At 58.8% G+C, this 57,311-nt stretch carries 53 protein-coding genes (1 of these 53 running past the window's edge); 32 read left to right on the top strand and 21 right to left on the bottom strand.

Going from position 1 to position 57,311, the window contains the following annotated elements:
- The 6 genes from NE562_RS12140 to NE562_RS12115 all read left to right on the top strand — a co-directional run.
- On the top strand, window positions 1-146 hold the 3' portion of the coding sequence (locus NE562_RS12140; protein WP_280962689.1) for a hypothetical protein. It extends 112 nt beyond the left edge of the window; only the last 146 of its 258 coding nucleotides appear in the window; the start codon falls outside the window, past its left edge; the stop codon is at window positions 144-146.
- Between the two features lie 16 nt (window positions 147-162).
- Entirely contained in the window at window positions 163-447 is a 285-nt protein-coding gene (locus tag NE562_RS12135; protein ID WP_280962688.1) for a phage holin family protein, read from the top strand.
- A complete protein-coding gene (locus NE562_RS12130; protein ID WP_280962687.1) occupies window positions 437-1,195 on the top strand; it encodes an N-acetylmuramoyl-L-alanine amidase family protein in 759 nt (252 codons plus the stop codon). Before NE562_RS12135 ends, NE562_RS12130 begins: the two co-directional genes overlap by 11 nt.
- 152 nt (window positions 1,196-1,347) lie before the next feature.
- Complete coding sequence (locus NE562_RS12125; protein ID WP_280962686.1) at window positions 1,348-1,710, top strand: helix-turn-helix domain-containing protein; 363 nt, start codon at window positions 1,348-1,350, stop codon at window positions 1,708-1,710.
- 2 nt (window positions 1,711-1,712) lie between these two features.
- The gene (locus tag NE562_RS17830; protein ID WP_280962685.1) at window positions 1,713-2,228 is read left to right on the top strand and encodes an ImmA/IrrE family metallo-endopeptidase; all 516 of its coding nucleotides are present in this window, start codon (window positions 1,713-1,715) and stop codon (window positions 2,226-2,228) included.
- A 346-nt stretch (window positions 2,229-2,574) separates the two neighbouring features.
- A complete protein-coding gene (locus NE562_RS12115; protein ID WP_280962684.1) occupies window positions 2,575-2,832 on the top strand; it encodes a hypothetical protein in 258 nt (85 codons plus the stop codon).
- A gap of 373 nt (window positions 2,833-3,205) precedes the next feature.
- Here the strand turns inward: NE562_RS12115 and NE562_RS12110 are convergent, their stop codons facing one another.
- The gene (locus NE562_RS12110; protein WP_280962683.1) at window positions 3,206-3,400 is read right to left on the bottom strand and encodes a hypothetical protein; all 195 of its coding nucleotides are present in this window, start codon (window positions 3,398-3,400) and stop codon (window positions 3,206-3,208) included.
- 3 nt (window positions 3,401-3,403) lie between these two features.
- Between NE562_RS12110 and NE562_RS12105 the strand changes: the two genes are divergently transcribed.
- Complete coding sequence (locus NE562_RS12105; RefSeq protein WP_280962682.1) at window positions 3,404-3,532, top strand: sigma factor; 129 nt, start codon at window positions 3,404-3,406, stop codon at window positions 3,530-3,532.
- Window positions 3,533-3,744: 212 nt separating this feature from the next.
- Here NE562_RS12105 and NE562_RS12100 read toward each other — a convergent pair whose 3' ends face one another.
- On the bottom strand, window positions 3,745-5,184 hold the full coding sequence (locus NE562_RS12100; RefSeq protein ID WP_280962681.1) for a GntR family transcriptional regulator: 1,440 nt from the start codon (window positions 5,182-5,184) through the stop codon (window positions 3,745-3,747).
- A gap of 223 nt (window positions 5,185-5,407) precedes the next feature.
- On the opposite strand from NE562_RS12100, the gene NE562_RS12095 reads away from it, so the two are divergent.
- The 3 genes from NE562_RS12095 (at window position 5,408) to NE562_RS12085 (ending at window position 13,227) form a co-directional block, all read left to right on the top strand.
- A complete protein-coding gene (locus NE562_RS12095) occupies window positions 5,408-7,903 on the top strand; it encodes a hybrid sensor histidine kinase/response regulator (protein WP_280962680.1) in 2,496 nt (831 codons plus the stop codon).
- Between the two features lie 18 nt (window positions 7,904-7,921).
- Window positions 7,922-9,223 carry an ABC transporter substrate-binding protein gene (locus NE562_RS12090; protein ID WP_280962679.1) on the top strand — a complete coding sequence of 434 codons (1,302 nt, stop codon included), beginning with the start codon at window positions 7,922-7,924 and terminating at the stop codon, window positions 9,221-9,223.
- 158 nt (window positions 9,224-9,381) lie between these two features.
- Entirely contained in the window at window positions 9,382-13,227 is a 3,846-nt protein-coding gene (locus NE562_RS12085; RefSeq protein WP_280962678.1) for a PAS domain-containing protein, read from the top strand.
- Window positions 13,228-13,719: 492 nt separating this feature from the next.
- Here NE562_RS12085 and NE562_RS12080 read toward each other — a convergent pair whose 3' ends face one another.
- The 5 genes from NE562_RS12080 to NE562_RS12060 form a co-directional block, all read right to left on the bottom strand.
- Entirely contained in the window at window positions 13,720-15,663 is a 1,944-nt protein-coding gene (locus NE562_RS12080; RefSeq protein WP_280962677.1) for an ABC transporter permease, read from the bottom strand.
- The gene (locus NE562_RS12075) at window positions 15,650-16,408 is read right to left on the bottom strand and encodes an ABC transporter ATP-binding protein (RefSeq protein WP_280962676.1); all 759 of its coding nucleotides are present in this window, start codon (window positions 16,406-16,408) and stop codon (window positions 15,650-15,652) included. The genes NE562_RS12080 and NE562_RS12075 overlap by 14 nt, the downstream gene beginning before the upstream one ends.
- Before the next feature lie 77 nt (window positions 16,409-16,485).
- Complete coding sequence (locus NE562_RS12070) at window positions 16,486-17,496, bottom strand: sensor histidine kinase (protein ID WP_280962675.1); 1,011 nt, start codon at window positions 17,494-17,496, stop codon at window positions 16,486-16,488.
- Window positions 17,493-18,161 carry a response regulator transcription factor gene (locus NE562_RS12065; protein ID WP_280962674.1) on the bottom strand — a complete coding sequence of 223 codons (669 nt, stop codon included), beginning with the start codon at window positions 18,159-18,161 and terminating at the stop codon, window positions 17,493-17,495. The genes NE562_RS12070 and NE562_RS12065 overlap by 4 nt, the downstream gene beginning before the upstream one ends.
- 12 nt (window positions 18,162-18,173) lie before the next feature.
- Complete coding sequence (locus NE562_RS12060) at window positions 18,174-21,314, bottom strand: UvrD-helicase domain-containing protein (protein ID WP_280962673.1); 3,141 nt, start codon at window positions 21,312-21,314, stop codon at window positions 18,174-18,176.
- 192 nt (window positions 21,315-21,506) lie between these two features.
- Between NE562_RS12060 and NE562_RS12055 the strand changes: the two genes are divergently transcribed.
- On the top strand, window positions 21,507-22,340 hold the full coding sequence (locus tag NE562_RS12055; RefSeq protein ID WP_280962672.1) for a hypothetical protein: 834 nt from the start codon (window positions 21,507-21,509) through the stop codon (window positions 22,338-22,340).
- A 260-nt stretch (window positions 22,341-22,600) separates the two neighbouring features.
- Here NE562_RS12055 and NE562_RS12050 read toward each other — a convergent pair whose 3' ends face one another.
- From NE562_RS12050 to NE562_RS12030, 5 genes are all read right to left on the bottom strand, one after another.
- Entirely contained in the window at window positions 22,601-23,116 is a 516-nt protein-coding gene (locus tag NE562_RS12050) for an HD domain-containing protein (protein WP_280962671.1), read from the bottom strand.
- Between the two features lie 121 nt (window positions 23,117-23,237).
- Window positions 23,238-24,605, bottom strand: a complete 1,368-nt coding sequence (locus NE562_RS12045) for an MATE family efflux transporter (RefSeq protein ID WP_280962670.1) — start codon at window positions 24,603-24,605, stop codon at window positions 23,238-23,240.
- A gap of 108 nt (window positions 24,606-24,713) precedes the next feature.
- Window positions 24,714-24,983 (bottom strand): DUF1905 domain-containing protein, encoded by a 270-nt coding sequence (locus NE562_RS12040; RefSeq protein ID WP_280962669.1) that lies wholly within the window; start codon window positions 24,981-24,983, stop codon window positions 24,714-24,716.
- A gap of 7 nt (window positions 24,984-24,990) precedes the next feature.
- Window positions 24,991-25,446 carry a GNAT family N-acetyltransferase gene (locus NE562_RS12035; protein WP_280962668.1) on the bottom strand — a complete coding sequence of 152 codons (456 nt, stop codon included), beginning with the start codon at window positions 25,444-25,446 and terminating at the stop codon, window positions 24,991-24,993.
- Between the two features lie 220 nt (window positions 25,447-25,666).
- The gene (locus NE562_RS12030) at window positions 25,667-26,935 is read right to left on the bottom strand and encodes an O-acetylhomoserine aminocarboxypropyltransferase/cysteine synthase family protein (protein ID WP_280962667.1); all 1,269 of its coding nucleotides are present in this window, start codon (window positions 26,933-26,935) and stop codon (window positions 25,667-25,669) included.
- 180 nt (window positions 26,936-27,115) lie between these two features.
- Here NE562_RS12030 and NE562_RS12025 point away from each other — a divergent pair, with 180 nt between their 5' ends.
- The 8 genes from NE562_RS12025 (at window position 27,116) to NE562_RS11990 (ending at window position 33,082) form a co-directional block, all read left to right on the top strand.
- Window positions 27,116-27,328: a DUF896 domain-containing protein gene (locus tag NE562_RS12025; protein ID WP_280962666.1), complete on the top strand. Its 213-nt coding sequence runs from the start codon at window positions 27,116-27,118 to the stop codon at window positions 27,326-27,328.
- Window positions 27,328-28,656, top strand: coding sequence for a CCA tRNA nucleotidyltransferase (locus tag NE562_RS12020; RefSeq protein WP_280962695.1), 1,329 nt, complete (start codon window positions 27,328-27,330; stop codon window positions 28,654-28,656). Before NE562_RS12025 ends, NE562_RS12020 begins: the two co-directional genes overlap by 1 nt.
- Window positions 28,653-29,231 carry a hydrolase gene (locus NE562_RS12015; RefSeq protein WP_280962665.1) on the top strand — a complete coding sequence of 193 codons (579 nt, stop codon included), beginning with the start codon at window positions 28,653-28,655 and terminating at the stop codon, window positions 29,229-29,231. Before NE562_RS12020 ends, NE562_RS12015 begins: the two co-directional genes overlap by 4 nt.
- A complete protein-coding gene (locus NE562_RS12010; protein ID WP_280962664.1) occupies window positions 29,228-29,635 on the top strand; it encodes a secondary thiamine-phosphate synthase enzyme YjbQ in 408 nt (135 codons plus the stop codon). Before NE562_RS12015 ends, NE562_RS12010 begins: the two co-directional genes overlap by 4 nt.
- Window positions 29,636-29,742: 107 nt before the next feature.
- On the top strand, window positions 29,743-30,282 hold the full coding sequence (locus tag NE562_RS12005) for a nitroreductase family protein (RefSeq protein WP_280962663.1): 540 nt from the start codon (window positions 29,743-29,745) through the stop codon (window positions 30,280-30,282).
- A 437-nt stretch (window positions 30,283-30,719) separates the two neighbouring features.
- A complete protein-coding gene (locus tag NE562_RS12000; protein WP_280962662.1) occupies window positions 30,720-31,160 on the top strand; it encodes a hypothetical protein in 441 nt (146 codons plus the stop codon).
- A 30-nt stretch (window positions 31,161-31,190) separates the two neighbouring features.
- On the top strand, window positions 31,191-31,874 hold the full coding sequence (locus NE562_RS11995) for a response regulator transcription factor (RefSeq protein ID WP_280962661.1): 684 nt from the start codon (window positions 31,191-31,193) through the stop codon (window positions 31,872-31,874).
- Complete coding sequence (locus tag NE562_RS11990; protein ID WP_280962660.1) at window positions 31,868-33,082, top strand: sensor histidine kinase; 1,215 nt, start codon at window positions 31,868-31,870, stop codon at window positions 33,080-33,082. The genes NE562_RS11995 and NE562_RS11990 overlap by 7 nt, the downstream gene beginning before the upstream one ends.
- A gap of 25 nt (window positions 33,083-33,107) precedes the next feature.
- Here NE562_RS11990 and NE562_RS11985 read toward each other — a convergent pair whose 3' ends face one another.
- Entirely contained in the window at window positions 33,108-33,935 is an 828-nt protein-coding gene (locus NE562_RS11985; protein ID WP_280962659.1) for a pentapeptide repeat-containing protein, read from the bottom strand.
- A 238-nt stretch (window positions 33,936-34,173) separates the two neighbouring features.
- Here NE562_RS11985 and NE562_RS11980 point away from each other — a divergent pair, with 238 nt between their 5' ends.
- From NE562_RS11980 to NE562_RS11950, 7 genes are all read left to right on the top strand, one after another.
- Window positions 34,174-34,740 (top strand): DUF3793 family protein, encoded by a 567-nt coding sequence (locus NE562_RS11980; RefSeq protein WP_280962694.1) that lies wholly within the window; start codon window positions 34,174-34,176, stop codon window positions 34,738-34,740.
- Window positions 34,741-34,785: 45 nt separating this feature from the next.
- Window positions 34,786-35,217, top strand: a complete 432-nt coding sequence (locus NE562_RS11975; protein WP_280962658.1) for a flavodoxin — start codon at window positions 34,786-34,788, stop codon at window positions 35,215-35,217.
- A gap of 330 nt (window positions 35,218-35,547) precedes the next feature.
- Window positions 35,548-35,757 (top strand): FeoA family protein, encoded by a 210-nt coding sequence (locus NE562_RS11970; RefSeq protein WP_280962657.1) that lies wholly within the window; start codon window positions 35,548-35,550, stop codon window positions 35,755-35,757.
- A 14-nt stretch (window positions 35,758-35,771) separates the two neighbouring features.
- Window positions 35,772-35,993: a FeoA family protein gene (locus NE562_RS11965; RefSeq protein WP_280962656.1), complete on the top strand. Its 222-nt coding sequence runs from the start codon at window positions 35,772-35,774 to the stop codon at window positions 35,991-35,993.
- Window positions 35,994-36,045: 52 nt separating this feature from the next.
- Window positions 36,046-38,205: a ferrous iron transport protein B gene (gene feoB, locus NE562_RS11960; protein ID WP_280962655.1), complete on the top strand. Its 2,160-nt coding sequence runs from the start codon at window positions 36,046-36,048 to the stop codon at window positions 38,203-38,205.
- A gap of 24 nt (window positions 38,206-38,229) precedes the next feature.
- Window positions 38,230-38,379 carry a FeoB-associated Cys-rich membrane protein gene (locus NE562_RS11955; RefSeq protein ID WP_280962654.1) on the top strand — a complete coding sequence of 50 codons (150 nt, stop codon included), beginning with the start codon at window positions 38,230-38,232 and terminating at the stop codon, window positions 38,377-38,379.
- A 315-nt stretch (window positions 38,380-38,694) separates the two neighbouring features.
- Window positions 38,695-40,554, top strand: a complete 1,860-nt coding sequence (locus NE562_RS11950) for a TetM/TetW/TetO/TetS family tetracycline resistance ribosomal protection protein (RefSeq protein ID WP_280962653.1) — start codon at window positions 38,695-38,697, stop codon at window positions 40,552-40,554.
- A 79-nt stretch (window positions 40,555-40,633) separates the two neighbouring features.
- Here NE562_RS11950 and NE562_RS11945 read toward each other — a convergent pair whose 3' ends face one another.
- Both NE562_RS11945 and NE562_RS11940 read right to left on the bottom strand, forming a co-directional pair.
- Complete coding sequence (locus NE562_RS11945) at window positions 40,634-41,938, bottom strand: GHKL domain-containing protein (protein ID WP_280962652.1); 1,305 nt, start codon at window positions 41,936-41,938, stop codon at window positions 40,634-40,636.
- On the bottom strand, window positions 41,925-42,677 hold the full coding sequence (locus NE562_RS11940) for a LytR/AlgR family response regulator transcription factor (RefSeq protein WP_280962651.1): 753 nt from the start codon (window positions 42,675-42,677) through the stop codon (window positions 41,925-41,927). Before NE562_RS11940 ends, NE562_RS11945 begins: the two co-directional genes overlap by 14 nt.
- 324 nt (window positions 42,678-43,001) lie before the next feature.
- Here NE562_RS11940 and NE562_RS11935 point away from each other — a divergent pair, with 324 nt between their 5' ends.
- Window positions 43,002-43,523 carry a LytR/AlgR family response regulator transcription factor gene (locus NE562_RS11935; protein ID WP_280962650.1) on the top strand — a complete coding sequence of 174 codons (522 nt, stop codon included), beginning with the start codon at window positions 43,002-43,004 and terminating at the stop codon, window positions 43,521-43,523.
- A 184-nt stretch (window positions 43,524-43,707) separates the two neighbouring features.
- The gene (locus NE562_RS11930) at window positions 43,708-43,950 is read left to right on the top strand and encodes an AbrB/MazE/SpoVT family DNA-binding domain-containing protein (RefSeq protein ID WP_280962649.1); all 243 of its coding nucleotides are present in this window, start codon (window positions 43,708-43,710) and stop codon (window positions 43,948-43,950) included.
- Window positions 43,951-44,074: 124 nt separating this feature from the next.
- On the opposite strand, the gene NE562_RS11925 is transcribed toward NE562_RS11930, so the two are convergent.
- The 4 genes from NE562_RS11925 to NE562_RS11910 all read right to left on the bottom strand — a co-directional run bounded on the left by NE562_RS11925 (window position 44,075) and on the right by NE562_RS11910 (window position 51,278).
- Window positions 44,075-46,684 carry an S-layer homology domain-containing protein gene (locus tag NE562_RS11925; RefSeq protein WP_280962648.1) on the bottom strand — a complete coding sequence of 870 codons (2,610 nt, stop codon included), beginning with the start codon at window positions 46,682-46,684 and terminating at the stop codon, window positions 44,075-44,077.
- Window positions 46,685-46,835: 151 nt separating this feature from the next.
- A complete protein-coding gene (locus tag NE562_RS11920; RefSeq protein ID WP_280962647.1) occupies window positions 46,836-48,737 on the bottom strand; it encodes a sensor histidine kinase in 1,902 nt (633 codons plus the stop codon).
- Window positions 48,734-50,581 carry a hypothetical protein gene (locus NE562_RS11915; RefSeq protein ID WP_280962646.1) on the bottom strand — a complete coding sequence of 616 codons (1,848 nt, stop codon included), beginning with the start codon at window positions 50,579-50,581 and terminating at the stop codon, window positions 48,734-48,736. The genes NE562_RS11920 and NE562_RS11915 overlap by 4 nt, the downstream gene beginning before the upstream one ends.
- Window positions 50,574-51,278 carry a response regulator transcription factor gene (locus NE562_RS11910; protein ID WP_280962645.1) on the bottom strand — a complete coding sequence of 235 codons (705 nt, stop codon included), beginning with the start codon at window positions 51,276-51,278 and terminating at the stop codon, window positions 50,574-50,576. The genes NE562_RS11915 and NE562_RS11910 overlap by 8 nt, the downstream gene beginning before the upstream one ends.
- 217 nt (window positions 51,279-51,495) lie before the next feature.
- Here NE562_RS11910 and NE562_RS11905 point away from each other — a divergent pair, with 217 nt between their 5' ends.
- The 4 genes from NE562_RS11905 to NE562_RS11890 are packed head-to-tail and all read left to right on the top strand — an operon-like array spanning window position 51,496 to window position 54,364.
- The gene (locus NE562_RS11905) at window positions 51,496-52,059 is read left to right on the top strand and encodes a biotin transporter BioY (protein WP_280962644.1); all 564 of its coding nucleotides are present in this window, start codon (window positions 51,496-51,498) and stop codon (window positions 52,057-52,059) included.
- The gene (bioB, locus tag NE562_RS11900; protein ID WP_280962643.1) at window positions 52,056-53,024 is read left to right on the top strand and encodes a biotin synthase BioB; all 969 of its coding nucleotides are present in this window, start codon (window positions 52,056-52,058) and stop codon (window positions 53,022-53,024) included. Before NE562_RS11905 ends, bioB begins: the two co-directional genes overlap by 4 nt.
- Window positions 53,021-53,713: a dethiobiotin synthase gene (bioD, locus tag NE562_RS11895; RefSeq protein WP_280962642.1), complete on the top strand. Its 693-nt coding sequence runs from the start codon at window positions 53,021-53,023 to the stop codon at window positions 53,711-53,713. The genes bioB and bioD overlap by 4 nt, the downstream gene beginning before the upstream one ends.
- A 21-nt stretch (window positions 53,714-53,734) precedes the next feature.
- Window positions 53,735-54,364 (top strand): CatA-like O-acetyltransferase, encoded by a 630-nt coding sequence (locus NE562_RS11890; RefSeq protein WP_280962641.1) that lies wholly within the window; start codon window positions 53,735-53,737, stop codon window positions 54,362-54,364.
- 302 nt (window positions 54,365-54,666) lie between these two features.
- Here the strand turns inward: NE562_RS11890 and NE562_RS11885 are convergent, their stop codons facing one another.
- A complete protein-coding gene (locus tag NE562_RS11885) occupies window positions 54,667-54,840 on the bottom strand; it encodes a hypothetical protein (protein WP_280962640.1) in 174 nt (57 codons plus the stop codon).
- Window positions 54,841-54,861: 21 nt separating this feature from the next.
- Window positions 54,862-56,811, bottom strand: coding sequence for a glucosaminidase domain-containing protein (locus NE562_RS17910; RefSeq protein ID WP_419196007.1), 1,950 nt, complete (start codon window positions 56,809-56,811; stop codon window positions 54,862-54,864).
- Window positions 56,812-57,311: the final 500 nt, after the last annotated feature.

Here is a 57,311-nt window from a genome sequence, read left to right as displayed (position 1 = left end):
TAGATTTAATGACGGGAAGTCTGGACGACATCAGCACCAAAAACGAAAAAAGTCATGATCGCATCTGGCGACACAACGACGAGCAGGATGCTACGATTGACGACCACGAACACCGAATTACCGTGCTGGAGCAGCGCGGTCAGTGAAAGGAGAAATTATAAAATGGACATCAACAACTTAGGCGTTACCGCAATCCCTGCTATCACGGTCATCTGCCTGCTGGCGGCGCAGGCGATCAAGGCGACCGCCCTTGATAACAAATGGCTTCCGGTCATCTGCGGCGCACTGGGCGCTGTATTGGGCATCGCGGCCACGTACATCATGCCGGACTTTGCCGACGCAGATTACATCACGGCTGCGGCGATCGGCATTGCGTCCGGCCTTGCCGCGACCGGTGCAAATCAGGCGTACAAGCAGTTGACGGGCGGTGGTAAGGATGCGGATTGACTACATCCCCGCCCACCCCAGCAACCACTACCAAGGACGGGCAGGTAACAGCATCCTGTACATCGTCCTGCACTACACTGGCAACAATGGCGACACAGCGGCAGGCAACGGCAACTATTTTAGCGGTGCGAATATCGGTACATCGGCCCACTACTTTGTGGACGCAAGCAATGTCGTGCAATCCGTCAAGGACATCGACGCTGCTTGGCACTGCGGCGGCTCGCTGGAATCCGCGCATCACCCGTACCGCGGCATCTGCACCAATCGCAACAGCATCGGCGTGGAAATGTGCAGCGTGATCCGCGATGGCAAGTACGCGATCCCGGACGCAACGGTAGACCGCGCGTTGGATCTGGTGCGCTACCTGATGGGCCGGTATAACATCCCAGCAAGCCGAGTGATACGGCACTATGACGTGACCGGCAAGTGCTGCCCGGAGCCGTGGGTGCGTGACAGTAATTTATGGACAACCTTTAAGGCGAAACTGGAGGAAGAAGATATGACAGACAAACAGGTGCGCGAGATCGCGCGGGACGAAACGTTGAAGGTGCTGGCCGAGCAGCGGCATAGCAGCGTGAACGATTTCGCCGGCCGTATCGGCAAGGAACTGCAGGCGTTGGCTGCGACCGGTACGTTGAAAGGCAAAGGCGGCAGCGAAGCCTACAAGGGGATCGACATGACAGAGGACATGGCGCGTGTGCTGACCCTTGCGAAGGACTACACGGACAAGGTGTTTGATAGCGAATAGATATGGTAAGGCCCCGGCTGCTCCTTTGGTGGAGTGGCCGGGGCTTATTTGTTCATTTCACAAAGTTGTAAAATAAATTCACAAAAATGTATTGACAATAGAGCTGGCGCATGGTATGCTAAGCAAAGAATATAGAAGGAGGTGGAGTTGGCATGGTGACGGAGCTGGGCAAAATCTTTCGTAAACTGCGAATTGATAATGGCCAAATCCTAAAGGATATGGCAGATGTGCTGAATATTTCTTCGGCTCAACTTTCTTCTGTCGAAAATGGAAAAAGGAAGCCGCAGAGGAAAATGATCGAGGGGATAATTTCGGCGTATCATTTGGATGGTCATCAACAGCATAAGCTCTGGGATGCCTTTGATGAGACACGAAAAGAGATTACGATTTCACTGAACAGCGCGTCTGGTAGGCGGCGCGACATGGGTTTGGCACTTGCTCGCCAGTTTGATGGCTTATCATCTGCGCAGGTAGATGAAATTCTTTCGATTTTACATCGCAATAGGGAGGAATGAGCGTGAGCGAATTTCTTGTGCCGCCAGCAAGCCGGGCGGACATTAAATCATTAGCGCGCGCGGTGCGCAAAAAACTGGACTTGGATCAAGAATCGTATTTTCCAGTTGTTGAGGTCATCGAAAAAGTGTTGCCCTTTTTATCTTCGGGTTTTGACTATGAAATTGTCGAGGATATTGACATGGGCAGGGATGAGGCGAACTATAACCCGACAACAAATGTAATGAAAATCCGAAACAGCGTTTATGAAGGCGCATGTTGTGGGAATGGACGAGACCGTTTCACTTTGGCGCACGAGATAGGACATTTTTTCATGCATCGCGATGTGGATTTAGCGTTAAGCCGCATAGATGAACGAAACGATGTGCCAGCTTATAGGAAGTCCGAGTGGCAAGCAAATACCTTTGCATCTGCGCTCATGATGCCCGATCATATTATTAAAAATTGGGAGCCTGAAGAGATTGCACGTTTTTGCGGCGCTTCAATGAGTGCAGCAGAAATTGCATATAAAAAGAGATAACGTCTGTCAACGTTATCTCTTAGGGATCACAGACTCGGCTATACCCGACTCTTGCTACCTCATTGCACTAAATATGATAACACATATGATAGGAGAATGCAAGAGACAATTCCGGGTCGGAAAGGAAGGAATTGCACATATGCATACGACGGATAGACGTGGTGGCGGAAACGAAAACTACATTTACCGTCCATATTTTACGCGCAACGGGGTAACCTATTGGGCAAAAAATTATGGTCTGAAAGCTTTTCGTATTCCAGTAGATAAGTAATTTAAGGTTCTACTAAAAGCAGGAGGTAAAAATCCTCCTGCTTTTTAATTGTGTGTTAAACAGCCGATTCGGAAATTGAAATTTGGCTATAACCTACAGGATTATGAGTTGTTTGACGAAAACGGAGGCATTGAGGGCGCGCAGCCGTGCTATGCCACGTTTAACCTCTTTGCCCGGTACTGCGTGAAGCGGCAGGATGATACGCCGGATACAGAACCCTCGCATTTGTTCGACGATCTAGATGAGGAGATGCTTGATCACTTCACCCTTGAAAAAATCGAAGAGCTTGCTGAACGGCAGCGCATGAAAGAAGAAAAGCTGGCGAAAGGATAGTAGACGGCACCGCGCTGCTGACGTGCGAGGAGTATGCGGCCATGCAGGCGCGGCAAGGGCTGATTGTCAAATAGGACAGGACAAAGCCCCGGCCTTATCGATCGGGGCCGCCGCATTTGAACAAATGCAACACAATATGCAACACGTTACGATTAAAGCAAGCTATACCGTAATAATGAACGGGTTCGACTCCCATCATCCGCTCCAAAAGTACAAGGCAAAAAAGATATATGGTCCAAAAAGCCAGTGTTTTCAAGCCTAGTGAGGCCCTCAACTGAGAAAAGTTGAGGGCCTCGAATTTTAGATATCAGACTACCCAAAAGTCACTCCGGCAGGAGTTGCCCCCCCACCATTGAAGGGCGCGGTGGAACGCCTAAAGAATCCATTTCTCGAAGTCCGCTTCCCGCATGGCCTTGCTGTCCGCGATCAGGCCGGCCAGATAGGCAGCGTCGTAATTGCCCGTGGCGTACAGGGCCATAGATAGGGCATAGTCCCGCCCCAGCTTTCTTGTCAGGGGCTTTCGTCGCCCCAGTAGTGACGCCAAACAGCGGTCCTCTGGCTCCGGCATATCGTGGGAAACCATGAGTATGCTGAAGAGTGCGTCAGGGACACATGGCTCCGGGTTTGGGACGCAATCCCGCCGCAGCGCCCTCGTAAGCTGTCTTTATTTCTGGGAAGGGTCACCAGAAATCTGTCTTGATAAATATAAAACGGAACGAGCCCAGAAGCTTGCCGGAGCAGGCCTGCCCTATCTTTTTGCGTCGCTATTGATACGGAATCCCCCTAAAGAAAATTGTAAAGCGGTTCTTTATAAGCGAGAACATGCCCCGTGATGGATAAGAACACAAAGGGAACGAGACAATGGTATTCCGCCATCGTCTCGTTCCCTTTTAGGAAGGTATTTTGTATCATTTAATTATCTGCCACAAGAAACCTTATGGTAGGAGAGAGTCGAAGTTCTTCCAGCCGAATCCCCTTCCGATGAAGGAACTTCTCGGCATCGATAAACTGTCTGTCAATCAGCTCCTTGACCGCCGCCGCACACCCCTCGGCGTCATTTCCCCTCAGATGCTGGCTCATCAGATTTGTAAACCGTTCAGCCGCCCGATCCAACTCCGGCGTCTCTCCGCTTGCCCCCTTTAAGGGCGCCGCCCAGAGAAAAAGGCTGTAGACGACCCCATAAACCTGCCGGACGGCCTGCAACCGGTGGTGGTTGATGATGCAATTCAAAAGATGGAAGATAGAGATGCCGTGGTGCCCGGAGCGGAGCTCCTTTTCCAGCAGGTCGATCAATTCCTCCCGGACCTCGGAGGAGCACGACAAAACGAAGTCATGGGTCACGCCCTGACAGGTATAGCGGGCCAAATCGAATGCCTGCACATAGAACGAGAGATTGCGGCGGACGGTAGCGTTTGAAAAATTGACGGGCTTACACGGCTCCCCTATCGGACATATTCGGATGCCTGTTCCGTTGATGGGCTGGACGGCTCCAATTTCATGCAGCGCCGCTATCGTGCGGCGGACTGTGCTAATGGAAGCACCGTACTGCTTCGCCATTGCCGCATAGGAGGGAAGATACGGCTGGTCACGGTATGCCCCGAGATAAATTTCATGCAAAAGCTGGACGGACAGCTTAAAGCAGATCTGCGGGTGGTCGCGGTAGATCCGCCAGACAAACGAAATTTGTTCCTCTTTTGGCCGTTTTGGTACATGCCGCCTTAAATAGTTGGATACAGCAAAAAGATCGCTCCGCTGAAATTCGAGCAATGTATTGCGTACAGAATCCCAGAACTGCAATTTCGCGCCGCCTATCATCGCCTTGATCCCTTCCCGGACAGTTTCAATCGGATATGGCGTAGGGCGGTGTTTCTGCCCTGCAAACGGGAAGCCCCAAAAGAAAAGCGTCTCCCATAGAAGGTTCATGACCAAAGGGTTCTTGAGCCTCTGCAAGATCAGGCAGTAAAAATGAAGAAGATCATCCCCCTCCGCCTGTTCGGCCATTTGGGACATTGCGTCGAGCTCTGCTCCGTCTATGCGGCGCAGACCCTCAAGCAGCAGCGGGACAAAGGTAAACTCGGCAGAGGCGGAGAGGTCGGAATACGCCTCCTGCCTTTTGGCGTAAAAGGAGGCAATATAGTCCTGATATTCCCGCGCTGACTGCTCAAAAAGCACTTTTGTAGATCGACCGCCGCGCATATCAATATAGCCTTCCACACGTAAACGGCGCAGAGCTAACTTCACGGTGTTTTCCGCAACGCCGAATTCCCGGCATAGGGCCTCAACCAGCGGCAGGGTATCGCCCCGTTTATAATACCCGAACCGAAAGCGCAGAAGAAAGTATTCATAGATCAAATTGGAAAACTGTTGTTCGTTCCGCAAAGGTCATTCACCGCCCTAAACATCTCCTGTTTTAAATATTTTATCATTTTCTCTTAAAGAAAGCCAGAAGTCCGTTGAGTTTTTCCAGCCTTTGTTTTATAATAATAGAAATAGACATGAACAAGGCATAGATGGACAAGATTGAGATTTGATTTCCCTTTTGAATCACAAGCCGGTGGAAAGAAGGATGCTGCGCATGAAATGGCATAAATCCAGAGCGGTACTGCTGATGCTTGCAGTGATGGCGCTTATTGGATCTATCATCTTTGGGCTGTCCTCCCGCATCCGGGTACAGATGGAGCAGTCGGCGACGGAAAATGTCCGGGAAATAGTACAGGTCGTAGAAGCCGGCATCGCTGAGATCAGGAGGAACGATGTGTCCACGGCCGCGCAGCTTGCAAACCTTTTCGACGTGCGGGGGGATACCCTCACCCAACTGGCGCGGATGTATGAGAGCAGCCCGTTTGCGCGGATCTCCTTCGTACCTGCCGCTTCCGATTCCGGCGTCAGCAGCAACGGCAAGGAGTTCGCGCCCTCGGCCCTGCCCGCCGGGGAGATATACGCACAGACGGACTCGTTGGTGACCGACGTCTATATGAGCGATCTGGGCGCCTGGACCTATACGGTCCTGTGCCCTGTTTATGATACCGGCGAGCCGGCGGGAACCCTCTATGCGGACATCATCATGGAGCGGTACGACAACATCCTGCCCAATTCGATCTATCAGGGCGATGGGCTGATTTATATTTTGGACGCGGAGACGCTGCGCTTCGTCTATGAGCCCACCAGCACAAAGGTCTTTATTTCCGGGAAATACGATCTGCACGGCTTCCTGACGGACTTTGGCATACTGGACGCCCAGCTGGAGCAGGACATCAGCGCCGCCATTGCCGGTGGGAAAAGCACCATTGCCAGAATGCAGGTGGACGGCGAGGCCACCTACGTCTATTTCTGGCCGGTGGACCGAGGCGAATGGTATCTCTGCGGAATCATCCCGGAGTCCAGCATTCAGGGCGAGGGTAAGGCGGTGACGCAGACCATCGCCGCCGCCAGCATCCTTATTCTTGGAGCGGCAGCCATCACCTTTTGGCTGTACTCCTGGTATGGCCGCAAAAGCAGGAAAGCGCGTCAATACCAAATCGACCTGTTTAACGGCGTCGCAAAGAGCATCGAGGACGTGGTGCTTTTATATGACTGCGGGACCGGAAAGCTGGAGCTTGCCTTTGATAATATAGAGCGCATCCTGGGCATCGACGGGCAGAGACTGGACGGCGCGGCGGGAAAGGCTCCACCTGACACATTCGAAGGAAACCAGCGGTTGGCCGAAGTCCTGCGTCCAGAAACATTTCTGGAGGGGGCAGAAATTTCGGAAAATGTAAAATGGGACAACCCAAGAACCGGCCTCAGGCAGTGCCTCAAGGTGGAGACCTCCTACATCATCATGACCGGTTCCAAAAAATGTATCGTGTCCATCCTCGACATTACAAAGGACGAACAGATGCAGGAATCCCTCCGCGCCTCCGCCCTGGCGGCGCAGAACGCCAGCCGGGTGAAGTCCTCGTTCCTCTCCCAGATGAGCCATGAGATCCGCACGCCGATGAACGCCGTGGTGGGCATGGCCCAGATCGCCGAGGCCAAGCTGGACGACCGGGCGAGGGTCAAGGACTGCCTGCAAAAGATCAATTCCTCCTCGCAGCACCTGCTCAGTCTCATCAACGACATTCTGGATATCTCCAAAATAGAGAGCCAGAAAATGTCGCTGTCTGAAGAGTGGTTTGAACTGGACGGCCTGCTGGACGATCTCAGCAATATTATTTCTGTTCAGGCCGGCATGAAAAAGCAGCGGTATGTCTTAGAAAATCAGGCCGGCAGCATGGAGCTGCTGGCGGACCGGACGCGGCTGAGTCAGGTGCTGATGAATCTGCTCAGCAACGCCGTCAAATATACGCCGGAGGGCGGTCGTATCACGTTTTCCGTGGAGTGGAACCCCTCCGCCCGGGATTACTGCCTCCTGTGCTTCCGCATTCAGGATAACGGCATCGGTATGAGCGAGGCCTTTCAGCAAAAGCTATTCAACCCTTTTGAACGAGAGGACGATCCGGAAGTCCATGCCCAAACCGGGACCGGTCTGGGGCTTTCCATCGTACAGAGTATGGTTTCCCTTATGGGCGGTTCCATCCGGGTGGAGAGCGCCAAGGGCGCGGGGACCACCTTTTTTGTAGACGTCAGCTTTAAGGGCAAGACCGCGGAGCAGGCGGTACAGGCCGCCGCCCCTGTGCGGGAGGCCTGCGATCTGACCGGGATTGTCATTCTGCTGGCGGAGGATAACGAACTGAATCGGGAGATCGCGGTGGAATTTCTCGGCATGGCGAACGCGCGGGTGGTGTGCGCGGTGGACGGCGTGGACGCCTTTGAGCTGTTCCGTGATTCGGGCGAACGCCATTTTGACCTGATTCTGATGGATATGCAGATGCCCCGTTGGGACGGACTTGAAGCCACCAGACAGATCCGCGCCCTGAACCGCGCGGACGCGAAGGACGTTCCCATCATTGCCGTCACTGCAAACGCCTATTTGGAAGACGAGCAAAAATGCCTGCAGGCGGGTATGAATGACCATGTGGCAAAGCCGCTGGACATGCAGGAATTCTATCAGAAGGTAAAAAAGTATCTGAATATTGAAGTAAAGAGGTAGAGAAGAATGGTTTGTAAAATGAGACGCACAGTGGCGGCGCTTCTCGCGCTTGGTATGCTTTTGGGCCTGACCGGATGCGGTAAGAAGGGTACTTACATTGTGGATCAGGATGTGCCGGAGGAAAAGGAGGAGCTCGTCTTCTATTCCCCAACGGCTATGGGAAACGAGGTCCGGGAGGGCGGCATCCTGCATGCCATGCAGATGGCCATCGACGAATTTGAGAAAAATCATACGAACATCGGGGTCTCTTATAAATCCTACACCCCAAAGGATTACCAGGAGAAGAGCTATGACGATGCCGTCCGGGACCGCGTGCGCAGCCACTTGGGGGACGACCTCTACATTATGAATCCAGACGTGGCGTACGAACTATACCGGGAGGGCTACCTGACCGATCTGTCCGATCTGGAGGCCGTGCAGTACATGACGAAGGACGCACTCAATCAGTGTACGATTGATGGGAAGGTGATCTCCGTGCCCATGACCATGATCTGCTACGGCCTGTTCGTCAACCAGGACCTCCTGGACCGCTGCGGCCTGGAGCTGCCTGAAACAGCCCAGGACTTTCTCCACTGCTGCGAGGTGCTGAAGGAGAACGGGATTACGCCCCTGGCGGCAAACCGCTGGTGGATGGAGACTTTCGTGCTGACCCAGGGCTTCGCCTCGCTCTACATCGAGGACGGCAGGGAGGAAAAAATTTCTTCCCTCAACAGTGGAAAGACGCCCATCAGTCAGTACATGCGCCCGGGCTTTGAGTTTTTACAGGAGATGATGGACAAGGGCTACTTTGACGTGGACTTTGCCAAGACGGCGGAGGCCGGGGACGAGAAGGACCAGTTTTTAAATCAGGAGGTGGCTTTCGTCGTTCACTATGACACGGCTATCCAGAATCAGGTCTACGGCACCCACGAATTCAACATGGCGTTTATTGGCTTCCCCACCGACGAATATGGGCAGGTCAATCTCATGAACGCCGCCCAGCGTATCTGCATCAACAATGAGACGGAGCACATGGAGGCGGCCAGAGAGTTTGCGGAACGGATGGTGTCCAAAGAAGTGGTCGCGGATCTGGTGAAAAGCAGCGGCGGCTTCTCGCCCCGAACGGACATCGTCTATGACCGCCCCGACATTCTGGCCACCGCTTATGAAAACGTGGAGGCAGGCCGGTCGATTCCGGGCTCCAACCCGGAGATCGATCTGGAGCAATGGGGTACTACCTGCGTTTTGGTGCAGGAGCTGTATGCGGGGAAAAGCGTGGATGAGATTATGGACGAGTTTGACGCGCTCCAGCTGGAGCAGATGGCTCAAATGGCGGGCTGACGCGAAGCCGTTTAAAATGCTAAAATCAAACCATAAGGCAGGGAAAGAAAAATTACCTGCCACTGCTTCCAATTGCTTTTCCACCTGCATTTTCTGGAAGCATGGTTTGATACTTCGTACAGCAATCAGATGAATGAAGAGAAAGGATAGGAAGAGCCATGATGCAATCAGGTACGGCCACTGCTTTTGTCCGCTCCTTCTTTGACGCCTATCTGCTCCGGCGCGACCTGAAACAAACATTGGCTTACCTGACGGAAGAAGTACAGTGGCTGGGGACGGGAAAGTCAGAGATGGCCTGCGGGCGCCGTCAGGTGGAAGAGATCCTGCGTGCGGAGTTCGCTGAAATGCCGGACCCGTGCGAAATTGAATATGAAAAGATGGAGGAGGCGGACGGCGGAAACCACTGGGCGTCGGTCCTGCTCACCGCCACGATCTGGCCGAAGGGGCATAAGGAGGCAGCCGTTTGGTTTCGTGTGTCCGCCACTTGCGTGGAGGTCAGTGACGGCGTGTGCAGCATCGCCTCCATACACGCATCCACGCCGGATCGCCGGCAGGAGGAGGGGGAGTTCTTCCCTTCCCCCTGCCTGAACCGGTCCCAAATGGAGGCGCGGATGACGGGCAAAGCGTTGGACATTCTCGGAAGCAGCATACCAGGCGGTATACTGGGGGGCTATTTAGAGCCGGGATTCCCCCTCTATTACGTCAACGACCGCATCCTGAGCTATCTGGGCTATACCTACACAGAGTTTATCGCGACCACCGGCGGGCAGGTCGTCAACTGCATCCATCCGGAGGATCGGGAACGGGTGACGGACATCGTAACGGCGGACCACTGCTCCAGAGCGGACTATGAATTTCAATACCGGCTGCTGAAAAAGGACGGCAGTTATATCTGGGTCAACGCCATCGGAAAAAAGGGGCGGTCTGAGGACGGCCGGGCGATCTGCATCAGTGTAGTCCGTGATATCTCCGCCGAGATGGAGGCCCGGGATTGTCTGGAGCGGCAGGCGGCGGAGCAAAAGCGGCTGGCGCTCCAGTATGACCACCTGCTCCAATCCGTCCTCTGCGGCATCGTGCAGTACCGCATGGAGGGCCAGACCGTGGTGTTCAAAAGCGCCAACCGGGAGGCCATTCGTATCTTTGGCTACACTCCTGAGGAATTCTGGGCCAGACAGGAATGGAACCTGGCCGACCTCATCGTGGAGGAGGACCGGGCATATATCCTGAAGGCGGTCAAAAAGCTACAGCGTCCGGGTGATAAAACCAGCTTTGAGTACCGTCTGCGCAAGAAAAAAGATGGGACAACCTGCTGGATTATCGGTAGTACCGAGGTCCTTCTGGACAGCGACGGAAAAGAGATTATTCAAGGGGTCTATCTGGACAACACCGAGCGAAAGCTGTCCGAGCAGCGTAACCGGCGTCTGGCCGAGCAGGTGGAGGCAAGCAACGAGATCCTTCATCTTGCCTTGGAGCATACCAATACCTGTGAATTTTACTACTACCCCCAGAGTGGGGAGTGCGTGGTGCCGGAGCGCACCGCTTCTATCTACCGTAGCCGGGCGCACTATGCGGATATGCCCCGCAGCTTTGCCGTGGAACAGGTGGACGAGGTATGCCGCCCCGCCTACTATGAGATGTACGAGCGCATCCAGCGCGGCGAGCGGACCGCGGCCTGTGAGTACAGCAGTCTAAATGGTACATTTTGGTGCAGAGTGACGCTGTCCGTAATTTCAAGTGGGGAGAACGGCGCGCCGCAGCTGGCGGTTGGGATCGTGGAAAACATTACCCGTCAGAAAGAGATGGAGAAGGCGCTTCAGGCGGCACAATCCAGAGATAACCTGACCGGGCTCTACAATAAGGAGAGCGGGATTCAACTGGTCCGGGATTATCTGACGCGCCGGGCGCCGGACGAGCATGGCGTGATGATGCTATTGGACATGGACGACTTTGGCATGATCGATCAGGAGGAGGGCGGGATATTCGCCGACGCGCTCCTTCAGGAGGTTGGAGAAGTCCTATTTACCGAGACGGGGGCGGACAATATCCAGATTCGCTTGGGCGGGGATGAGTTCATGCTCTTCCTCAAGCACAGCAGCAAAAAAGATGCCGCCGTGATTGGGCCGCGGATTGCGGAGTCGGTGCGGGGACTCCTCGCCGACACGGAAAAGGGCCTACATATCTCCGTCAGCATCGGTATGTGCAGCACGGAAGTGGCAGGCGATTACAGCGCACTCTACCGCTGCGCCGAGAGTACCCTTCAATATGTCAAGGCGCACGGCAAGGGACGGGCCGCCTGCTATCTGGACACATCCGATGAGTTGGGTATCCTCCTGACGAAGCTTTACACGGAGGAGCATCCCATCAACGACATTAAACACGAGGCCTTCCGGTCAGGTGACGATTTGGTGTCTTTTGCCTTGGACTTATTGGGCAAATCCAAGAATCTGGACGACGCCGTTTTCCTGCTGCTCTCCCGCATCGGAAAATCATTCCATTTTGACAGGGTATCAATTATTGAAAACAACCGGGCGTTTCTGAGTTATCGTTTTACCCATCAGTGGGCGCGCAATAGGGCCGACCTTCAGCTGGGCCAGAATTTCTATGTCTCTGAGGAGGATTTCGATAACTGCGCCAACATGTACGACGAGGACGGTCTGGCGGACCACAATGTCCGGGAGGGTATCTCTGATATTGCCTCCTGCCTCCATGCCGCGATCTGGGATCATGGCGAATATGCGGGCTCCATGAGCTTTGAGGTGGATCAGGGTGACTATCAGTGGACCCCGGAGCAGCGGAAACTGTTGAAGGAGCTGGTGAAGATCGTCCCCTCCTTTATCATGAAATCGAAAGCGGACGCGGTGAGTCAGGCCAAGACGGATTTTCTCTCGCACATGAGTCACGAGATCCGCACCCCCATGAACGCCATCAGCGGCATGACCACCATCGCTAAGAGCGTGGTGGACGACCATGCCAAGATACTGGATTGTTTAAGAAAAATAGAGGCGGCCAACGGATACCTTCTAAGCCTCATCAACGACATTCTGGATATGTCCCGCATTGAGAGCGGCAAGCTGGAGCTGAAACGCGAGGTTATGGACCTCTCCCAGCTGCTCGCCGAGCTGGAAGCGCTGTTTCAGGCACAGGCCGGAGAAAAGCATTTGACCCTTCGCTTTAAAGATGGGCGCAGAGAGAACCGTCTCCTCATGGCGGATGGCCTGCGGCTTAATCAGGTGCTGGTCAATATCATCGGCAACGCTGTCAAATTTACCGACCGGGGTACTATAACCGTCCGCGTGGAGGAACTGGAGGCGGAACCTGCGGCTATCCTTCGCTTCTCTGTGATCGACACCGGTATCGGCATAGCTGAGTCCGCTGCCACACACATTTTCAATGCTTTTGAGCAGGCGGATTCCGCTGCGGATTCCCGTCGCGGAGGCACAGGTCTGGGCCTGTCCATATCCAGTCGGCTGGTTCAAATGATGGGTGGAACACTGGAAGTATACAGCGAGGTAGATAAGGGCTCAGAATTCTTCTTTACGCTGGCCCTCGGCTATGCGGAACAGGAACCCGTCAAAGCTGCCGCGCAGGCACCGGAAAAGACTCTTCCGGATTTCAACGGCTGCAAGGTTTTGCTAGTGGAGGACAATGAACTGAACCGGGAGATCGCCCAGACTCTTCTGGAAATGCACGGCTTTATTGTTGAGGGCGCCGCCGACGGCAGCGAGGCGGTGGATAAGTTCTGCGCCGGAGAGCCGGGGCTGTTCGAGGCTATTTTGATGGACATTCGGATGCCGGTGATGGACGGTCTGGAGGCCACGCGGCGCATCCGCACATCCGGCAGACCAGACGCCCGCAGCGTCCCCATCATTGCCCTCTCCGCCAACGCCTTTGACGAGGATAGCATAAAATCCATTGCAAGCGGTATGAACGGGCACCTATCAAAGCCGATTCAAATGGAGCGGCTGCTGAAGCTGCTGGATCGATGTATAAACCGGAAGCGGTAGGCATGGGGATGCAGCGTTTCCACCACAGAACGGGTTCCCATTGCGTTTAATGACATCTATCGTATTATTTGTACGGGAAAGATTTGAAAAACCAGTGTTTTAAGCCTTCCGAGGCCTTCAACTGTGAAAAGCTGAGGGCCTCGATTTTTGATGTCGGACCTCAAAAACACCACGGCTCTCCCGCCGGGACTCAGGGCGGACAAAATAAACGGAAGAATCAACCAGAGAGCGGTTCCCTATGACTTCGAACTGACTAATGAGGAAAAGGTGTGGCTATTAAATATAAAAATCGTTTTTGCCTTGTTGTAAAAAAGTGGATTAAACACTGGGTTTTACAAAGTTTCTCACTTCATAAGCGCAAATATATGCCGTTTTTCGACAAGATAACAAGCTAAAAAGGGGGGAGTTGCGCAGGTTCAAGTCCATACACTCGTAGCATAGAAAAAGCACCGCTTTTGGCGGTGCTTTTTTGTGTGCAAATAGAAAGCGGTGTTACGCGGGCAGGACGTTTCGTTTCATGCTGACGTAGGCCGTCAGGATATAAACGAAATAGATGAAAAAGAAGATGCCAAGGGTAATGCCCGCGATTTGGAAAAGCTGCGCGGGCCCGGCCAGATCGCCGGGATCGAGCGCGCCGCCCAGCGCCAGAATAAAGGGGATGCTGATGAACAGCGGCGGCACGGCGGGCATGGTATAGTAGATCGCGAACTGCCGGTATAGGGCCTGCTTCATTTCACGGCGCTCCATCCCCAGCTTGTGCAAAAGTTCAAATTGTCGGTGGTAGCGGTCGGTCTCGCTGAGCTGCTGAATGGTCAGGATGGTGGCGGACACCATGGTGAGTACCAGCGCCAGATAGAAAAGCGGAAAGACGATGATCGCGTACGACGAGGCGTTCTCCGCCTCGACAGCGGCCTTGGAGAAAAGCGTGTCGTACCCGTCGATCGTTTCGTCCCTTGCGTCGCGGATATCGGACAGAGCGCGATAGTCGGCGGCAGGCACCGGCGCGTCCGTCATAGCGGCGTAGATGCTGTGGTTGACCGGCCGGGCTTCGGCTACCGCGTCGGGCACGACGAGCACAAAGCCGCGGCCGTTGCCGTCCCAGAGGGACTGGGTAAAGGTTTCCGTATAAACGCCGCCCGGCAGTAGAGACTTGCCGCCCACGGTCAGGGCTTCGGTATAGCCCCGCATCACGCTTTCCAGATAGGGCATGCAGTGGACCACATACTCGCCCGGTTCCAGTGAAACCGCGGGATAGCCCAGCATGGCGCGCAGCGCGGTGTAGTCGCTGGCTTTCATCAGGGTGTCGCAGTCAAACAGCTTCCAATAGTCCGCGTGATTTTCGACATAATTTGTGACCTGCAAATTTTCACCCTGATAGATAGGATACTCCCGGAAATCGCGCACCGGGATGTTAGCGTCGATATAAGTCAGGTAATCGTCAAAGCGGGTGTCGTCCCGCCCGGTGGAGCCGATAAACAGGTCGAAGCAGGTGGTCTGCTCCGTGCGGCTTTGAAACATGGTGTGGAACAGCAGGCCGGTGCCCTCGCTGATCAGCGTGGCGGTAAACAACAGGGCGATCGTCGCCATGACCACGCCCATAGTGGCCAGCTTGGCCGAAAGGGAACGGAAGATCAGCAGCGTGTGCCCCTTATACTTTTTCCCCGGCCGCTTGTCGAAATAGGCGGGTACGCCGGAGGAAAAGCTGAGAAAGAAGCCGAACAGGAAAAAAATAATGAAACCCGCGCCTATGATGCCGAATAGCAAATTGCGCAAAAGAAGCAGCAGCGTGCCGATGACGCCGCAAACGATGGAAACGATGAAAATTCTGCGTCTTAAGCGGCTTTTTTGGATAACCTCGCCTTCGTTTTGGCGGTCAAAGTAAATTAAGTCGCAAATTTTCATGGTGCGGATGCGCTTGCGGCTCTTAAAAAGCGCGAACAGGTACATCAGCGCGAAATAGAATAGCGTGAGCAGAATGGCCGGCAGGGAAAAGGCAAAGCTAAACGTGTAGGGCGCGCCGAACAGCGCCAACGTGATGGCGCGCAGCGCCTGAAAGAACAGATTGCCGAGCAGCGTGCCTAAAACCAGCGCGATACCGCCGACGGCTAGATTTTCCAAGAAAAACAGCCGGGCGACCTGACGGCTTTCCAGACCGATCAGGATATAGGTGCCGAGCTCGCGGCTGCGCTTGGCCAGCATAAAGGTGGTGGTGTACTGCACCAGCCAACCGATGATACCGATAACCACCAGACTGGACAAAACGATCACGAGAGGAAGGCTGTCCATCATGCTGGAAAGCGTGCGGATCTCCTGCGAGAAGACCAGCCCGTTAAAAGCATAGACCAGCGCGGCGGCCATGACGATCGTGACAAAGTAGACCAGATAGTCGCGCGCCTGCCGCCGGGCGTTGCGCAGGGAAAGCTTAGATAACGTCACTGACGTCACCCCCCAGCAGAGCCAGCACGTCGAGTATTTCGTGGTAAAGCACGGTCCGGGTGCGGTCCGCGCGGATCAGCTCGTTGAACAGCCGCCCGTCTTTCAGAAACAGCACGCGCGAAGCATAGCTGGCGCTGTACGCGTCGTGCGTGACCATAAGGATGGTAGCGCCCATATCCCGGTTCATGCGCGACATAATCTCCAACAGGTTTTTGGAAGCCTTGGAATCCAGCGCGCCGGTGGGTTCGTCGGCCAGAATGAGCGATTGCCCGGCCACCATGGCGCGGGCGCAGGCCGCGCGCTGCTTTTGTCCGCCGGATACCTGATAGGGGAACTTGCCCAGCACGTCCTCGATGCCCAGCTTTTGCGCCACGTTCATGACCTGCTTTTGCACGGTGCGGCTGTCCGCGTGGTTGATCGTAAGGGCAAGGCCGATATTTTCTTCTAGCGTCAGCGTGTCCAACAGGTTGAAATCCTGAAAGACAAAGCCCAGCCTCTCCCGTCGGAAGCGGGCAAGCTCGCTCTGCGGCAGGTCGGCGATATCCTCGCCGTCCAGCAAAATACTGCCCGCGCTTACCGTGTCGATGGTGGAAATACAGTTGAGCAGCGTGGTCTTGCCGCTGCCGGACGCGCCCATGATGGCGATGAATTCACCGTCCGTCACGTCAAAGCTGATGCGGTCGAGCGCCTTGGTCACGTTGTTTTTGCTTCCGTAATATTTTTCAATGTTTTGTACATGCAGCATGTTCGTGCCCTCCTTGCTTATGATGTTAGGATACACCAGAAGCAAAGCTTGTGGTATCGAACTAACCGTGCCTTATCTTACATTTTTGAAAGGTTTTCTTGGGCGGGAAAGGTCAGGCTGACGCTGGTCTCCCGGCCAAGGACGGAGGCAAGGCGCAGATCGATCTGCAAAAAGCCCGCCAACCGGCGGCAGAGATAAAGCCCCATGCCGGTCGCGCCGCCGCGCGCGCGGCCGTTGCTGCCGGTAAAGCCCCGCTCCATCACGCGGGACAGCTCGTGCGGGGGAATGCCGATGCCGTTATCCCGCACCGTAAGCTGCACCTGCCGCCCCAACCGCCGCGCGGATAGCGTGATGACCGGAGCGTTCCCGCGATAGCGCACCGCGTTTTGCAGCAGCTGGCCCAGCATAAAGCCGGCCCATTTGCCATCCGTATAAACGGTTTGGTCAAGCCCTTCCGTTTGCACGCGCACGCCGTTTTGGATCAATAGCGTGCGGTGGCGTTCAATCGCCTGCGCCGCGATCTCCGCCAGATCGGTTTGGCGGATGATAAAGTCCTTTTCCGAGCTTTCGGCCCGGGCGTAAAAAAGCGCGCGCTCCACATGATTATCGATCTGCGCAAGCTCGTAGGAGAGCTTGCGCCGCGTTTCCGCATCGGCATGGCGGCAAAGGAGCTGGGCCGCCGTGATGGGCGTTTTAATTTCGTGCACCCAGCTTTCCACGTAGGCGCGGTATTCCTTCCGGCCGGCCTCCGCGTCCGATACCGCTTCGATCATCGCCTTGCCGGACCGGCGCATCAGCTCGAACAGCCGGCGCTCGTAAGGGCTCTTGGGTTTCGGCGCGCACGCGGCGAACAGGTGCTTTTGATCGAGCCCATCCATAATGGCGGTCAGTTCGTTCAGATGGGCGCGGCATTTGTAATAATCGTACCCTTGCGTGCCAGCCATGAGCAGAAACCAGAAGATTAGAAAAATGGTAAGCACGCCGGACTGTGTGCCCGTGGACAACAGGAATACGGCCACGGCCGCCATGAACAGCAGCTGCACGGCCAGCCGCCCCAGCCGGTCGGATAAAAATTCGCCAAACTTCATATCTGGTACCCCAATCCGCGCCGGGTCTTGATATAGCCGGGCAGGCCCAGCCCTTCCAGCTTGGCGCGCAGCCGGGTCATATTTACGCTCAGTGTATTATCGTCGATATAGATCTGACTGTCCCACAGGGCTTCGATCAGATCGGCGCGGGAAACGATCTCGTCGGGGCGGTTCATTAAATGGGCCAGAATTTTGATTTCGTTGCGGGTCAGTTCCACGGTTTGCGCCCCCTTGGAAGCGACGCCCCCCGCGAGGCTGAGCGTCAGGCCTTTTGTTTCCAGTACGTCCGCTGTGTCCGCCGCGCCGCCGCTGCGCCGCAGCACGGCTTTGACGCGGGCCAGAAGCACGGGGATATTATAGGGTTTGGTGATGTAATCGTCCCCGCCAAGACTGAGCGCCCGCAATTCATCCATCGCGGAATCGCGGCTGGTCACGAAAATGATGGGCACAGCGGATTGCTTATGGATCTCGGCGCACAGCGAAAAGCCGTCTCTGCCGGGAAGACCCAGATCAAGCAGGATCAGGTCCGGCGCGCGCGCCGCGATCTGTGCCGTCACCTGTGTGAAATCCGTGACGGTCAGCGGCTCAAAGCCCTCGTTGCCGAGCAGCAGCGCCAGTTCGTCCCGGATCGCCGGGTCGTCTTCTATGATCATGATTTTTTGCATATTGCGCCACCTTTAAAATAGGCTGATCTGCTCCAGCGGAGCGTCACGCCGCCGCGCGGCGTTTTCCCGCCTGACACGGTCAGGCAGGTCGTTTAGGAAAACAGAGGGCTCGCCGCCCGCGGTAAGGATCAGCTCGTCCCGCGCGCGCGTCATGCCGACGTAGAACAGCCGCCGTTCCTCTTCGAGGTCGGCCGGGCGCGCCTGCGATTCCAGCGGAAGCGACCCTGCGGTGATACCGGCCACGAACACGGCGGGAAATTCCAGCCCCTTGGAGCCGTGCAGCGTCATCAGCCGCACCGCGCCGGACTGCCAGCCCTTGCCCGCGGCGCGGCGCAAGTCGGCTTCCTGCCCCAGCGTCAGCGCGTTCCACAGCTCGGACAGGGTGGCGTAAAACACTGCCATGTCCCGCAGGCGCGTCAGGGCGGGCGAATCGCCGTACTGCTCCGCCCAGCGTTCCACCAGCTTGCGGGGCTTTTCCTTCATATGGGGCAGCCATTCCTCGGCGCGCCCGAGCCACGCTTCCAGATGGCCGTAGCCCGCCGCGAGCGGGCGCAGAGGATCGGGATCGAACGTGTCCAACGCGGCGCAGGCCGCCTGCGCCTTTTGGATCAGATCGGCCGGACAGCGCCACAGCAGGTGAAGCGCGGTCTCAAGCGCCGCCGCGTCGTCCGGCGCTTGGAGCGACCGCCAGAAGGCGAGCGCGCCGCGCACCGTATCATCATCCAGAAAATCCTCCCGGCCGCTGATGATGCAGGGGATATCGTCGTGCGTCAGGCATTTTTCAATCAGTTCTAACTGCCGGTGCGTGCGGCAAAGCACCGCGATATCGGAAAAGGCGCGTATCTCCCGTTCGTGCTCCAGCTTTTGCGCTTCCAGCATATCGACGCCGCCGACCATGCGGCCAATTTCCTTGGCGATGAAGATCCCCTCCGCGAAACCGTCCGCCGCCCGCACCAGACGCACGGCGGCGCCGGGGGCGCGGTGCGCGGCAAGCGCGCGTGAACCGCCGGGGTTTTGCTCGATCACCGGCGCGGCCGCAGCGAGGATTTCCGGCGCGGAGCGGTAATTTTGCTGTAGGCGGATTTCGCGCGCTTTCGGGCAGTCCTCCAACAGCCGCTCAAAGCAGCGGCCGCTTGCGCCGCGAAAGCCGTAAATAGACTGGTCCGGGTCGCCGATGACGAACAGGCTTTTGCCGTGTTCGCTCCACGCGCGGATCAGTGCATATTGGGTGTCGTTGATGTCCTGAAATTCGTCCACCAGCAGGTGGGAAAAGCTTTTTAGGCCCGCGGTATCCAGCCCCAGCGCTTCGGTGAGCAGGTCGTCGAAATCCAAAACGCCCATTTGCCGCAGGCGCGCGCAGTAAGCTTCATATAGGTCGCCGCCCAGCCCGGTATCCTCCAAAGACGCGCCGTTTTTTACGCGGGAGACCGCTTGCAGCAGCGCGCGTGGGCCGCCCTTGCCCGCGTGCTCGCGGAGCACCTGCGCCGCGACGGTAAGCGCCTCGCCCTGACCGATCAGACGCGCGCCCTTTAAAAGGTTCAGACAGATCGCGTGAAAGGTGCCGATGGTCATGCGCTGCACCGCGCGTTTGCCGCCCAGCCGCTTTTCCAAACGATCGAGCATTTCGGCGGCCGCTTGGTTGGTAAAGGTAACGGCGGTGATCTCGCCCGGCTTCACGCCCCGTTCTTCGATTAAATGGGCGATGCGGGCGACCAGCGTTTTGGTCTTGCCCGTGCCCGGCCCGGCCACGACCGCCACCGTCTGTTCCGCGGCGGCAATCGCCGCCAGCTGCTCCGGGTTCGGCGCTTCGTCCACCGGTGCGGCGGACAGCGCCGGGGCGGCCTTGGCAAGCGCTTTGGCCGCCTTTTTCTTTCCCTGCGGCGCTTCCGCGCCGAATAGGGAGATCTGGCCGCTGAACCGCTCGATCTCGGCGGGGGTTAACAGGGAAATGGTGCCGTATTCGCCGTCAAAGCCGGCGCGCCGGTCTACCTGACCGATGCGAAGGCGGCGAATGCCCTCGGCCACGCACGGCCCCGCAACCTGTTCGATATCCGGGATTGGCGCTTGCCGCAAAATATAAAATTCCGGCCCCAATTCGCGGAGCATGCGCTCGTACTGTTCCAGCGTTTTTTTGCCCGTGGCCGAGCCGCCGGTGGAAGCCGCAATGGCCTCGGGCAGCGGCGCAAGGCTTTCAAAGGGCTTGGCCGCTGCGGGCCGGAAATCCGCGGGGCGATCGGCCAGCGCTTCGACCCGGTGCTCCACGCCAACGGTCAGCTTTTTGCCGCAGACCGGGCATAGACCGCCCCGCGCGGCGGTCTCGGCGGGCGTTAAGCAAACGCCGCAATTCCGGTGCCCGTCCAAATGGTATTTGCCTTCCTCCGGGAAAAACTCCACCGTGCCCTCAAACCCTTGGCCGGTGCGGATGGCGCGAACCAGCGCAGGATAGGTGCGCGCGGTCTCCAGCAAATTGGCTTCGCGGCCCAGCTTGGCTGGGGAGTGCGCGTCCGAATTCGATACCAGCGTCAACCCGTCCAGCGCGGAAACGCGCCAGTTCATCGGCGGGTCGGAGGAGAGTCCGGTCTCTACTGCGTGGATGTGGGGCGTCATATCGTCAAAGCACGCGGAAACGGTGTCGAAGTCCGAAAACGCGCCGAACATGGAAAAGTGCGGCGTCCAGATGTGCGCGGGGATAAACTCGGCCTCCGGGCAGGTCTCGAGCGTCAATTCGAGCAGGTCGCGGCTGTCCAGCCCCAGAATGGGCCGCCCGTCCGAATGGATATTGCCGATGGCTTCCAGCCGCGCGGACAGCTCGTTCGCCGCTTCCAGACTGGGCAGTAAAATTAAATTATGCACCTTGCGGGTCTTGCCGTCCCGCTTGTAGATGGAGCTGATCTCGCCCGTCACGACAAAGCGGGGCGTTTCACCGGGCGTGGCGAAGGGCAGGCGATATGCCTCCCGCAGCTGATACACGCCGTCCCCTGCGGGTTCAAGCTGCGCCTTTAGCTCTTCGCGCCACGCGGGGTGCGTGAAATCGCCCGTGCCAAGCAGCGAGATCCCCTTGCGGCGGGCCCACCAATCCAGATGGGGCGCGTCGCATTCGCGGCTGGTGGCGCGGGAAAAACGGGAATGAATATGCAGATCCGCGATATACATAAAAAGACACCTTCTATCCAAACAAGCTGGTCTCATTATAATGCCTTTTGGGGGATGTTGCAATGAAAGCGCGTCAAAAGGAAAAACACACCGCCCCGCGCAGGTAAATAAAAGGGGCTATGGTTTTCTTTTGGGTGGATCGGTGCTATAATATAAACTTAAGAGAAACGAACCATTGGGAAAGGAACTGATATGCTAGGCCGTAAAAAGAAAACTGAAGAACAAGCGCCGGTACAGGTGCGGCGGCGCATGACCATACGCGGCGTTTTATCCTTCTTTATCGTGCTCACGCTCATCCGCGCGGCGTTTATGGGGCGGTACGAGAACGTGTTCGTGTGCGTTTTGGCGCTCATCCTGTTCTGCGTGCCGATGGCGCTGGAAAAGCGCCTGTCCATCGATATCCCGCCCGTGATGGAGGGCATTATTTACTGCTTTATCTTCGCGGCGGAAATCTTGGGCGAAATCAATTCGTTTTACACCATCATCCCGTATTGGGATACGATGCTGCACACGCTAAACGGCTTTCTGGTCGCGGCGGTCGGCTTTTCGCTGGTCGACCTATTCAATCGAAGCGAGCGGTTCACCTTTCGCCTGTCGCCGCTGTTTTTGGCGATCGTGGCGTTTTGTTTCTCCATGACCGTGGGCGTGCTGTGGGAGTTTTTTGAGTTTGGTTCCGATCAACTGCTCGGAACGGATATGCAAAAGGATTTTATCGTGCAAACGGTCAACTCGGTATCGCTCAATCCAAGCGGGCTCAACACGGTGGTACACGAGCCGATCACGAGTCTGGTCGTCAACGGCGAGGATTGGATGGAGTTCCCCGGCGGCTATCTTGATGTGGGCCTGATCGATACGATGAAGGACCTGATCGTCAACTGTGTGGGCGCGCTGATCTTCTCCTTTATCGGTTATTTCTACGTTAAAAAACGCGGAAAGGGCCGCTTTGCCGCGTCGCTCATCCCAGTCGTGCTTCCCGCGCCGGAGGATGGGGACGGCCCGCCGGAGGGAGAAGCGGGCGAAAAATAAGCGTAAGAAACCGGCAAGCGGGATAGCACCTGCTTGCCGGTTTTTATTTCTGTTGGAGGGTTCGTTTCGCTCACAATAAAATGCGCGGCAGGAGCCGCGGGCGGCCGAGTGGGGTCACTCGGCCCTACATGCGGGTAGGGCGGGGTGACCCCACCCCGCCGTTGCGCGGCTACCGCCGCGCATAAAATCGTGAGCGTGGCGCATCACCTAAAAAATACGCCGCCCGGACAGACACATCCGGGCGGCATTTTTTAATGAAGTTACGCAATGACCTTGCGGTAGAACGCGGACATATAGCCGCCAAGCGCGATACTCATTTCACGGGAAGCGACGACTTTGTCGGCCAGCGTGACGATCCAAGCCACGCGGGTACGCGGCATAGCGGCAAGCGGAAACATATGGCGCGCAATGGCCTCGCATTCACTCTCGCTCAGGCGAAAGGTGAAGCGGGCCCGGTCGGCCGCGATGTGGCCGTGCACAAAGGCGTGCATGCGCCCAAGTCGGCGCAGACCGGAGAAATGTTTCAAGTACCGGCGGAACCGGTCGCTGTGCCAGTCGTATCCGAAGAAATCATGCAGAAGAGCCGCGCGCACAACGGAAGCGGTTTCGTCCTCCGACAGACGCATCTTACGGGCGATCCCATAGGCGCACTCGGCCACGGCCAGCGAATGGTCGTAAACGGAGTTGGCCTCACCGTGGTGCTGAAATTCGCGCAGCTGCTGGTAACGCGGGTGCTCGACGATATTCCGCGCCATGCGGTGTATTTCACTTTCCATTGGACTCACCCTCTTTGGTTTTCTTGCTTTCATTGTATGCCGGTGCGCGGCGAAAAACAAGAGGGAAATTGTTAACAATTTATGTTTGCAAATTGGATAGTTTGTCCAATTCGGGCCAAGGCTACCGCAGCATGCGTCCGGTAACGCGCCGGTGCAGCAGCATGGCGGCGATGCAACCGACGATTTCGGCCAGCGGGAAAGCCAGCCAGACCGCGTGCAGGCTTACCCGGGCGAGCAGCACCGCCAGAGGCAGCAAAATGACGATCTGCCGCAAAAGCGTCACCAGAAGCGATTCGTTGCCGCGTCCCAGTCCCTGCATGCAGCCGCAGAGAATGACCGACGCGCCCGCAAAGCAGATGGAAAGCGCGATGATGCGGATCGCGGGCACGCCGATGGCGAGCATCTCCTCCGAAGCCTTGAACAGGGCGAGCAGCGGGCGTGGCAGCAGTTCGAACAGCACGGTGCCGCCCGCCATGATCCCGACGGAAAGCAAAAGCGCGTACTTGGTGATACGATGGATACGGTCATACTTTTTCGCGCCGAAGTTATACCCGATCATCGGGATCAGCGCGTTGTTCAGGCCAAAGACCGGCATGAACAAAAAGTTTTGCAGCTTATAGTACACGCCGTAAAAGCCGACGGCGGTCATGGAAAATGGCATGAGGATGCGGTTTAGACCGATGGTGAGCACGCTGGCGAGCGACTGCGTGACTGCGGCGGGCAGGCCGATCTTTAACACCTCGCCCAAAATCGCGCCGTTTGGCCGGAACGAACGCGGCTTGAGCCGCACGTCGTGATTAAAGCGAACGTTGATGAAAAAGCCGATGGACATGGCGATGATCTGTGCGGTCACGGTGGCGAGGGCCGCGCCCGTCGTGCCAAGCCGGGGAAAGCCGAACAGGCCGAAGATCATGATCGGATCGAGCACGCAGTTGATCAGCGCGCCGATCAGCTGGGTGATCATGTGGTAAACGGTGTTGCCGGTCGCCTGCATCAGCCGTTCGGCCACGAACAGCAGGAACACCCCGCACGATGCAACGGTGCAAACGGTAACGTAGCTGGTGCCCATTTCGCGTACGGCGGCGTCGGTGGTAAATAGGGCGATAAAGCTTTTGCCGAATAATAGGCCGAGCACGGCGAAGACCAGCCAGCAAACCACGGCGAGAAACACGCCGTTCATCGCGACCGCGTCGGCTTCGTCCTGCTTGTGCTGGCCGAGCTTGCGGGACAACAGCGCGTTCACGCCAACGCCCGCGCCGGTCGCCACCGCGATCATGAAAAGCTGCACCGGAAAGGCGAGCGACACGGCGGTCAGCGCGCTTTCGCTGATACGCGCGACGAACGCGCTGTCCACAATGTTATAAAGCGCTTGGATCAGCATGGACAGCATGATCGGAAACGACATGGTGATGATGAGTTTGCCCTCCGGCATGGTGCCCATTTTGTTTTCTTTTTGTCCGGCTTCTACCTTTTCTGCTTCTGCCGCCAAAGCGATCCCCTCCCAATAGAGGCGGCGTGAGCTCACGCCGCCCTAAAGCAAACAAGATTTCTGTTTGTTCAGTATACCAGAAAAAAACGGAAAGGGGAAGCAGCGGTTTTAGGCGCGCTCGCGCAGGGTGACGTGCACGGTATCCCCCGGCTGCTTGCCGATCCGCGCGCGGATATCCTTGCGCACGCCGAGGATGTGGCCCGGCGTTTTCATGCGCACCAGACTGCCGTCGTACGGCACGCCGTCAAACGTGGCGCGCACCTTGACGCGGCCCTTGTGAAACTCCCGCCGCACATCGTGCGGGAACTCGATATAGGCCCCGTCCAGATCGGGTACCTTGCGCAGCACCGCGTCGAACTCGTATAGCGTTTCGTTCATGCGTGACTTAAAGCGCGTTCGGCGTGTCCAGCACCATCTGCCGGTAAGGCAGATCGGCAAAGCCGCGCAAACGGTACAGCGCGGCGGCGCGCGGGTTGTCGTCTGTCACTTCCAAACGGTAGCGGGCGGCGGTATTGTATCGCTCGTGCACCGCGGCGATGATCTTGCTGCCAAGGCCCTTGCCGCGCATGTGCTCGTCGATCCATATTTCATCGAGCCAGACGGTCAGCCCGCCCGCTTCGTTCGACCAGGTCAGGGCGAGCAGGCAATAGCCGCAGGGCCGTCCGTCCTCGTCCTCGGCGATTAGACAGGCGGCGTAGGGCGAACCGTGGATCAGCAGCTCGAACGTGCGCACGGCGTTTGCTTCGGGTATCTCGTGGCAAACGGCGGGCGAATGGTAAAATTCATGCACCGAACGCAGAAAGTAATCGCGGTCCTCGGCTTGGATCGGGCGGATCAGCATGGTGAAAACTCCTTACATGATAAATTGATTTGAAAAGCGGGTGACCGCATAGGTCGCCCGCTCAGTCTGTCGAAAAAGTCCTCGCGCCGCAGCGCGCAGAAGCCGGAATTCTCGATCGAAATGGGGCTTTGTTTCGATCGAAGGCTGTCGAAAATAGTTTTTCGACAGCCTCAGCGGGCGGCCGCATGGGCCGCCCGTATGGTGAATACTTGCGTAGGCGTTAGGCCTGCGCAAGCGCCTGCTCGACATCGGCGATGATGTCCTCCGCGTTTTCAAGGCCACAGGACAGACGGATCAGGCCGGGCGTGATGCCCGCGGCGACGAGCTGCTCGTCCGTCAACTGGCGGTGCGTCGCGGAGGCCGGATGCAGCGCGCACGAATGGATATCGGCCACGTGCACCTCGAGCGATACCAGCTTGAACGCGTCGATCACGCGCTCGGCGGCTTCACGGCCGCCCTTGAGGCTGAACGAGATAACGCCCGAAGCCGCGCCGTTTTCCAAATACTTTACCGCGCGGTCGTGGAAGGCGTCGCCCGCAAGGCCGGGATAGGTGACAAAATCGACCTTGTCGCTCGTGCGCAGGTAGCTCGCCACCGTCATAGCGTTTGCCGAATGCTGGCGAATGCGCAGCGGCAGCGTTTGCAGGCCCAAATCGAGCAGGAACGCGCCCATCGGCGTTTGGCAGGTGCCCATGTCGCGCATCAGCTGTACGCGCGCCTTGGTGATATAGGCGGCTGCGCCGCAGGCGTCGGTATAGACAAGGCCGTGGTAGCTGTCGTCCGGCTCGGTCAGGCCGGGGAAGTTGCCCTTCGTCCAATCGAACTTGCCGGAATCGACGATCACGCCGCCCATCTGCACGGCGTGGCCGTCCATGTATTTTGTGGTGGAATGCACGACAATATCCGCGCCCCACTCAAATGGGCGGCAGAGGACCGGCGTTGCAAAGGTGTTGTCCACAATGAGCGGCACATTGTGCCGGTGGGCCAGCGCGGCGAACTTTTCAATATCCAGCACGGTCAGCGCGGGGTTGGCGATCGTTTCGCCGAAAACCGCCTTGGTGTTCGGGCGGAACGCCTGCTCAAGCTCGTCCTCCGTCGCTTCGCCGTCGACAAAGGTCACGTCGATGCCGAGCTTTTTAAACGTGACGGCCAGCAGGTTCAGGCTGCCGCCATAAATTGTTGAGGTGGAAACAATATGGTCGCCCGCGCCCGCGATGTTTAAAATGGCCAGCATGGTCGCGGCTTGGCCGGACGAGGTGCACAGCGCGCCCACGCCGCCTTCCAGCGCCGAGATCTTATCCTCCACCGCGGCGACCGTCGGGTTGGACAGGCGCGTATAGAAGTGGCCGGAAGCGGTCAGGTCGAACAGATCGCCGACGTGGGCGGTCGAATCAAACTTGAACGTGGTGGACTGATAAATGGGGAGCGCGCGCGCCCCGCCGTTTTCGGGCTCATAGCCTTCGTGCAGGCATTTGGTTTCGATTTTCATAGGAAGAAAAACACTCCTTTTTTGTGTCGGTTGACAATAAAAACATTCTATCATGCGGAATGGGAAGGGTCAAGTAAGGGCGGAAGGTGGCGGCAGGAATTTAGAGTGGGGGTCGACTTTGGCCGAGGAGTTTGGTATAATAGGCATACATAAAATCTGCAAAACGGAGAGACGCAAGCTATGGAAAATGAAAAGATCGCGCGCATCAACGCTTTGGCGAAAAAGGCAAAGGCCGAAGGGCTGACCGATACCGAAAAAGCCGAGCAGAAAGCCCTGCGCGAGGAATATATCGCAGGCTTCCGGCAGAGCCTGAAAAACCAGCTGGACGCAACGGTCGTTTTAAACCCGGACGGCACCGCGTACCGGCTGCGCGAGAAGAAGGACAAAACGTGATGACTTTGCCCGCGGGGGTATTGCGGGCGCTGCAAAAGCTGGAAGCGCGGGGCTATGAGGCCTGGGCGGTCGGCGGCTGCGTGCGGGACAGCCTGCGCGGGCGCCGACCGCACGATTACGACCTGTGCACCGCGGCCAGCCCGGCGGAAATGCGGGAGGTCTTCGCGGACGAGCGGGTGCTCGATACCGGCGCAAAGCACGGCACGCTGACCGTGCTGACCGATTCCGGGCCGGTGGAGATCACCGCATTTCGCATAGAGGGCGCGTATTCGGACGGCCGCAGGCCGGACGAGGTGCGCTTTGTGCGCGAGGTGACCGCCGATCTTGCGCGGCGGGATTTTACCGTGAACGCGATTGCGTGGCACCCGGAACGCGGCCTGTGCGATCCCTTTGGCGGGCAAGCTGATTTAAAGAACGGCCTGCTGCGCGCGGTGGGCGACCCGGACGCGCGCTTTGCGGAGGATGCGCTGCGCATTTTACGCGCGGTACGGTTTGCCGCGAAGACCGGCTTCACGGTGCAGCGGGACACCGCCCGCGCCATGCGGCGGCAGCGGCACCGGTTAAACCAGATTGCGCACGAGCGCGTGCGGGAAGAGCTGACGCGGCTATTGTGCGGCCGCTTTGTGTGCCGCGCGCTGATGGCGTTTTCCGATGTGCTCATCGAAGTGCTGCCCGAGCTTGCGCCCATGCCGGGCTGCGCGCAGCAGAACCCGCACCATTTATACAATGTGTGGGAGCATTCGGTGCTGGCGGTCGGGCAGGTGCCGGCCGAACCCGTTTTGCGGCTTTCCGCGCTGCTGCATGATTGCGGCAAGCCCGCCTGTAAAACCGTGGATGAAAGCGGCGTGGGCCACTTTTACGGCCACCCGGCCGTGAGCCGGGTGTTGGCGGAACAGATCGTGCGCCGTTTGCGCTTTTCCAAGGACGAAGCGGAAAGCGTGCTCTTTCTGGTGGAGCATCACGACCGGCCGCTGGGCGACAGCGACAAGCTGATCCGCCGCCGTTTGGCGCAGATCGGTGAAAAACGCTTTCGCGAGCTTTTGATGATCAAAAAGGGCGACGCGGTGGGGCAGGGCACGCACCCGGAGGACGTCGCCGCCCTTCTGGAGACCGAGCGGCTGCTGGAAAACGTGCTCGCGGCCGAAGCTTGCTTTTCCCTGCGGCAGCTTGCCGTTAAGGGAAACGATATGATCGCGCTGGGCCTTGCAGGCCCGGCGGTGGGCGATATGCTGGACGCGCTGCTGGGCGCGGTAATCGACGGCTTTGTGCCGAATGAACGAAACGCGTTGCTCTTTTGGGCGCGCGACCGAATGGAGGAACGGCTATGACCGCTGAAAAGGAACAATTTATCGAGATCTATCATAAGAACATCACCCGGCCGGGCGCGGATAAGCTGCTCGCGTGGATGGAGGGCACGGACTTTTTCACGGCCCCTGCTTCGACCCGCTTCCACGCGGCGCACGAGGGCGGGCTGCTCGAGCACTCGCTCAACGTGTACCATGTGCTGATCTCCAAGCATTACGACCCTGCCGCGGACGATTTGGAAAGCTTTACGCTCGTTTCCCTGCTGCACGATCTGTGCAAGGCGGGGTTCTACAGCGTGGAGATGCGCAACCGCAAAAACGAGCAGGGCACGTGGGAAAAGGTGCCGTTTTACGTGGTCGATGATAAGTTTCCCTACGGCCACGGCGAAAAGTCGGTCTTTTTGGTCGAGCGCTTTCTGCGCCTGAAAAACGAAGAGGCCGTTGCCATCCGCTGGCATATGGGCGGTTTTGACGACGCGGCCAAGGCGGGATCGTTCGCCATCGCGCACGCTTATGAGAAGTACCCGCTCGCGGTCAAGCTGCATCTGGCCGATCTGGAGGCCACCTACTTATGCGAAAACCGGGAGGACAAAGCATGAAGACGCGGGAATTTACCCTGCGCACCGACCGCGCGTGTATGATCGATGTGACGGACAAGGTTTGCGCCGTTATCCGCGAAAGCGGTGTGCAGAGCGGCTTATGCGTTGTTTACTGTCCGCATACGACGGCGGGCATCACCATCAACGAAAACGCCGATTCCGATGTGCGGCACGATCTGCTGCTCGGTCTGCGCGAGGCGTTCCCGAACCGGCGCGAGTTCCGCCACGCGGAGGGAAACTCCGTCGCGCACCTGAAAAGCAGCTGTGTCGGCGCGAGCAAGACCATTCTCATAGAGGACGGCCGCCCGCTGCTCGGCACGTGGCAGGGCGTATACTTCTGCGAGTTCGACGGCCCGCGCACCCGCCGCTTTCAGGTCAAGGTGCTGGAGGATATGGCGATTTAATGAGTATATTTTGGCTAACTTTTTGTCGTATTTGATTGCAGGATGCGTTTGGCTTTGTTAAAATGAAAAGGAACAGAAACCAAACGGACAAAGGAGCGACATCTAAGATGGAAGCAATCGAATGCATCAAGACGCGCCGCAGCGTGCGCCGCTTTACCGAGGAGCCGGTGACCAAGGAGCTGGTAAACCAGATCATCGAGACCGCCGCCTACGCGCCGAGCTGGAAGAACACGCAGATCGCGCGGTACATCATCGTGACCGATCCGGCGAAAAAGGAACGGCTGGGCGCGTGCATGCTCGGCTTTACGGCCAACCAGAAAACCGCCGCCGGCGCGCCCGCCATTGTCGCCGTGACGATGATAACGGGCCGTTCGGGCTACGAGCGGGACGGCTCGTTCACCACCTCGCAGGGCACGCACTGGCAATCGTTCGACGCGGGCATCGCCACGCAGACGTTTTGCCTTGCCGCGCATGCGAACGGACTGGGTACGGTCGTCATGGGCATTTATGATGAAAAGAAGGTCGCCGAGGTGCTGGATATCCCCGAGGGGCAGCAGGTCGCGGCGCTTCTGGCGCTTGGGCACCCGGCGGAGGAGCCGATGATCCCGAAGCGCAAGGATGTGGACATCCTCGTTTCCTTTCAATGAATGAATTTAGGCTGTCGAAACAAAGCCCCATTTCGATCGAGATTCCGGCTTCTGCGCGCGCCTTACAGGCAGAAGGTGAATTGCCCCTGCGGGGCAAGAGAAGCCGGTCTGGGCCGCACTTGAAGTCGGTTTGTATCAAAACCGAGATACACGGCCCAGGCCGGCCTCTCTTGGCCTACGGCCAATTCACCTTCTGCTCCCGGTTTTGATGGCTTTTGCCACAAGTGGTAAAAGCTTATTTTATGCACGCTGCGGCGTGAGGACTTTTTCGACAAGCTGAATTGAGGCCGGCGGCCACTAAAGTGGCTCCGGCCTCAATTTTTTTACGCGATTTTGTTTTCTAACCTTCGTTTAACCTTCCTGCTGTATAATGAGCTTGTGATCACAAACAACAACCACAAAAACTTTGAAACAAATCATTTCAGGAGGAAACAATTATGTTGAAACAGAGAATCGCAACCGGCCTGCTTCTGGCCACCGCCGTCACTTCGCTTACCGCCGCTTCCGCTTTTGCCGCGGAACAGCCCGACGCAGATAAAATGCTTGCCGCCACAGTGAGCATTGCAGCTCACAACGGTGAGGGGCAGGACCCGAACGCCCCCAAGCTTGACCTGAAGACCGATGAAGACGGCAACCAGTATTTAGAAAATGAGGCCGGCAGCCGCGTCTATTTCTCTCAGGCAACGCCGGCCGAAGGCGCAAAGGGCGCTGAAAATCCCGATGGCGTGGAGGTTCAGATCTCCTATTCCACGTCCGACAGCGAGGACGCAAACGAGAACGTAGAATTGCCGGACGTCAAGACCGACGAAAACGGCGACCGGTATATCGAGATGGAAGACGGCGCGCGCGTCTATATCATGATGAAAAACGCCGAGTGATCTTGTAAACCAAAAAGGATGTGAACCAACGTGAGGCTTCTGATCGTCGAGGACGAAACGGATATGCAGGAGGCCCTGTGCTACGGCCTGCGTAAATGCGGCTATGCCGTGGATTCCACAGGCGACGGCGCGGACGCCGTGGAGCTGTGCGAAATCAATGATTACGATCTGGTGGTGCTGGACCTGAACCTGCCCGGCCTAGACGGCATGGAGGCGCTCGACCGCATCCGGTCGCTGGATAAGCCTACAAAAATACTGATTCTTTCCGCCCGCTCCGAGCTTGCGGATAAAGTTCTGGGGTTGGACGGCGGGGCCAGCGATTACCTGACAAAACCCTTTCATTTTGAGGAGCTGGAGGCGCGCATCCGCGTGCTGCTGCGCCGCTCCTTTATCCAAGAGGAGGCCGTCCTTTCACGGGGCGGCCTCTCTCTGGATACCAACAACAAAACGGCGAGCTTTGACGGCGCGCCGCTGGAGCTGTCGCGGCGCGAGTACGCCGTGCTGGAATATTTGATGGCCCATATGGGCCGCGCGGTCAGCGCGGAGGAACTGCTGGAGCATGTGTGGGATATCGAGACCGATCCGTTCACCAATCAGGTCAAGGTCTATATCAGCATGATCCGGCGCAAGCTGGCGGCCTTTACAAGCGAGAATATGATTCGGAGCATCCGCGGCGCCGGTTATATCATAGACAAGGAGGAAAAACCATGCTGAAAAAGCTGTCTCTTCGCGTGCGGCTGACGCTTTTGTCGGCGCTCGTCATGACCGGGGCGGCCATCATCCTGACCGCCGTGTCCATGTTCAGCGCCGACCATATTTTTGTGCAGAACCTGCCGCAGGATCTGGGCATGAAAACGACTCTTTCCACGACTGCAGTGAAAAGCCAATCCATGCGCAGCGGCGAGGTCAGCTTGACGCAGCCGGAAGCCGATGTTTCGTACTCCGCGCAAACAGGCGAAAAAGGTGAAGCCATGGACGCTGCCGTGATTCAGGTATCGCTTGCCAAGGCCAGCCGCCAATTCAACCTATGGGGCCTTGCGGGTCTGCTGCTCGTGCTGCTGTTGGGCACGGGCGCGACTTGGCTGATGGCTGGCCGCGCGTTGGGGCCGGTGCGCGAGCTTTCCTCCGCCATTGAGGAAGTGGGCGACAGCAACTTCAAGCGCCGTGTGGAGATGCATGGCAGGCAGGACGAGATCGGGCGGCTCGCGCACTCCTTTAACAGCATGATGGACAAGGTGAGCGCCTCGTTCGAGCGGCAAAAGCGGTTTTCCGCTTCGGCCGCGCATGAGCTGAAAACGCCGCTTGCCACCATGCAGGTAGGGCTGGAGGTGCTGGAGCTGGACGCGCAGCCCTCGCCCGAACGCATGGAAAAAACGCTCGCCGTGGCAAAAACCAACACCGAGCGCATGATTCACCTATTGGACGACCTGATGCGCCTGTCTTCCGATGAGACCGGCGAAATGTGCGATACCATACCGCTGCGCGAGCTGTTCACTGAAATACAAGCAGAGCTGTTGCCGCAGATTCAGGCGAACCGCCTTTCCGTTTCCATTGAAGCGGAGCCGGAGGCGCAGTTGACCGGCAGCCGCACCATGCTCTACCGCGCGCTGTTTAATCTGGCGGAAAACGCGGTAAAGTACAACCGCGCGGGCGGCTCGATCACGCTTTCCGCAAAGCGGGAGGACGACGCGGTCGAGGTGCGCGTGACCGATACGGGCATCGGCATTCCGGAAGCCGAATTGCCGCATATTTTCGAGCCGTTTTACCGGGTGGACCGTTCGCGCTCCCGCGCGGTCGGCGGTTCCGGTCTGGGACTGAGTTTGGTGCAGGATATCGTGGAAAAGCATGGAGGCGGCATCCGCGTGGAAAGCGCGCCCGGCGAGGGCACGTCGTTTATCCTGCGGTTCCCGGTCGCGCGGTGACAGATCGTCCGTCCGCCGCGCTCGGTCAAGTCCATGTGGCGGGGCGGCGCAGAGAAGCGGGCAGTTTTGTTTTGCCGTCGCCCGCGGCGGCGTTCAGTTGAGCCTGCGTTAGAAAGACAGCCTGCGATAGATCAGCGCCGTGCAGGCAAGCGTCGCGCAGGTCGGCGCCCAGCAGGTTGCTGCCGCGCAATGTGCAGCCGCGCAGGTCGGCGGCGATCAGCAGCGCCATGGAAAGGTCGCGGCCCGAAAGATCAAAGCGGCGCAGATCGCGGCCGAACAGGTCGCGGGGCAGCGGTTTGCCGGGATTGACCGGCAGCGTTTCCGACGCGGCATGCAGCAGCGGATTGACCTTGCCGCGCCATACGTCCGGATCGAGCGCGGCGAGCGCCGCGGCAGGGGCGTCGGCTTGCCGGTCTATTTCGCCGATCATGCCGTCGATCTGCGCGCGTAGCGCGTCGGGCAGGCGCAGCGAGGCGGCTTCGAGCAGGTACCAAAGCATTTGGTGCAGCCCATAGACCGAGAGAAAAGCGGCGAACATCGTTTCGCGGTCCTCGCGCAGGTCGGCCCAGCTTTGGCCGCCGAAGGTGCGCGCCGCCACCCGTTGCCCCGCGCCGAAGCAGTCGTACGCAAGGCAGCCCTTGAGGCCGCGCGCTTTGAGCGCGCTGTGAATAGCGCAGCGGTGATCGGGCAATAAGTTTTTACAGGGCTTCCCCGCCGATTTATCGGCAGGGAAGCCTTCGCTTTTGGCAAAGTAAAGCGCGGTACAGCACAGGCCGCAGCAGCTGCCACAATCGATGGCAAGGCGGCGGCGCAGCGCCTGATCATTCAAAGCGTGGCGTTCGTTCGGTTCCATGAGGGGTCCTCCTAGCATCCTGTTCTGTTACCAGTGTAGCATAAGAAAAGCGCTGGAACAAGCGCGGAGATTTTTTCAAAAATGACTTGACATTGCAGTTAGCATATGCTAACATATGAACAAGTTAGCAAAGACTAACTAAACGAATAAGCGGCGCGGACCGCGCCGCAGCCTCTCTATGATGCATGGCAGGCCGTCGGCCTGCGCAAGCTAACGGCAACAGGAGGTGCGTTTTTTGATGATGGAAGGTATGCTTGACCGGCTGCTCGCGGCGTATTGCTCGCCGACGCTGGCCGGTATCAAGGCGGGCAGCTTGGTTGCGTGCGACCGCGTGCTTTACCCCGATCTGCCGCTTCGCATTCGGGATTACCAGCGTGCGTTCGCGCCGCGCGGTTTCCAATTTGAGATTGTCTGCGCGTGCAGGGAACGGTTCCTACTGCTGGTTTACCACCGGGACCGTCTTGCAAAACAGCTGAGGGATGAACGCGCCGCGCGCTTGCTTGACCATTTCGGTTACCCCGCGGGGCAGGATTTGGACGCGCTCCTATACCACCTGAAACGCCGTATGGCAGGGTGCGATAGCTTTCCGCACGAAATCGGCCTGTTTTTGGGCTATCCTTATGAGGATGTGGAAGGTTTCATCCGCAACGGCGGGAAGGGCTGCAAGCTTTCGCGCTACTGGAAGGTATACGGCGACGCGGAAGAGGCAAACCGGTTATTTGACCGCTTATCGCGGGTATGCCGCGCGGTCGTTTCGCGTGTGGAGCAGGGCGAAAGCCTGCTGCACGTGTTCGCCGCGGCATAGAAGCGTTTATATTTTTTTCTTACGACAACAGGAGGTTTTTCTATCATGGGTAAAATCGCAGTGATTTATTGGAGCCAGACCGGCAACACCGAAATGATGGCGAACGCGATCGCGGAAGGCATTGCCTCGGCGGGCGTGGCATGCGATCTCAAGCAGGTCTCCGAACTGTCCGCCGCCGATGCGGCCGGGTATGGCAAGCTGGCGTTAGGGTGCCCGGCCATGGGCGCCGAGGTGTTGGAGGAGGCCGAGTTCGAGCCCTTCTTTACCGAGCTGGAGGGCAGGCTGGGCGGCCACAAGGTGGCGCTGTTCGGCTCCTACGGCTGGGGCGACGGCCAGTGGATGCGCGATTGGTGCGAACGCGCCGATCACGCGGGCGCGGACGTTTACTTAAACGAAGGCCTGATGGTAAACGAAACGCCGGACGAGGCGGGCCTATCGAAGTGCCGCGCGTTAGGCGAGGCTTTTGCCGCGTACTAACTTTCTTTGCTCATAACCGCCGCTGCCCGGCGATTATGATACAATATCCTTTCTTGCCCGGGTATCGACGCCCGGCGGCATACCCGCAGCGTATGCCGGTTGCAGCATGGGCCCGCGGCTGTACGGAACAGCAGCCGCGGGCTTCCTCCTGCCAAAAAACGGCGCGCTGGGAAAAGTGGAGTTAGCAATATGCAACAAAATTGCAAATACCCGCTTGACAAGGCGAGTTAGCGATGGTAAACTACAGATACAAAAGGAGTTAGTGGAAACTAACTATACAAAAATTTTGGACGATACTTACCGATTGATTATAAGGAGAGGATGAACATTATGCCGCTGACGATGCTCGACGCAGGTGTGGAGACCACGATTAAAACGATTCGGGGCAAGGACCGTACCCGGCAGTTTTTACAGAACATGGGTTTTGTTGAGGGGAGCAGGATCAGCATTGTTTCCTCGATGGCGGGCAATTTGATCGTATCGGTCAAGGATTCGCGCGTTGCCATTTCGAGTTCGATGGCTTCCCGCATTATGGTTTAAGGAGAGGTTTGACAATGGGTAATTTGAGAACGACAAAGTGCGGCGCGACCGTGACCGTGCGCAAGGTCGAAGGCGAGGGCGCGGTGCGCCGCCGCATTATGGATATGGGCATTACGCGCGGCGCTGAAATATTTGTGCGTAAGGTAGCGCCGCTCGGCGACCCGGTAGAGGTCACGGTGCGCGGCTATGAGCTTTCCTTGCGCAAGGCGGACGCTGAAAAAATACTGGTAGACTAAAAAATTTTACATAGGGGTTAGCGACACCTAACCCAAGAAAGGGGAATCATCTATGCAGGTTCGTTTGGCGCTTGCCGGCAACCCGAACTGCGGCAAAACCACAATGTTCAACGAACTCACCGGCGCCACCCAGTATGTGGGCAACTGGCCCGGTGTAACGGTGGAAAAGAAGGAGGGACGCTGGAAGGCGGATCGCGAGATTTCGATCACCGACCTGCCGGGCGTTTATTCGCTGTCGCCCTACACGCTGGAGGAGGTCGTCACCCGCGATTATCTGATCGAGGAAAAGCCGGATGCGGTGATGGACTTGGTCGACGCTTCCAATATCGAACGCAACCTGTATTTGACCACGCAGCTGATCGAAATGGGCGTGCCGGTCGTGCTGGCGCTCAATATGATGGACCTTGTGCGCAAGCGCGGCGATAAGATCGATACGAAAAAGCTTTCCAAAACGCTCGGCGTGCCGGTGGTGGAAACCGCGGCGGTCAAGAGCGAGGGCGTGCAGGAGCTGGTGCAGGCCGCGCGGCGCGCGGCCCAGAGCGGACAGGCGCCCGCGCCGTTTGCTTATCCAGAGGCTGTGGAAAAAGCCGTGGCCGATATCGAAGCGCTGATCGTGGGCGCGGTGGACGCGGCCCAGCTGCGCTGGTACGCGGTCAAGCTGTTTGAACGGGATGAGAAGGTGCGGGAGCGTCTTAGTCTGGCGGGCGAAACCATGGATCAAATCGAGCGCATCGTTTCCTCTACCGAGGACGCGCTTGACGACGACGCGGAATCCATCATCACGGACGCGCGCTACCAGTATATCGCGGAGGTGGTGCGGGCCTGCGTGGTCAAGAAAAAAGCGGCGCAGTCCGCTTCGGACAAGATCGACCGGATCGTCACGAACCGCATTTTGGCGCTGCCGATATTTGCACTTGTCATGCTGGTGGTGTATTATGTATCTGTGACCACGGTCGGCACGCTGCTGACCGACTGGACGAACGACACCCTGTTCGGCACTTGGATCATTCCGGGCGCGCAGTCCTTATTTGAAGGCATGGGGCTGATGCCTTGGCTGACCGGCCTGCTGGTGGATGGCATTCTGTCCGGCCTTGGCGCGGTGATTGGGTTTGTGCCGCAGATGCTGGTGCTGTTCTTCTTCCTCGCGGTATTGGAGGATTGCGGTTACATGGCGCGCGTGGCCTTTATCATGGACCGTATTTTCCGCAAATTCGGCCTTTCGGGCAAGTCCTTTATTCCGATGCTGATCGGTTCGGGCTGCGGCGTGCCCGCCGTCATGGCCTCGCGCACCATCGAACAGGAGCGCGACCGCCGCATGACGATCATGACCACCTGCTTTGTGCCCTGCTCGGCCAAGCTGCCGATCATCGCCCTGTTCGCGGGCGCGATTTTTGGCAACGCGGGCTGGGTGGCGTTCTCGGCTTACGTGATCGGCATACTTGCAATCATTGTTTCGGGCATTCTGCTCAAGAAAACGCGCATGTTCGCGGGCGATCCCGCGCCGTTCGTTATGGAGCTGCCCGCCTACCATGTGCCCGCAGCGGGCAATGTGCTCCGCTCGATGTGGGAGCGCGGCTCCTCGTTCATCCGTAAGGCGGGCACGGTCATTTTACTTTCGACGATCGTCATCTGGTTCGGCCAGAGCTTTGGCTTTGAAGGCGGCTCGTTCGGCATGGTGGAGGATATGAACCATTCGGTGCTCGCCGCCGTCGGCAGCCTGCTCGCGCCGCTGTTCGCACCGCTCGGCTGGGGCGACTGGAAAGCGACCGTGGCCACGGTCACCGGTTTGGTGGCGAAGGAAAACGTCGTGGCGACCTTCGGACAGCTCTACGACTTCGCGGGCGAGCTGAGCGAGGACGGCGCCGAAATCTGGGGCACGCTGGCCGCCGGGTTCACCGCCGTATCCGCTTATTCGTTCATGGTGTTCAACCTGCTTTGCGCGCCGTGCTTCGCGGCGATGGGCGCGATCAAGCGCGAAATGAACTCGGCCAAGTGGACGTGGTTCGCGATCGGCTACATGACCGTGTTCGCCTATACCATTTCGCTGATGATCTATCAGTTTGGCGGCCTTTTGACCGGCGCACTCTCCTTTGGCGCGGGCACGGTCGCGGCGATCATCATACTGCTTGCCTATCTTTACCTGCTGTTCCGCCGCCCGGCCCGTTCGGATACGACGCGCGGCCTGAAGCGGATGAGCGTGGAAGCGGGCTAAGAAATAGAAAGGAAGCGACCCCTTATGATCCCTACGATTATTGTATCAGCCTTGCTGCTGGCGGCGGTGTTCTTCGCGTTCCGCAAGGTGCGCCGTCAGGTCAAGAACGGCGAGTGCCCCGGCGGCTGCGCCGGCTGCTCTCATCAGTGCGCCTGCCACGGTGAAAAGAAATAATTTAAGAGGGCTGTGAAATAAGTTATCACAAATGAATAGAAAACTGTTGCAAAGCGAAGAATGCTACTAATTTTGTCATTCTGAGGAGCGAAGCGACGAAGAATCTCGCGCGAACGCGCGGAATTTACACTGGGAACGCGCGTTTGCGCGAGATTCTTCACTTCGTTCAGAATGACATTTGGGTACTCTTCTATTTTGCAACAGTTTTTGCCGGTCGTGGAACGCGGTGTTAGACGGCGCGCGGCCACCTGTGCTATACTGTTCTGTAGAGGTGATCGATATGACTTTTTCATACTTTGCTTTGAGGTGCCGCCTGTGAAAACGATCGGTATTTTGGCGCATGTGGACGCGGGCAAGACCACCTTGTCCGAGCAGATATTATACCGCGCGGGCGTGCGGCGCACGCCGGGGCGCGTCGACGAGGGCACGGCGCTGCTTGACGCGGACGAGATAGAGCGGCGGCGCGGCATCACGGTCTTTCTGGGGCTGGCCCCCTTTACGCTGGACGGGCAGGCGTTCACGCTGCTCGATACGCCGGGTCACGCGGATTTCTCGGCCGAGACCGAGCGCGCGATCGCGGCGATGGACGCGGCCATCGTCGTGGTCAGCGCGGTCGAGGGCGTGCAGGCGCAGACCGAGGCCCTATGGGAGCTGCTGCGCGAAAAGGGCGTGCCCACGCTGTTTTTCATCAACAAGACCGACCGAGAAGGCGCGGACACGGCCCGCGTGATCGGCGCGCTGCAAACGGAGCTGCGCGCGCCCGCCTGCCTGTATGAGGAAAGCGAGCACGCGGCGGAATATCTCGCGGGCCTTGATGACGCGCTGCTTGAAGCCTACTTGGAGCAGGGCGGCTTTGCGGTGCGGCCTGCCGCCACGCGGCTTTTCCGCGAAGCGCGGTATTGTCCCGTGCTTTGCGGCGCGGCGCTCCGGGGTGAGGGCGTGGACGAGCTGCTTGCCGCGCTTTCGTATTTGGTGGAGCGGCGGCCGGCGCATACGCGCACGGTCACGCTGTTCCGCATCCGGCACGAGGCGGGCTTTGGGGCGCGGCTGACGTTTGTGCGCGTCACGGGCGGTCCCCTGCGCGCCAAGGAGGTATGGAACGGCGAAAAGATAAGCGAGCTGCGGGTGTACACTGGCGAAAAGTTCGTTACCGTTCCGGAGGTGGAGGACGGCGCGGTCTGCGCCGCCATGGGTCTGACCATGCCGCTGCCCACCACGGGGACCGTACAGCCGGTGCTGACCGCGCAGGTGGAAACCGCGGCAGACCGCGACGAAGTGCGCCGCGCGCTGGACACGCTGACCGACGAGGACCCGCTCCTCGCGGCGAACTGGCGGGCGGATACGGGCAGGTTCGAGGTACAGGCCATGGGCGAGATCCAGCTTGAAGTGCTGGGCGAGGTGCTGCGCACCCGCTTCGGCATAGAGGCGGCGTTCAGCGAAGGCAGACCCCTTTACCGCGAAACGATTCTCAACACCGTGACCGGCTACGGCCACTATGAACCGCTGCGCCATTATGCCGAGGTGCATTTGCGCCTTGCGCCGGGCGAACGGGGCGGCGGCGTCACGTTTGACAGCGCGTGCCCGACCGACGTGCTGCCCGCGCAGTTCCAGCACGCGGTGCGCACGCATGTATTTGAAAAGCCGCTGCGCGGCGTGCTGACCGGTGCGCCCTTGACCGATGTGCGTATCACGCTATTGATCGGCCGCGCGCACGAGAAACATACCGAAGGCGGCGATTTCCGCGAAGCGACGCGGCGCGCCGTGCGACAGGGGCTGATGCAGGCGGAAAGCCGGCTGTTGGAACCGTATTACGCCTTTACGGTGCGCTGCGGCGCGGATAGCGCGGGGCGCGTGCTGGCTGCTTTGCAGCGCATGGGCTGCGATTTTACGCCCATGGACGCGGGGGCGGGCCGGTTTGGCGCTTCGGGTCGGGGGCCCGCCGCGCCGCTCGCCGGGTATGCGCGCGAGCTGGCCGCCGATACCGGCGGCACGGGCCGCCTGCGTCTCAGGTTTGACGGGTACGAACCGGTGCGCGAGCAGGATCAAGCGGTGGGCGCGGTAGGCTATGATCCCGCGCGCGATACGGAAAACCCCGCGCACTCCGTTTTCTGCAAGAAAGGCGCGGGCTACCCGGTGCCGTGGGACGAAGTGCCGCTGATGATCCACTGCAAATGAAGGGCTGGGAAAACAAGGGCAGCGACTTGATAAAAAGGTACCGCGAACGAAACGCGTGCGTTTCGTTCGCGGTACTTTTTTATTTGGGGAAGAGCAGGCGCAGCGCAAAGGTGCTTTTGGTCTGCTGGTAATCTAAAACGGCGTGGTATTTTTCCGCGAAAGCGGCGATGGATTTCGCGCCGTAGCCATGGTCCGGCCGGTCGGTCGTGGGCAGTCCGGTGGTAAGGTCGATGGCGACGGGCGCGCTGATCGTGTTTTCGATGGCGAGGAAGAACGGGCCAATGCACCCGCCGTCCACCACGCGGATACAGCGCGGCGTTTCCGGCGGCAGGCAGGAACAGGCGTTGAGCGCGTTTTCAAGCGCGTTGGAAAGAACCACGGCAAACTCGGTCATATCGACGGGCAAATCCTCCGGTACCGTCAGGCTCACGGTGAAGTCCACGCCCAGATCAGCCGCCTGCGCGGCGGTAAGCGAAAGCACGGTGTCGATCAGCACGCTGCCGGTATAGCGGTGCAGCTGGCCGATCCCGGCAAGCTGGGTCAGGTCCTTGTCCATCGTGCTCACCACCTTGAGCAGCTCGGCGGCGTCGCCCGCGAGCGCGCTGCTTTTCAGTAATTGGAGAAAGTGCCGCAGATCATGCCGGAAGATGCGGTTCATCCGCTCGGCGGAAAGGATGCGTTCGGTCTGCTGCTCCAACGCGTGGATCTGCGCGACCAGCACGGCTTCGTTCTGCTGCGCGCGGTACTGTTCCTGCATGGACTGAAGGAAATGGTGAATGGTGACATAAATAAGCGGCGTGATCGCGCACAGGGCGACGGCGGTCCACACATCCACCGTTTCACGGTGCAGAAAAAGCGGCATCAAATAACATGAATTGATCGCGAAAAGCAGCGAAAGCGGGATCAGCGTGAGCCACATCCACCCGGCCGCGGCGGAATGCAGCATCCGCAGGTATGGCTTTCGGCACATAAAATAAAAAATGGGCAGCAAAATAAGGGTGACCACGATCTTGACGACCAGCCACGCGGGCGTGCCGAGCGGTACGAATATGCTGATAACCGCGTTCAAAACGGTGATGAGCAGCGCGACCGTGACCGTGGTAAAAAGAAAGCGTCCGTCCCGGCACTTGGTAAACAGATAAAACAGCCCGCACGCGATCAGAATCGGCACCGAGCCGACCAGATCCCGCCCGTAGCGGTCGCAGCCGAACAGGTGGTAGATCGCACCCGCCGCGGCGAGCGCCGCGATGGCCACGATAACGGCGGCCCAGCGGATCAGCCGCGCGGATAGGATCCATTCATCCACCAGCATGACGACAAAGGGGATGGCCAGCGGCAGCATGGTGGCAAGCGCAAGAAAGGCATAGAAATCAAAGGATTCCATCAGCACCCCGCCCTGAATTTAAGAAGTCCATGTAGGCGCGGCGCACTTCGCCCATCCGCAAACGGGAGATGGGGACCTGCGATCCATCGTCCAAAACCAGTTCGTGCGGCGAAAAATGCAGCACATGTGCGGCGTTGACCAAATAAGATTGGTGCGGCCGCAAAAACCGCTTGTCCGCGATCAGCTCGGCCAGCACTTCGTTGAAGGGGATACGCAGCACCTTGCTTTGGATCGTCTCCCCGCTTTGCATATGGTAGTGGAACACGTGACCGGTCACTTCGACAAAAACGATGTCGCTCAGCGCCACGCGCATATCGCCCATCAGAGCGCGCACCGTGGCGCAGGTGTCGATCTGCGCGCCTAGATGGGCGACTACCTCGTCCAGCGCGGCAAACATCGTGTTTTGGTCGACAGGCTTGATCAGATAGTTCGCCGCGCGCACGCTGAACGCTTCCACCGCGTATTCGCGCGATACCGTCAGGTAAATAACAGTGTGGTTTTTGCCGGTGCGCGCCAGCGCGCGGGCCAGATCGATACCATCCGTATCGGGCAGCAGCATGTCCAGCAGGTAAAGGTCGAAATGCGCGCCGCGCTGCAACGCGTCGAGCAGCACGCGGCCGGTCTGGAAATGCTGAAATTGCACCTGAAGATGGGGGCGCGCTTGTCCGTAGCGCGTCAGCAGGCCACGGGTCCGTTCGGCATCCGCCAAGGTGTCTTCACATATGGCGATATGTAGCATGGTTTGGTCTCCTGTCTTTTCATGATATGGCAGCCTGTAAAAAAAGCGCCAAATCCTCTCGCATATAGTGTACACTGAACTGGCAAAAAAGTAAAACTGGATATGTGTAAACAAGGCCTTTTGTGGGCAAAGTGCTGCTTTTCGGGTCGGAAAATTTTACGAAAAAAATGATAAAACACCGGAAAATGGCGAAAAGTAACGCAATATCACAGAAAATGTCGAGCTTTCACAGAAGATGATGCGAAAAAAGGGCTATTTTACGGTACAATTAAATCAAACGGAGAAATACCGCGAAAATTGGCGGTAAAAGAGAGGAATAAAGACATGGAGGTTGTTCTGTACGAGGGGGCGCCGCTTGATTCACGACGGGTACAGGAGCTGGCCAGTCAGGCGGTACACGCCTTTGAAGGCGCGGATATCAACTTGATACACTGCGCGACCGAGCAGGAGCTTTCCGCCGCTATTTGCGGAGCGGCGGCGCGGGATGTGGCCGGTCGTATCAATGCGTTCCCATTCCGCACGCGGCTGAAAACACACCTGCTCCGCTTGCCGCAGATCCGCTATTTTCGCTCGGCGGATCACCACCTATACGCAACGCTGACGACGGGGGAAACGCTGGTCAGCCGCACCATGCGCATTTCAGCGCGGGCCGCGCTGGCCCCGTTGCTCGACCGGCGCCTGTTTTTCCAAATCAGCAAATCCACCTTTGTGAATATGGCGCATGTCGCCTCGGTCTCGCTGGACGGCGTGCATCTGGATGATGGGTCGATTTTGGCGATTTCGCGCAAATACTATGCCGAATTCTTGGCATGGAGCAAAGCGGCAAAGACGAAAAAGCACGATTGACGAATAAAAAATTAACGGGACGCCGCGCCATTTGCGGCGTCCCGTTGCTCGTGATACGGCGATGTGCTTGATTTTTTTGTCGAAGAAATGATAAAAAGCTATTGATTTGGAAGATTGTGCATGGTATAATCTGTAATATAGTGTAAGCAGTGTAAAAGTTAGCTGGGAGAAGGGATACAGGATTATGAAAGCAACCGGAATGACAAGAAAGCTGGACGAGCTGGGCCGCGTTGTCCTGCCGATTGAGCTGCGCCGAACCATGGGGATCGAGATCAAGGACGCGCTTGAGATCTTCGTGGATGATAACCGGGTCATTTTAAAGAAGTACCAGCCGGGCTGCATCTTTTGCGGAAACGCGGACAAGGTGACGCATTATAAAGGAAAGTACCTTTGCAAGCGCTGCTTGAAAAAGATAAAAGAAGCGTGATTCCATTGCAAACCAATCATCGTCCCGGCGCGTTTTGATACAACGCGCCGGGGCGTTTTTTCTGCAAGAAGGGGGCTGCGACGAAACGCGTTTCATCGCAGCCCCCTGTTGATCCGGGTTTGGGTTAGCGCAGGGCCGTCCACTTTTCGTGAACGCCGTCGGCCTTGCGGTCGTAATCGTGGGCGTTCGCGGCTTCCTGAATATCGAGGTAGTACCAGCGCGCGGCGTCCGTGTTGTCCGTAAAGGTTTTCATGCCGGGCAGCAGGTCGCTTGCCGCTTCGGGCGCGCGGTTCAGCACGCGGTTGACGAGGGTGACCGCTTCGGCGCGGGTGATGTACCGGTCGGGCTCAAATCGGCCGTCAGGGGTACCCCTGACCCAACCACGCATATATGCGTGGTTTATCTCATTTTTAGCCCAATGGTTCGCAATGTCGGGGAATTGGTCCGCGCCGTCGTAGTCGGAGGGATCGAACCGGGCGGCGATGGCGGCGAACTCGGCGCGGGTAATCGGGCGCTCGGGGTAGAATTTACCGTCCTTTTCGCCCTTCAAAATGCCCGCGTTTGCGAGGGTGGCGATCGCTTCGGCGCTCCACCGGCTGCTTGCAACGTCCGGGAACGGGCTGGACGTGGTATGGTATGCGTCGCGCGTCGCGTCATCCAACAGGCGGTAGAAAATGGCCGCTACCTCCTCGCGGGTGATGTTCGCTTCGGGCCGGACCGAGCCGTCCGGGTAGCCGCTCAGATAGGCGATATGGTCCTCTCGGTTTAGCCCGGGGGCCGTTCCCTTCGCGTTCCACACCGCGTACAGGTCGAGCGTTTTCGCGGGCATTTTGATGCTTTCGCCCGCCTTGTACTTTACCGCGCCGCTCGCGCTTTCGGCCCAGCCCGCGAAGGTCTTGCCTTCCGGCGCTTGAAACAGATCGGCCGCCTTGAGCGTTACCGACGCGCCCGAACGGTGGCCGCTGTCGCGCACATCCGCCGGGCCGTTCGCATAGTTCGCGTGGTAGACGACCGCGTAGGTGGGCGTGCCGCCGCCCGAAGAGGAGCCGTGGTGCTCTTCCTCCGCCGCGCCGGGGACGATGGCGGCGAACAAATAGGATTCGCTGCCCGCGTAGGTGATCGTGCTGTTGGACGGGCTGCCGGCAAGGTGCCTATAGGAAAAGGCGCGCGCTTCCGTGTCACGGTCCAGCGTGTACAGCTCGGCGTGCGTATTCGAGGAGGGGATAATGGTAAGCCCCTTCGGTACGGGTGAAACCGTCCCTTCCGGTGTTTCTCCGCCCTGCATTGCCACATTGCCCGCGTCGCCGGTGACGGTCACGGGCGCATCCAGCTTGCCGTAAGTGGAAAAATCGCCGCCGGTGAACGTGGCGGACGCGGCGGTCAGTCCCCGGATCGAAGGCCGGAGAGAATTATCGGGGTCGGTTTCCAGATAATCGGTATGGAAGGTCAGCGCGCCGCCCGGCGCGTGGACCGCGTCGCCTTCGCTGTTTTCCAAGGCGCTATTCGCGGACAGCTCGATATCGACAGCCGTGTTTTCCGGCAGAGATACGCCGCCCGCGAGATATAGGCCCTGATTCCAATCGTCCGGCGCAAAGGCGGTGACCGATAGCTTCGCGTGCGCGCCGTCCGCGGCGGGCGTCCAATGGACCGTGCCGGGATAGGAAGGCGATCCGTCGTATTCCGGCATTTCGACCAGAAAGATTTTTTCCGCTGTTTCGCCGGTAAGGTCGAGCGCGTCCTCCGCGCTAATGATCTTGTCCAGCGCTTGGTCGATCACGGTCAGGCCGCTCGTGTCGCCCTCTACCGTGCCGTCCACACCGCCGATGACCCGCGCGTTCACGCCTGCGGCGACCGTGACGGCGCCGCTGTTGGTTGAGATGCCATTCGCACGGCCGATTGCGGTCACGCTGCCGCCTTCCAGCGATACCGTACCGGGCGTGCGTTGAAAGACATCCATAGCTATGCCCCGACCACCCAGACACGTCAGTGTGCCAGAGCCGGAAACGATTAGGCTTGCAGGCTTGCCCTCCTCAGGGTGTATATTGATCCCGCAATTGTTTTCCCAAACCGCGCCGGCAGCGGGATCGCAGCCATAGCACTCGATTCTGCCGTTATTGACAAGTGAAAGAGAACCGTTGATAAACATGCCAAAGTGGGCGTAGGAACTGTGACCACCAATGGCGGTCAGAGAGGCGTTCGGCTCAACAGTCAGGGTGAGAAACGTTCCCATAAGGCCTACAGACCAAAACCTAGGGTCAGTGGAAGTGGGGCCGTAGAACGCGCAATCGCCCTGAATAGTCAAACTGCTGCGCGGCGGCAGATCGAGACCGGCAATAAAATTACCATTACCGCTATTCTCATCTCCGCGCTGCCTTAGGTTGTAAGCGGTCAGATCAACAGGTTCATTTCCATGGAACGTCACCCTGCCTTTGACCTCCTCGCCCCGCGAGGTGGCGAGGACGCATGTCACATCGTCCGCAACTTCGTAGGTTTGCAGCCCGCTTCCCAGCTCGACGTAGACGAATTTGCCGCCCGCCGGGATGGTGTAGGGCAGGTTGTCCGTTCCGCAGACCACCTCCATGGACTCGCCCGTGTCGTTTTGTATGGTATCTCCGTGGTGCACCACAAGCGGGGTATCCTCCGCCAGCGCGGCCGTGGGCAGCAGTGTCAGCAGCAGGCAGGCGGAAAGCAGCGCCGCCGCCCAGCGTTTGAACAGATGGGATCGGTGTGTCATAATAAGGTACCCTCCTTTAAAATCGGCAGGGGAAAAGCCCCCTTGAAAAACGAAAGCACCGGCCGCCCGCGTATAGCGGGAAGCCGGTGTTTTCTTGCTCGCACACAGTATAACACAGTTTTTGGCCCACGGCGCGAAAATGAAGAAAATTTCATTTTCGAGGGGACATAGCCCCCGGGGGGAGGGGTAGGGAAAGGACCGCCAGAAAGCCTTCCGCGTCGCGCTCCCAAGTAAACGTGCCGCCGTATTTTTCGGCGGTCTCGCGCAGGATGGAAAGGCCGAAGCCGTGCGCGGTCAAATCGGCTTTGCTGGTGCGCCCCGCGTCGGGCGGCGGCGCGGCGTTGACACAGCGCAGAACGAGCGCGCCGCCCTCCGTGTCACAAGAGAGGGAGAGCCAGCGGTCGCTCGGATCGGGCAGGCGGGCGGCGGCCTCCACCGCGTTGTCCAGCAGGTTGATTAAAAGCGAGGTCAGGTCGTCGTCCCTGATGGGCAGGGTCTCGGGCAGGGGGCAAAGCTCCAGCCCGGCGTAGGTATCGTGCGCCCGCGCCTGTTCCAGTTCGATGGAGAGGATGGCGTCCATCAGGCTGTTGCCGGTGTAGGTTCCGGCGCTCGGCCCGCTGGCGGGGGTCAGCGAATCCAGATAGGCGCGCAGCTCGTCCAGCGCGCCTTCGTCCAGATAATGGCGGATAAGCGTCAGGCGGGAGCGGGTCTCGTGCAGATCGCGTCGCGCCCGCTCCACATAGCCCCGCTGCAAGCGCGCGTGCGCGGCGCGGGCGGCAAGCTGCGTTTCCGCAAGCTGCTTTTGCGCGCGCAGCGCGGCTTCTTCCCGGTAAACCTGTATGGTATCGCCCCAGATCAAGGCGGTATACAGCAAAATGAGCAGTCCGCCCGCGATCTCGACGAACCAGCCGAGCAGAATCGGTTCGTGCAGGGGCAGCAGCCGGTCCATCACAAGGGCGGCGGCAAACACGCACCCGCCCGCGAGCAGGGCGGCGGAACCGCGCGCGCCGCGCCGCAGCGCGTAAACGGCGGTAGCGAGCAGCCAGACCGCGGCCAGCCATTTCCACACGCCGAGCACGCGGCTCCACCAAAACAGCGGCGCGACGCTTTGCACCGGAAACAGCGGCTGCAATAATACGCCCAAGCAGAGCAGCCCGCCCGCCGCGAGCGCGGGATAAAGCGCCCTTTTGGGGGGACGGCACAAACCGCCCTGCACCCAGAGCAGCGCGGGGAACACGCCGTAATAGCACAGCCGCCGCAGCAGCGAAAACGCGGCGCCTTGCAGGCCGAGCGCCTGCGCGAGCGGCCAAGCCGAGGAACCGGCAAAGCACACGCACAAAAGGGTGAGCGCCAGATAGGGCGGGCGCGCGCCGCGCGACGCGCCAAGCAGCAGGCACAGCAGCGCCTGCAGCAGCGCCGCGCCGCAAAACAGGCTGTGCAGCGCCAGCCGGGCCGAGGAAACACGGCCCACGGCTTCCGGGCTGCCGAGCGCGGGCGGCGTGACCATGCCGGAGTAAAAGCCGGTCTCATCCGCGACCTGTACCACGATTTCGATCTGATCCGCCGCGGTGAAGGCGACCATGCGGCTATCCGGCGCGGGGGCGTTTTGGTCGCCCATGCGCACGCTCTGCATCAGCTCCCCATTCACCCACAGCCGCCAGCGGGAATGGATTTCGGTCAGCTCCAAGGCAAATTGCCGGGGCCTTCCGTCCAGCCGGATGACCGCGCGATAGGTGGCCGCGCCGTGCGGATCGGCCGCCGGGTCGCCCAGATCGAAGCCGCCGTATTGGCCCAGATAAAGGGACGCGTCCGGCGCGCGGGCGGCGGCCTCGTCCGGGGTAAGCAGCGCGCCCTGATAAAAGGTCCAGCCGTCCGCCAGATAGAAAAGGGGGTGGCTGTCGTACCAGCTCATATCAAGCTCGGTCACGCCGTCCGCCGCGTAGGGGCGCGGCTGGGTGTAGCGGTTGTCCAGCCGGTAACACAGGTAATAAACAAGGCAACTGAAAAGGACGGACGCCGCCAGCACAAGCGGCAGCGCTTTGGTCTTTTTCATGCGCGCCGTCCCCCTTTCCGTCGGACAAGGCGGGCGCACACGGCGGCGGCAAGCAGCGCGCAAAGGCCGAGCGCGTGCGCCGCCAGAACGGGCGCGCGCGCAGGCTGCGCCGGGGCGGGCGGGGCGCTCGCCGCTTCGTCTTGCGGCGGCTGCTCGGGCAGGTCGGGCGCGGGCGGCTGCACCGGGTCGTCTTGCCCGGGCTGCGGTTCGGGCAGGGGCAGGGCGGGCGCTTCCCGCAGGTTGGGTTCGGGCAGGGGCGCGGGGGCGGCCAGCACCGCTTTGGGCGGAAAGATCACCGGCGCGGGCGCTTTTACAAACGGCGCGGCCCCGGCGGCGGGGGCCGGGGCGGGCTCTTGCGCCGTGTCCGGCAGGGGGGAGGCCGGGGCGGCCGCTCCGGTAACGGGCGGCATGTTCTCCGCAATCTCCGTTTCGGGGGAGGGCGGCGCGGAATCCGGTTTCGGGTCGCTATGCTGGCTGTGGCCGCTCCCCCCGGAGGATGGCGCTTCCACCGGCGGGGGAATGATATCCGCCGGCGGCAGGTCGCCCTGCTCGGTGCGGTCGCCGCCGTCCCAATCGCCGCCGCCGTTCCAGCGGTAATCATCATAATGTAAATAGCGTATCCGGTTGGACTGGCCCGCCATCGGTCCGCCGGAGACGTTCAGGCAGAACAGATAGTCGTGGTTTTGCAGGGGCAGGGCTTCCAGCGTCGCCCCGGTCGGGGTGATCGCCGCGCCGGGCAGCCCGGCGGCGTTTTCCCAACTGCGTCCCTCGTCCGCGGAGTAGTAGAGCGTGAGCTGGTCCGCGCCGGTAATCTCGCGGTAAAAACGGATGTAAACGCCCTCGCCCGCGTCCTCGATATCGCGGATGTAGGGCTTTTGCGGATCGACGAGGTAAAGCGGCACGGTACGCTCCGGCAGTTCGACGCCGCCCACGGTTCGCGCAAGCGGCTTGCCGGTCAAGCGGTAGACGCCCGGGCGGGAAAGCTCGTCCGGCGCGCCCTCCCATTGGGCGGGGACGGAGAACATGAGGGAGGAAAGGCGGTCCTCCACGTCGCACAGGGCGTATCTGGCGCTGTTGTTCAGGGCGTTCGCGAGCAGCGCGTCAAGCTCCTGCTGCGATGCGCCGGCATTCAGATAAAGCCCGTTTTCCGTGAGCCGGTCGCCCGGCACAGCACGGCGCTCAATCACCGCCGCGTCCGGCGGCAGGGGATCGGCCGTGGAGCAGTCCAGCGTCAGCGCGGGCGCGTCCGCAATCAGGCCGTCGCTGCGTATCTCGCTGAAGATCAGGCGCACCGGAACGTCGGCGCGCAAGGCTGCCGCGCCCTCGCCCGAAGCGGACACGCGGCAAAGGGTCAGGTCCGCCTGATTGCTCCCGGAGAGGGACAGCGCGCAGGCGCCGCGCCCCTCCGCGCGTATTTCCATATTCCGTATGGAAAGCGCGGGGCCGGAAAGCGCGACCGCCACGGTGTCCTCGCCAATGGAATAAACGGTCACGCCATCCGTGGTCAGCGTGCCCGCGATCTGCATAAGGGGCCGCGGCGCGCCCGAGCCGGTAATTGATACCGGGCCGGAAAGCGAAAGCGCCGCGTTTTCGGGAAGAATCAAGCTATGCTCACCCAAATCCACCGTGACGGGATTTTGAAGGTCGATCTTTAACGAAGCCGAATCGGCGAGCGTGATGTCGGCCGTGACGGTGATCGTGCCGCCCTCGTCCCGCGCGAGCAGCTCGGTCAGGGCTTCGGCGGTCGCGCACTGTTTTTCGGCGGGCAGTTCGTCCGCGGCGCGCACCGGCGCGGGCAGCAGCGACAATAGGACGAAAAAAAGCGCCAAACAGCGTTTAACCATGGGGCTCCTCCCCTCGCAAGATCAGGCGGTAACCGCGCATTCGTATGTTTTCAATGGTGGCGTGGTGCTGGCCAGCGGTGCTTTCCAGCTTTTTGCGCAGCGAATAGATGTGCGAAGTCACGGTGCGCGGGTCCTCGCACACGGCAAGGCCCCATACCGCGGTGTAAAGCTCGTCCGCGGTGGCGTAGCGGTTGCGGGTGCGCATCAGCAGGGCGAGCAGCTGAAATTCCTTGGGGCTGAGCAGCAGGTCGTGGTCCTTCCAGTAGGCGCGGTGGTTTATCTCGTCCAGCCGCAGCGGGCCGCCCGCCTCGGCGGCGGACTGCCGGAGCAGCGCCGTGCGGCGAAGCTGCGCTTCGATGCGGGCAAGCAGCTCCTCCATGCGGTAAGGCTTTACGATATAATCGTCCCCGCCCGCCCGCAGGCCCTGTATGACCTGATCGCTATCCGCCAAGCAGGTGAGAAACAGCACGGAAACAGAACCCAACCCGTGCAGATCGCGGCATAGGTCAAGGCCGGAGCCGTCCGGCAGCAGGATATCCAGCACGATCAGATCGGGCGTATGCTCGCGCAGGCGCTGGCGCGCTTCCGCTATGTTCATCGCAATCGCGACACGGTACCCCTCTTTTTCAAGACGGCGGCGGTTGTGGTTCAGAATCGTTTTGTCATCCTCTACCAATAGGATGTGGTATGGCTTCATGTAGGCTCCCCCTGTTCTTGCCTTTGCTACTATAATTGTAACTGCTGGTGCGCGTAAAAGCAAGAAACGCTTGGCTGAAAGAGATGGAATACCAAGGGAAACCAGATTGTAAACCTAAATGCATAAATTGGTTTACAATGGAGAGGAACCATGCTATAATGTGGGAAAAGCGGGCGGCATGCCGCACCGCGTCCGGTATAGGAGGAATGAGAAAACAATGAAAACCGCTGTTTCCACCCGGCATATGGTGCTGTGCGCGCTCTTTGCCGCGTTGATCGCGGCGGGAGCCTTTTTACAGGTGCCCGTGCCGTTTATGGATTATTTCACGCTGCAATTTCTGTTCGTTATCCTCGCGGGTATGCTGATGGGCGGCAAGCGCGCCGCGATCGCGGCCGGGGTGTATGTGGCCGTCGGCCTTTGCGGCATTCCGGTGTTCGCGGCGGGCGGCGGGCCGCAGTATATTTTCCGGCCCAGCTTCGGGTATTTGCTGGGGTTCATTGCCGCCGCCGCGCTGACGGGCTTTTTGTGCGAGAAAATGCAGGCCGCGCGGTTCCGCGATTTTCTGCCCGCGGCCTTTGCCGGGCTGGCGGTAACATATCTGATTGGCTTTGCCTATAAGTACATGATCCTGAACTTTCATTTGGGGCAGAAAACGCCGCTCGCCGTGATCTTCCTTTCGGCTTTTCCGCTCGACCTGCCCGGCGATATCCTGCTGTGCATCGTGGGTTCGGGGCTGGCCGGGCGGCTGCGCGCGGCGCTGAAAAAGGAGGAATTGCTGTGAACCGCTTAGAAGAAGCCAAGCAAAAAGCGCTGAAAGGCGACGGCGTGAGCCGGGACGAGGCGCTGTGGCTGTTTGAATCGGACGACCTCACCGCCCTTTGCCGCGCGGCGGACGAGATACGCGACGCCCGCTGCGGCAACGCGTTCGATCTGTGCTCGATCGTAAATGGCAAATGCGGTCGCTGCTCGGAGGACTGCCGGTTTTGCGCGCAGTCGGCCCGCTATCCGGCGGAGACCGGCGCGTATCCGTTGCTTGCGGCGGACGAGCTTGCGGCCCGCGCCAAAGCGGATCATGAACAGGGCGTGCAGCGGTTTTCCATCGTCACCGCGGGGCGCACGCTGTCCGAAGCGGAGACCGAAGCAGTGTGCGCGGCGGTCCGCGCGATCCGCGAAGCGTGCGGCGTTTCGGTATGCGGCTCGCACGGGCTGCTGTCTTATGAGCAGCTTGTCCGGCTGCGGCAGGCGGGCGTTGCCCGGTACCATTGTAATTTGGAAGCCTCGCGGCGGTTTTTTCCGCAGGTATGCACTACCCATACCTATGACGATAAGATCGCGGTGATCCAAAACGCGATGCGCGCCGGGCTGACGGTGTGCAGCGGGCTGATCATCGGTATGGGCGAAACGGCGGCGGACCGTATCGATCTTGCGCTCGATCTGCGCGCGCTCGGCGTGCGCTCGGTGCCGGTCAATGTGCTTACGCCGATTCCCGGCACGCCGTTCGAGCAGCTGCCCGCGCTGACGGAGGACGAGGTCTGCCGCACGGCGGCGGTCTTTCGCTTTGTGCTGCCGCAAGCGGCGATCCGCATGGCGGCGGGGCGCGGCAAATTCGAGGACAAGGGCGCGCGCATCTTCCGGTCGGGCGCGAACGCGGCGATTACCGGCGATATGCTGACAACCTCGGGCATTACCGTGGCGCGCGACCTTGCGCTGCTGCGGTCGCTGGGATTCGAGGTGGCGCGGGCGTGACAAACGGCATTTTTATCGCGGGCACGGGCACCGATATCGGAAAAACCTATGTTTCGGCCCTGCTGGTCTCTTCGCTGCGCGCGGGCGGCGTGAACGCGGGGTATTTTAAGCCCGCACTCAGCGGGGCGGAGCGGCGGGGCGACGCGCTGATTCCCGGCGACGCCGCCTATGTTTGCGCCCGGGCGGGTCTGCCGGGCGACCCCATGGATTATGTGGCCTATTGCTACGAGCCCGCGGTTTCGCCGCATCTTGCGGCGCTGCGCGCGGGCCGGCCGATCAAGCGGGCGGAGATCGACCGGCGCTTTCGCGCCGTGCAAAGCCGGTTTGACTTTATCGTGGCCGAAGGCTGCGGCGGTATCTTCTGCCCGCTGCGGACGGACGGCGAAACGCTGCTTTTGACCGATGTGGCCGCGATGCTTGGTTTTGAACTGCTGCTTGTAGCGCCCTCCGGCCTCGGCGCGATCAATGCCGCCGTGCTGGCCGCTTCGTATGCGGCGCGGCGCGGTTTAACGGTCCGCGCCATCGCGCTGAACCAGTTCGACGAACACGACCCGATGCATCAGGACAACCGGCGGCAGATCGAGCGGTTTACCGGGCTGCCCACGCTCTGCATCCCGCGGGACGCCCGAAATATGGATATCAGCTTTCTCGGTTGTGCAGACAAACCGGCTGTGCTACACTATATATAATAAGGATGGGAGGCGGCGGCAATGGCTGGCAAGTACAAGGTGATCGACGAAGCAAACTGGAAACGGGCGATGCACTGCGCGGTATTTCGGAACAGTGTGGAACCGGCGTTCTGCGTCACGTTTGAACTGGACGTCACAAGGTTCCGGCGGATGGTGAAGGCAAAGGGCTATTCCTTTAGTATGGCGCTGATTTATGCGGTTGCCGCGTGCGCAAACAAGATCGAAGAATTTCGCTACCGCTTTGTCGATGGTAAGGTCGTGCTGTTTGACCGGATCGACACCGCGTTTACCTATTTAAACGAGGAGACCGAGCTGTTTAAAGTTGTCACCGTGCCGATGCAGGATTCCATGGAAGCGTATGTGCCCCTTGCGCTCAAAACCGCGCGCGAGCAGCAGGCGTACTTCACCGGCCCGCTGGGCAACGATGTATTCCAGTTTTCGCCCTTCCCGTGGGTATCGTACACCCATATCTCGCACACGAACGCGGGCAAAAAGGATAACGCCACGCCCCTTTTCGATTGGGGCAAGTTTTTCGAGCGGGACGGCAAGCTGCTTTTGCCGTTTTCCGTGCAGGCGCACCATTCCTTTGTGGATGGGCTGCATATCGGCCGTCTGGCCGACGCTTTGCAGCGCGATTTAAACGAGTGCTGAACATACACAAGGCCCCCCTTCTTTTGCCGTCTTGCAAAAGAAGGGGGGCCAAAAAAGTCCACACGCCGCAGCGTGCATGAAATAGGTTTTTGCCACTTGGGGCAAAAACCATCAAAACCGGGAGCATGTATCTCGGTTTTGATACAAACCGACTTCAAGTGTGCCTGTAAGGCGCGCGCAGAAGCCGGAATTCTCGATCGAAATGGGGCTTTGTTTCGATCGAAGACTGTCAAAAATATTTTTTAACAGTCAAGGCCCCCTTCTTTTGCCGTCTTGCAAAAGAAGGGGGCCTTGCCATGCGCTCAATCGTCGCCGCGCAGCAGCTTTTCCGCGTAGCCCTGCAATTCCTCGCAGGAATGCAGGTTGTTGCCGCGCGAAGTGATCATTTCGCGCACATAATCGGGCAGGTCGTCGAAATAGGCGTGCGCCGCAGTGTTCAATGCGAGCATTTCCGTTAAATTGTGGTAATGGTTCATGATCGTTCACCTCGCAAACCATTATGCCCCGGGATAGGTCAAAATATGATCCAAAATATTCAGAATTTTTGTGCCGTAATCCGCGCCGGAGGCCCAGCCGTAGCCCTTCGGGTTTTCCTGAATGCCTAGGTGCTGCACGGTCTCCGCGCAGCCGCGCGTGACAAGGGTGAAGCGCGGATCAATACATTCGTTTTTCAGCGCTGCGCGGTTCGCGTACGCCTTCAGGTGCTGGATCTGCGCGCGGATGCCGAGCTGCGGCGTTTCAAACACCGCGCCCTCCACGCCGTTCGTGACCACGCCCAGTCCGCAGAAATTGTTTTGCGCAAGCGTGACCGCGCTGCCTGTAAAGGTGAAGTTGCCGGTCTCCAAGCAGGATTGCGCGAACGCTATGTCGCCGCGGATGCCCTCCGCCGCGCCTTCGGTCAGGTAATGCGGAATCATATCGAGAACGGACTGCGGCGCGTTCGGGTTAACCGAAAGCAGGTACGCGCGCATCTGCGCGGCGGTCGCCTTGGCGGTGTCGGTGATCGGGGTATAAGTAAAGTAATGGTCGATCGTGTAGGTTTTTAGCCCGTTATAGGATGAACCTGGCCGCATGGCCTGCGTCAGCAGCAGGGTGGAGGCGGGGTGCGTGTCCTGAAGCAGCTTGTCCTCCAGCGATCGGAGCGACGCACCGACGGAAGCTTCAAAAACCGACCACTTGCCGTTTACATATACCACATTCCACGCGCTGCTGTAGCTGCGTGCGATGAATGCAGGGATGCCGGCTTCATAAAACATATAGTCCGCCGCCGCTGCAAAAGAAAAGCTGTCCATGCCGTCGCCGGTCCGCCATGCGGTCGTCCATGGGGCGGAGCCGCCCGAGCGAAAGTTATCCTTAATTAGGGCCGCGATTTTTTGCACGCGCGCGTTGTCGTCCGTCAGCGAGGAGAGGGCCGTCATATCGTTCCCAAAATGCTTTTTGGTGTTTGCCAGATCTTCCGCGGTACCGCGCTTGCCGGTCGCGTAAGAGGTGGAGAGGGATAATCGCTCTCTCGCGTCTTTAGCAATGCTGCCCGAAACACCGGCGCTCGCGGCTTGCTTTGGCGACGCGCCAAGATAAGCGGCGGACAGCGCGGCGAAGTCCTTCCGCAGGGCGGAGTTGTCCGGGTTGTCAAACAGGTCGGGGTCCGCAAGGTCGGGCAGCGCATCTTTATATAAAGAGGGGGAAACAAAGGAGGTGTTGGTGATCGCCGCGGTCAGCTGGTTGGCCCAGTATAGGTTGGCGCGGCTCAAAGCGCTCCCGGCGGCAAACGGCGGCGCATCCTTTACCGCGCGCAGCGTGCTGATCAGCACGCGCCAGTCCGCGTCGTTCTCACCGGTCACGATCGGCGCATAGCGAGAAGCGGTCGCTTGGTACGAGGAAGCGGGCAGCGCGCCGAGATTTACAGCAAGATCGTTCATCGCGGCCGTCCAGTTAGATTCTTCGGCATAGGGGTAGGCGGCGTAAGCGGTGATCACGCGCGTATCGTAATTATAAGCCACGCCGAAGTCGACCAACGCGGCAAGCTCGCGCAGGCCCATATAGTTGTTTCCCTTTATATTGTATACGGTGGGCGAGACCCGTTTGCCATCCACATAGATGGTCTGCTTGGAGGATACGGCCGCCGCACTTGACGTGGCGGTGTTCTTGATCGCGCCGCTCTCCCCGGAAACGGGCACGTAGGCCTTGTCCGATTCGATGCGCACCGCTTTCGCAGCGGAATCATAGGTTACGCCGAAATCGAGCAGGCGGCCAAGGTCGCGCAGCTTAAAATAGGTGCTGCCTTCTATATTATATATAGTAGGATCGGCGCGAACACCGTTTGTATCGCTAAGCGATGTGCTGACAGAAAAGCTTTGGCCGCCCGCCGCGGCAGGAGAAGCGGATACGGCAAGGGCCGATGCGGGGAATACCACCAGCGCCGCAAGGGACAAAAGCAGTCGTTTCAAAAGAAGTTCTCCCTTCGGTGTATATTTCGTGAAAACATGGTTATTATACCACAGCGGCAGATAAACAAAAAGAGTAAGCGCTTCTCTGAATTGCCGCTGGTGGTATAATGTTATTAAAATGAACGGTATGATAGCCGTTTCAGCGGCCATTATAACACAGCGGCAGAGAAAAGAAAGATCCGATTATCCCATTAAGCGCCGCTGGTGGTATAATGTTGTTAAAATGAACGGTATAATAGCCGTTTCAGCGGCTATTATACCATGGAAAGTTCATGTAATCAAAACCAATTTGAGGAAGCGAAAAATAGCGGAAAAATTATGATAAAAAGTGTTGACAAAAGGAGGGGTGTGCGATATACTAAATAAGCTGCTTCTGAGAGAGCGGCGGCGAGGAACTGAGCAAGACTTTGAAAACGAAAAAAGTTGAAAAAAGTTCTTGACAAATGGTTCCGAACCTGATATACTAAATAAGCTGTCACCGAGAAACGAAAGAGCCTGAA

Source organism: Butyricicoccus faecihominis (assembly GCF_024462775.1).
GTDB lineage: Bacteria > Bacillota > Clostridia > Oscillospirales > Butyricicoccaceae > Agathobaculum > Agathobaculum faecihominis_A.
This window is presented reverse-complemented; position numbering and strand designations above follow the sequence as displayed.

Excerpts from the sequence above, each read along its gene's own strand:
- NE562_RS12135 (WP_280962688.1), top strand. The coding sequence starts at position 163 with ATGGACATCAACAACTTAGGCGTTACCGCAATCCCTGCTATCACGGTC.
- NE562_RS12130 (WP_280962687.1), top strand. The coding sequence starts at position 437 with ATGCGGATTGACTACATCCCCGCCCACCCCAGCAACCACTACCAAGGA.
- NE562_RS12125 (WP_280962686.1), top strand. The coding sequence starts at position 1,348 with ATGGTGACGGAGCTGGGCAAAATCTTTCGTAAACTGCGAATTGATAAT.
- NE562_RS12110 (WP_280962683.1), bottom strand. The coding sequence starts at position 3,400 with ATGCCGGAGCCAGAGGACCGCTGTTTGGCGTCACTACTGGGGCGACGA.
- NE562_RS12095 (WP_280962680.1), top strand. The coding sequence starts at position 5,408 with ATGAAATGGCATAAATCCAGAGCGGTACTGCTGATGCTTGCAGTGATG.
- NE562_RS12090 (WP_280962679.1), top strand. The coding sequence starts at position 7,922 with ATGAGACGCACAGTGGCGGCGCTTCTCGCGCTTGGTATGCTTTTGGGC.
- NE562_RS12085 (WP_280962678.1), top strand. The coding sequence starts at position 9,382 with ATGATGCAATCAGGTACGGCCACTGCTTTTGTCCGCTCCTTCTTTGAC.
- NE562_RS12075 (WP_280962676.1), bottom strand. The coding sequence starts at position 16,408 with ATGCTGCATGTACAAAACATTGAAAAATATTACGGAAGCAAAAACAAC.
- NE562_RS12070 (WP_280962675.1), bottom strand. The coding sequence starts at position 17,496 with ATGAAGTTTGGCGAATTTTTATCCGACCGGCTGGGGCGGCTGGCCGTG.
- NE562_RS12065 (WP_280962674.1), bottom strand. The coding sequence starts at position 18,161 with ATGCAAAAAATCATGATCATAGAAGACGACCCGGCGATCCGGGACGAA.
- NE562_RS12060 (WP_280962673.1), bottom strand. The coding sequence starts at position 21,314 with ATGTATATCGCGGATCTGCATATTCATTCCCGTTTTTCCCGCGCCACC.
- NE562_RS12055 (WP_280962672.1), top strand. The coding sequence starts at position 21,507 with ATGCTAGGCCGTAAAAAGAAAACTGAAGAACAAGCGCCGGTACAGGTG.
- NE562_RS12050 (WP_280962671.1), bottom strand. The coding sequence starts at position 23,116 with ATGGAAAGTGAAATACACCGCATGGCGCGGAATATCGTCGAGCACCCG.
- NE562_RS12040 (WP_280962669.1), bottom strand. The coding sequence starts at position 24,983 with ATGAACGAAACGCTATACGAGTTCGACGCGGTGCTGCGCAAGGTACCC.
- NE562_RS12035 (WP_280962668.1), bottom strand. The coding sequence starts at position 25,446 with ATGCTGATCCGCCCGATCCAAGCCGAGGACCGCGATTACTTTCTGCGT.
- NE562_RS12030 (WP_280962667.1), bottom strand. The coding sequence starts at position 26,935 with ATGAAAATCGAAACCAAATGCCTGCACGAAGGCTATGAGCCCGAAAAC.
- NE562_RS12025 (WP_280962666.1), top strand. The coding sequence starts at position 27,116 with ATGGAAAATGAAAAGATCGCGCGCATCAACGCTTTGGCGAAAAAGGCA.
- NE562_RS12020 (WP_280962695.1), top strand. The coding sequence starts at position 27,328 with ATGACTTTGCCCGCGGGGGTATTGCGGGCGCTGCAAAAGCTGGAAGCG.
- NE562_RS12015 (WP_280962665.1), top strand. The coding sequence starts at position 28,653 with ATGACCGCTGAAAAGGAACAATTTATCGAGATCTATCATAAGAACATC.
- NE562_RS12010 (WP_280962664.1), top strand. The coding sequence starts at position 29,228 with ATGAAGACGCGGGAATTTACCCTGCGCACCGACCGCGCGTGTATGATC.
- NE562_RS12005 (WP_280962663.1), top strand. The coding sequence starts at position 29,743 with ATGGAAGCAATCGAATGCATCAAGACGCGCCGCAGCGTGCGCCGCTTT.
- NE562_RS12000 (WP_280962662.1), top strand. The coding sequence starts at position 30,720 with ATGTTGAAACAGAGAATCGCAACCGGCCTGCTTCTGGCCACCGCCGTC.
- NE562_RS11990 (WP_280962660.1), top strand. The coding sequence starts at position 31,868 with ATGCTGAAAAAGCTGTCTCTTCGCGTGCGGCTGACGCTTTTGTCGGCG.
- NE562_RS11985 (WP_280962659.1), bottom strand. The coding sequence starts at position 33,935 with ATGGAACCGAACGAACGCCACGCTTTGAATGATCAGGCGCTGCGCCGC.
- NE562_RS11980 (WP_280962694.1), top strand. The coding sequence starts at position 34,174 with ATGATGGAAGGTATGCTTGACCGGCTGCTCGCGGCGTATTGCTCGCCG.
- NE562_RS11975 (WP_280962658.1), top strand. The coding sequence starts at position 34,786 with ATGGGTAAAATCGCAGTGATTTATTGGAGCCAGACCGGCAACACCGAA.
- NE562_RS11970 (WP_280962657.1), top strand. The coding sequence starts at position 35,548 with ATGCCGCTGACGATGCTCGACGCAGGTGTGGAGACCACGATTAAAACG.
- NE562_RS11965 (WP_280962656.1), top strand. The coding sequence starts at position 35,772 with ATGGGTAATTTGAGAACGACAAAGTGCGGCGCGACCGTGACCGTGCGC.
- feoB (WP_280962655.1), top strand. The coding sequence starts at position 36,046 with ATGCAGGTTCGTTTGGCGCTTGCCGGCAACCCGAACTGCGGCAAAACC.
- NE562_RS11955 (WP_280962654.1), top strand. The coding sequence starts at position 38,230 with ATGATCCCTACGATTATTGTATCAGCCTTGCTGCTGGCGGCGGTGTTC.
- NE562_RS11945 (WP_280962652.1), bottom strand. The coding sequence starts at position 41,938 with ATGGAATCCTTTGATTTCTATGCCTTTCTTGCGCTTGCCACCATGCTG.
- NE562_RS11940 (WP_280962651.1), bottom strand. The coding sequence starts at position 42,677 with ATGCTACATATCGCCATATGTGAAGACACCTTGGCGGATGCCGAACGG.
- NE562_RS11935 (WP_280962650.1), top strand. The coding sequence starts at position 43,002 with ATGGAGGTTGTTCTGTACGAGGGGGCGCCGCTTGATTCACGACGGGTA.
- NE562_RS11930 (WP_280962649.1), top strand. The coding sequence starts at position 43,708 with ATGAAAGCAACCGGAATGACAAGAAAGCTGGACGAGCTGGGCCGCGTT.
- NE562_RS11925 (WP_280962648.1), bottom strand. The coding sequence starts at position 46,684 with ATGACACACCGATCCCATCTGTTCAAACGCTGGGCGGCGGCGCTGCTT.
- NE562_RS11920 (WP_280962647.1), bottom strand. The coding sequence starts at position 48,737 with ATGAAAAAGACCAAAGCGCTGCCGCTTGTGCTGGCGGCGTCCGTCCTT.
- NE562_RS11915 (WP_280962646.1), bottom strand. The coding sequence starts at position 50,581 with ATGGTTAAACGCTGTTTGGCGCTTTTTTTCGTCCTATTGTCGCTGCTG.
- NE562_RS11910 (WP_280962645.1), bottom strand. The coding sequence starts at position 51,278 with ATGAAGCCATACCACATCCTATTGGTAGAGGATGACAAAACGATTCTG.
- NE562_RS11905 (WP_280962644.1), top strand. The coding sequence starts at position 51,496 with ATGAAAACCGCTGTTTCCACCCGGCATATGGTGCTGTGCGCGCTCTTT.
- NE562_RS11890 (WP_280962641.1), top strand. The coding sequence starts at position 53,735 with ATGGCTGGCAAGTACAAGGTGATCGACGAAGCAAACTGGAAACGGGCG.
- NE562_RS11885 (WP_280962640.1), bottom strand. The coding sequence starts at position 54,840 with ATGAACCATTACCACAATTTAACGGAAATGCTCGCATTGAACACTGCG.